Here is a 54,302-nt window from a genome sequence, read left to right on the forward strand (position 1 = left end):
GCTCGCGTTGGAGCTCGTCCGCCGCGTTCTTCTGGGTGCGCTGGGACTGCAGCGCCGACACCGGCAACGGCAGCCCGCTGATCGCCTCGGGGTCGGTCTTCGTGGACTGCGCGCGCAGCACGAGATCCCGGGTGACGCCGTCGATCCCGACCGTGCCCAGACGCTGGCCCTCGACCGCCGCCGCGATCGCCGTCCCCACCTCCGGCACGGTGAAGCCCTGCGCCGCGGCCGCGCCGGGATCGACGGAGACCTTCAGCACCGGGAGGTCGGCGGCCAGGTCGCTCGTGACCTTCTCGACGCCGGTCACGCCTTCCAGCGCACTGCTGATCTGCCCCGCCGCCGTGGCGAGCGCCTTGTCGTCAGGGCTCTTCACGATGACGTCGATCGTGGAGGAAGTGGTCTGCGTCGCCTGCGTGGAGACGGTGATGTCCTCGGCGGCCGGGAGGTCCGCCACCGCGGACTCGACGCGTTTCAGCACGGTATCGGGATCGGCCTCGTCCGCGATCACGAGGTCCATCCTGACCGGCGCCCCCAGCTCCCCCGCCGTGGTCTGGAAGGAGGCGACGCCGTCGACCGACCCCGCGGCCTTCTCGAGCGCCGCAGCGGCCTCGTCGGCGCCCTGGAGCGTGGTGTCGAGCGGCATCTTCTGCTCGATCTGCACCGCGCGGGCGTCGGCGAAGCTGCCAAGCATGTCGGTCTTGAGGAATCCGGAAGCCACGATCGTCCCGGCGAAGACGACGACCGAGATGAGCACGACGGCGACGGGACGGCGCATCGCGAAGCGGAGCGAGGGGAGATAGGCCCGCTGCATCCGCGTGACCCGCTCCGCCGGGTCCGCGGTCGTGCCGGCGAGGCCCGCGGAGTCGACGGGCTCGCCCGGCTCGGCGAGAGCCGCGGTGTCGGCCGCGACGGAGGCGGCCTCGGTCTCGCGACGCGACGGACGTCGCATGAACCAGTACGCGAGCACCGGCACGATGGTGAGCGAGACGAGGAGCGAGGCCAGGAGCGCGATCGTGACCGTCAGCGCGAAGGGCCGGAAGAGCTCGCCCGCCATGCCGCCGACGAGCGCGACGGGGAGGAACACCGCGACGGTGGTGAGCGTGGAGGCCGTCACGGCGCCTGCCACCTGCTTCACCGCGGCGAGGACGTCCGCAGGGGTGAGCCCGCCCTTTCCCCGTCGGCGCGCGACGTTCTCGATCACGACGATCGAGTCGTCCACCACACGGCCGACCGCAACGGTCAGCGCCGCGAGGGTGAAGACGTTGAAGGAGAAGCCGCCCATCCGCAGACCGATCACCGCGATGAGGAGGGAGAGCGGGATCGACACCGCGGTGATCACAGTCGCCTTCGGCGACAGGAGGAAGACGAGGATGATGAGCACGGCGAAGACCAGCCCCAGCCCGCCCTCGACGGCGAGGTCGTGCGTGGACTTCTCGATCATCGTGGACTGATCGAACAGCGTCGTCGCCTTCGCCTCCGCGCCGAGGGAGGGAAGCTCCTTCTCGATCACCGCCGCGACGGCGTGCGAGACCTGCACCGCGTTCGCATCGGGGGTCTTGGTGATCGTGAGCCCGAGCGCCGGGCTGCCGTCGGCGCGGGACAGGGCGGTCTGCGGGACGGGGGCCAGCTCGACGACCGCCACCGCGGACAGCGGCACCGGGCCGTCCAACGTCGGGATCGGCAGAGCGGCGATGCCCTCGATGCTCGTGCCCTCCTGGCCCACCTCGATCGCCATGGCCTTCGCGCCGTCGTCGCTCTTGCCCGCGGGGACCACGACACCCGCGGTCTTCAACAGCCCGGAGACGACGGACGGGTCGATCGACCGCGCCGAGAGGGCCGCGGGATCCAGCGTCACGCGCACCTGCTGCTGGACCTTGCCGGTCACCTGCGCCTTGCGCACGCCGGGGACGTGCTCGATGGCGGGGACGAGGGTCTTGTCGACGCGCTCGGCGAACGCCTCCAGGTCGTCGCCACCGGCGAGCGACAGGCTCAGCACAGGGATGTCGGAGGAGCTGCCCGCGTACACCTCCGAGGTCGCACCGTCCGGAGCGGTCGCCATCACGCCCGAGGTCGCGGTCTTCACGTCCGCGAGGATCTTGTCGTCATCGTCCCCGAACTTCCAGGTGACGGTGACCTGACCGCTGCCGCTGGAGGTACGGGCGCGTACCTCCTCCACGTTCGTGACCGCGGAGAGCGCCGTGGACAACGGCGCGACCACATCGCGATCCAGGGTCTCGGCAGAGGCGCCGGGCTTGGCCACGACGACGACGGCGGTGGGCTGCGTCATCGTCGGCAACAGCTCCTGCTTCATGCTCCCCGTGGCCCAGAGGCCGGCCCCCACCACGAGGATGCTGAGCAGGGCGACGACGGCACGGTTGGCGAGGCTGAGGCGGGTCAGCAGGGTCACGGGTCCTCCGGAAAGAAGGCGCCTCCGGGTATGCGGGAGCGCAACGGGCCCTGCCACGGTACGCACCGGCGTCCACGCCCCACATCCCCTTCGAGGACGATCCCGCCCTCCTCCCTATGGTCCTCAAGTACCACATCGCGGCATACGTCCCTCGGCGCACGGTCGCGCGACCCTTCTCCCCTCCGGAGCGTCGATCCTCCGCCCCTGCGCTCCTCTGCCTATCGTGGGAAGGTGACGGATGACAGCGCCGACGCCCAGCCCCGCGTCCCGGCCCGCCGTGGTCGCCCGGGGTACGGTCGCGAGGAGGTGCTCGACGTCGCGGTGCGCGTGTTCACCGCGCAGGGCTACGATGCCACCTCGATCGCGGACCTGTCGAAGGAGCTCGGGCTCACCAAGTCCGCCCTGTACCACCACTTCGCGTCGAAGGAGCAGCTGCTCGCCCTCGCCCTCGAACGCGCCCTGAGCGGGCTGGAGGGAGCGCTCGAACGCGCGATCGAAGAGCAGGCCACCGCGGCCGACCGGCTCCGCGCCGCGGTGCGAGGGGCGATCGAGGTCCTGACCGCCCAGCAGTCCTACGTGACCCTGCTGCTGCGGCTGCGCGGCAACAGTCCGGTCGAGCTCGACGCCCTGGATCGCCGCCGCCGCTTCGACCAGCGGATCGCCGGGCTCGTCCGCGAGGCCCAAGCGGAGGGGACGATCCGCGACGACATCGACGCGGGAACCGTCGCGCGCCTCGTCTTCGGCATGATCAACTCGCTCGTCGAGTGGTATCGCCCCGACGGCGCCATCGATCCCGCCCTCCTCGCCGACGACGTGCTCGCCATCGCGCTCGACGGGCTCCGGCCCCGCTGAACGTGACACCAGCTATGTGGGTCACGTAGCCTCACCGGTCTCTTCAAGTCCGAACAGGTCGGGAGCGTCGAGCGCGACGGCGATTCGGAGGAGGGTGTCGAGCGTTGGATTGATCTCTTCCCCTTTGGGGGTGTGGCCGCGCTCGATGCTCCCGTAGGTGTACACCGTGATACCTGCCGAATGGGCTACTTGCTCCTGGGAGAGGCCACCTTGGCGGCGGAGGCGGCGGATCGTAGATCCGAGCCGATAGGCGGTGGCACGGCGAAGGCGTCGATGCTCGTTCTCGTCAAGAGTCGCCATGGCCACACCGTTACCGAGCCCATGCGCTCTGGATGCCACTGGCACGGGCGGTCCTCGGAGGCCCGCACAGCAGAGTAATGATGGCCGCCCCTTCCTCGAAGACGGGCACTAACTGCTGAGAATATCCGGCGAGAGGGCCAGAGACCAGAGGGAAAGGCATATGGACGTACCTGGTTGCGCTCTCTACTGTCCTGAGTGAGCGAGGGCGACCTTCATCCTCGCCACGACGTAAGGAGTGTGGGGATGAACAGACGAGGGTTGGGGGCGAGCGGCGTGGGCATCGGAGCCGTTTTGGCGCTGGTGGTGGCTCAGCCCAGCTTTGCCTCTGAACCGGCTCCGCCGGTGGACTCTGGAGCGGCAGTCATGCGCACTTCGGACGCCGTGGCGTCCGGCATCGGCCTGGCGCCTGCGCAATCCGAAGCGGTCGACGGGAATGCCGTCACGGTGAAGGCGGGGGAGGAGAGCTTTGAGGTAACCCTCCCGGTCGCGAAGACTCCGGTTGAGGAGATCACGAGCTCGGGGCTCGTCGCACTCGCTGACGAGAGCAGCTTTGCGATCGTTCCGGTGTCGATGGCTGACGGATCGGTGGCAATCCACAGCGTCATCAACGATGCGTCGGCGCCGCGGGAGTTCGCTTACGATCTGGGCTTGCCCGTGGGTGCAACGGTCTCCGTGGACCCGAAAACGGGTAGCGTGATCGCCCTTGACTCCGACGGGAACTTCCTCCTCGGGGCGGCCGCGCCTTGGGCGCGCGACGCGAACGGTGTTGAGCTTCCGACCTGGTACACCGTCCAGGGAACGTCTCTGGTCCAGCATGTGACTTTCGACGAGAAGGCAGCGTTCCCGATCGTCGCGGACCCATGGCTGGGCATCAACCTGGTGAGCGCGATCAGCTTCAACTGGATCGCCGGAGCCGGATGGAAGCTCAACGTAGATCCGACTCCGTGGGCACGTGGTCTGACGGGGAACCCGCTTTGGATCCCTGCGGGCGAAGCGGGCTGGCTAGAGGTCATCGAGCGGAGCAGTTCCAGCGAACGCACGCGACTGAACGACTCCGGCAAGAATCAGTACATCTGCCACATGGGCTTCGCGGGGCTCGACCCGCAATGGAACATGGAGCTCTGGAAGCCGAACAAGGACCTCCCCGCCTGGGTTGCCAGCCAGTGCAACTAGGCCGCGGCCATTGAGCAAGTGTGGGCATATTCTCAGTTTGAGAGTATGCCCACACTTGTACGGTCGAACCATGGCGTTGTCGACGGTGCAGTTCGAGATCCTCTTCTCCCTTACTGAGGGAAGAAAGCACGGGTATGCCCTGATCCTGGACGTTCGGACTCACGTGTCCGGCGCCGGAGCGGCGACGGTCTATCGCTCGATCGAACGACTCCAGAGCGACGGGCTCATCAACCCCGACGGTGAGGAGGTCGTGGACGGCCGTCTTCGTCGCTTCTATCGACTGACGGATCGAGGGCTCGTCACGCTCGAGGATGAGACCCGCCAGATGGCCGAGCGGGCACAGCGCGCGTTGTCTCGGATCCGCGGCCAGCAACGACCGGCACTGAAGTGGGGGGCAGCATGAGGATCGACCACGCAGGAGTCCGCCGGGTCCTCAGCACTTACCCCCGCTCGTGGCGTGACGCCAACGAGCGCTATCTCATCGACTTGCTCGAAGAGTCCGGGATGCCAACTCGCAAGGAGGCGATCATCATGGCCCTTCACGGTCTCTCCGTCCGCTTTCGCAAGCCCGCCCCCATCGTCCTGGCCCTCGCGGCGCTCGTCGCCGCACTCACGGGCTCATTCCTCCTTGCCGCGGCGGGCGACGCGTTCACCCTGGGACGCGTTCTCCTCACTGCCGTCGTCCCGATCCTGGCCTTCGCCGCGGTCGCGCTGGCCGTCGTCCCGCGGCTGACGACCGTCGGCCGGTCCTTCGCCTTCCTCGTCGGCGGTGTGCTGGCCCTCGCCCTCAACGCGGCCGCTGTCGACGCGTGGGCTCGGAGCATCGACGGCGCCCGTCCGTTCCTGCCATCGTGGCTCTGGTTCGTCCTGGCCTGCGTCGTCGCGGGTCTCTCCGCCGTCGTCGTCTGGCCGCGATCCGTGCTGATCGCCTTTCCCCTCGCCGCAGTCGGCTCCGCATCGCTGTTCCTGATCATCGCCATCCCCTTCGCCTCGATCGGGCTCGCCGCGCTGGCCCTCTCCGTCGCGCTCCTCGCAGCGAAGAGGCCACTGGCCCGCACCGCCGTCACCGCCGAGTAGACGTCAAGCCTCACGTCCAGGCGTCTTCGCGGCGCGAGACAGTCGCAGGCGCCTTAGCCGTGTCGCCCAGAGCCCGGGCTCCCTGAGCCCGGCGTCCGTGAGCCCGGAGCCCGCCGAGACGAGCCGGACCAGGGAGGGCCGGGCTCAGCGACCGGTGAACCGCGGGGTCTCCCGCGCGAGGAATGCCCGCACTGCGGCGGCGTGGTCCGCGGTCGCGCCGCTGCGGGTCTGCGCCTCGGCCTCAGCCTCGAGCGCGGCGTCGAGCGAGAGGCCCGGCGCCTCCCGCAACAGCCGCTTGCCCTCGGCGAAGGCCGCCGTCGGCCCCGCGGCGAGCAGCCGGGCGAGCTCGACCGCCCTCCCGTGGACCTCCTCGGGCGCGACGACCTCGCCTGCGATCCCCCAGGCGACGGCCTCCTCCGCCGTGAACACGCGTCCGAACAGCAGCAGCTCGCGGGCCCTGGCGTCGCCGACCGCGCGGGGCAAGGTCACCGACAGCCCCGAGTCGAGTGTGAGGCCGATCCCGCCGAACGCCGTCCCGAGCTTGGCGCCCGCGGCGAACACCCGATGGTCGCAGGCGAGGGCGAGTCCGAGCCCCGCGCCGACGCAGGTGCCGCCGACCGCGGCGATGACGGGTTTGGGCATCGTCATCAGCGTGCGGACGATCGGCGAGTAGTGGGCGCGGATAGTCGCGAACGCCGCCTCCGCACCGCCCTCGAGAGCCACCGCATGCTCGGCCAGGTCCTGTCCCACCGAGAAGGCGGGCCCGGTCGCCACGAGCACGACGGCCCGCACCTCCGGGTCCTCCGCGACAGCGGCGAGGGCATCCCGCAGCCCGGCCTTCAGCTCCGCGGTCATCGCGTTGCGGCGCTCGGGGAGATCCATCGTCACGATCGCGACGGCGCCGCCCCGAGCGATGGCGACCCCGGCGCCCCCTGCCTCCTCGGCAGCGTACAGATCGGTCATGGCGCCTCCTCCAGGATCGGGCGGCCGAGCGCACGGCTGCGACCGCGGAACAGGGCGACGACGGTCTCATCTCGTCGCACCACGACGTCGTAGACGCCGGAGCGCCCACGCAGCACGGTCTCCTCGGCGGTCGCGACGAGGGTGTCGCCGACGTGCGCGGGCTCCAGGAAGTCGATGTCGAACCCGGCGGCGACCGTGACCACGCCACGGCTGTTGCACGCGAAGGCGAACGCGCTGTCGGCGAGGGCGGACACGAAGCCGCCATGAGCGGTGCCATGCCCGTTGGCCATGTCGGCACGGACGGTCATCGAGAGCACGGCCGTTCCCGGCCCCACTGCCTCCAGGGTCATCCCGAGCCCGCGGCTGGCGTCGTCACTGGCCCACATCCGGTCGGCGCAGGCCTGCGCCAGCTCCTCGTCCGTCCTCACCATTCGTAGAACCCCCGCCCCGTCTTGCGTCCGAGCTGCCCCTCCGCGACTTTGTCGCGCAGCACCCGCGGCGGCGTGAACCGCGGGCCGAGCTCCCGCTCCAGGTGCTCCGCGATCGCGAGGCGCACGTCCAGACCCACGATGTCGGTCGTGCGCAGCGGACCGACCGGATGCCGGTAGCCCAGGGTCATCGCGAGATCGATGTCCTCGGCCGACGCGACGCCCTCGTCGAGCATGCGCATCGCCTCCAGCGCGAGCGCCACCCCCAGCCGGCTGCTGGCGAAGCCCGGCGCGTCGCGCACCACGATCGCCGTCTTGCCGAGACCCGCGACCCACGTCCTCGCGTCGGCGACCAGCGCCTCGGCGGTCCGCTCCCCGACCACGATCTCGACGAGGTCGCTCACCGGCACCGGGTTGAAGAAGTGCAGCCCCACCAGTCTCGACGGGTCGGGCAGGTCCTCCGCCAGGGCGTCGATCGAGAGGGAGCTCGTGTTACTGCCGATCGCGGCCCCGGGCGCGGACTCGGCGATGCGCGCCAGCACGCGGCGCTTGAGGTCGATCGACTCCGGCACCGCCTCGACCACGAGCGCGCAGCCCTCGAGGGCGCCCGGGTCGAGGACGACCTCGATCCGGCCCTCGACCTCCGCGCCCTTCTCGCGCGCCTTCGCGAGCGAGGCGGCGATGCGCTCCCGTGCCGCGGCGGCGGACTGCGCGTCGCCCTCGACGACGACCACGTCCGCGCCGGCCGCCGCGAAGGCATGCGCGATCCCGCCGCCCATCCGCCCGCCGCCATAGACGCCGACGCGCGCGGGGACACCGCCGCCCTGCTCCCGCCCGGTCATCGGTCCCCCTTGCGCCGATCCAGGAACGCCGTCATCCGGTCGTGCTTGTCCTCGGTCTCGAAGAGCACGGCCTGGGCGATGTCGTCGATCAGCGGATGGGCCTCGCGGGGCGCGTGGATCACCGCCTTCGTCAGACGCATGGCGAGCGGAGCCTGCGCCGCGATCCGATCCGCCAGCCGGTGGCCCGCCGCCTCGAGGTCGCCCGGCTCGACGACCTCGCTGAGCAGCCGGGCGCCGAGCGCCTCCTCGGCCGTGAGCACCCGTCCTGCGAGCAGGACCTCCTTCGCCAGGGGCTCTCCCACGAGCTCGGTCAGCCGCCAGGCCGCGCCCGCGGCGGCGAGGATCCCGAGCCCCGGCTCCGGGTTGCCGATCCGGGCCGCGGGGGTGCCGATACGGAAGTCGCAGGCGTAGGCCAGCTCGGCGCCGCCGCCGAGCGCATACCCGTCGATGAGGGCGATCACGGGCATCGGCAGGCGCTGCACCCGGTCGAAGAGCCGGGAGTTGATCCCGGCCAGCGCGTCATCCCGGCGTCGATCCCGCAGCTGCCCGATGTCGGCGCCGCCCGCGAAGGCCCCGCCGGAGCCGACGATCAGCGCGATCCGCGGCTCGGCCTCGAGCGCCGCGCAGGCCGCGTGCAGCGCGTCCACCGTCGCGCGGTCGATGGCGTTGCGCACCTCGGGGCGGTTGAGCCGCAGCACCACCCGGTCCTCGCCCTCCTCGACCAGGACCGGCGCGTTCTGCTCCGTCGTCATCGTGCCCTCTCCCTGCCCTCGTCCTCTGGCTCGCTCACACCCGCTCCAGCAGCAGCGCGGATCCCTGTCCGACGCCGACGCACATGGTCGCCAGGCCCCGGCATCCGCCCTCCCGCTCCATGCGGTTCAAGAGCGTGACGACGATGCGCGTCCCCGAGCAGCCGAGCGGATGGCCCAGCGCGATCGCGCCACCGTCGGCGTTGACGATCCGCTCGTCGAGCCCGAGCTCACGGATGCACGCGATGGCCTGCGAGGCGAAGGCCTCGTTCAGCTCCACCGCGTCGAGGTCCGCCACCTCCCAGCCTGCACGGTCGAGCACCCGCCGCGTCGCGGGGACGGGACCGATCCCCATCACCTCCGGCGCGACGCCCGCGCTCGCGCCGCCGACCACCCGCGCCCGCGGCGAGAGCCCGTGCCGCTCGGCGTAGCGCTCGCTGACGAGGATCACGGCCGCGGCGCCGTCGTTCAGGGAGCTGGAGTTTCCGGCGGTGATCACCCCGCCCTCGCCGTGAAGAGGACGGAGCGCCGCGAGCCGCTCGGCCGTCGTGTCGGCGCGGGGACCCTCGTCGGTGGTCACGGCGCCGACCGCGACGATCTCGGCGTCGAAGCGTCCTGCCGCCTGCGCGTCGAGCGCACGGTGATGCGAGCGCAGCGCGAAGGCGTCCAGCTCCTCGCGGCCGAGGCCCCCCCGCTCGGCGACCCGTTCGGCCGTCTGCGGCATCGTGAGCGTGACGTCGTCGCCGAAACGGGGGTTGGTGAAACGCCACCCGATCGAGGTGTCCCAGCTCCTCCCCGGCTTCGCCCACGCACGTTGCGGCTTCTCGGTGACCCACGGCGCACGGGTCATCGACTCCACTCCCCCGGCGACCACGACGTCCGCGTCACCGGCGAGGATCATCTGGCGCGCCGTGGCGATCGCCGTCATGCCCGAGGCGCACAGCCGGTTCACCGTGAATCCGGACACGCTCTCGGGCAGGCCCGCCAGGAGCGCGGCCATGCGCGCGACGTTCCGGTTGTCCTCGCCCGCCTGGTTCGCGGCGCCGAGCACCACCTCGTCTACGTCGGCCGGGTCGATGCCGCTCCGGTCTACCACCGCGCGGATCGTGTGCGCGGCGAGGTCGTCGGGACGCTCCTCGGCGAGGACGCCGCCATAGCGGCCGATCGGGGTGCGCACGCCGTCCAGGAGGAGGGCGGCCGGGGAAGGGGCGTCGGTCATCGTTCTCCTGGCCTTTCGGAGGGGTCCTGGTCTCGGGCCTGGCCCGGGACCAGGTTCGGGCGGGTGGGGCGGATCGCGACGGATGTCATGGCAGAGGAGGCCGGCTAGGCATCGAAGTCGACCGTCACCTCGTCGGTGACGGGATAGGACTGGCAGGTGAGAATGAACGAGTCGGCCACCTCCGCCGGCTCCAGGGCGTAGTTGCGGACCATGTCCACCTCGCCGTCGCAGAGCCTGGCTCGGCACGTCCCGCACACCCCGCCCTTGCAGGCGAACGGGAGGTCGCTGCGCACCTGCTGCGCGGCGTCGAGGATCGGCGTCCCCCGCGACATCGCGCTCGTGGTGCGACGACCGTCGAGCACGACGGTGACCTCGCTCGTCTCGCCCTCGACCGTCCGGTCCGCATGCCGCACCGTGGGCGGCGGCTCGTCCACGTAGAAGAGCTCGACGTGCACCCGCTCCGCCGGCACGCCGAGCTCGGCGAGGACGGCGCGCGCGTCGGTCAGCATCCCGAACGGCCCGCACAGCCACACGTGGTCCATCGTCTCGACGGGGATGAGCGTGGTCAGCAGCTGCCGCAGCCGGTCGGCGTCCAGGCGACCGGAGAAGAGCTCCACCTCACGCGGCTCTCGTGACAGCACGTGCACGAGGTCGAGCTGACCGGCATAGGCGTCCTTCAGATCCGCGAGCTCCTCGGCGAACATCACCGATGTCGTGCTGCGGTTGCCGTACAGGAGAGTCACCTGGGCCTCCGGGTTGGTCAGCACCGTCGCCGCGATCGAGAGCATCGGCGTGACCCCGGATCCCGCCGCGATGCAGAGGTGCCGACCGCCCTCGGCGGCATCGGCGCGGAAACTGCCGCCCGGCGGCTGCACCTCGATCCGGTCTCCCGGACGCACCTCGTGCACGAGCCACGTCGAGAACAGCCCCTCAGGGATCACCCGGACGCCGATCCGCGGGGCGCCGCCCGCCGGGGCGCAGATCGAATAGGTGCGACGGTGCTCGACGCCGTCGATCGTGCGGCGCAGCGTCAACGACTGCCCGGCGTCGAAGGCGAACAGCTGGCGCAGGTCGTCCGGCACCTCGAAGGTCACCGCCGCGGCGTCGTCCGTGAGGGGATCGACCGCGGCGACGGTGAGGACGTGGAACGCGGCGCGACCCGCGCCCGCGGACATGCCCGCGGCGGGCGCCGTCTCCGCGATCGTGCTCATTCAGATCTCCTTCACATGGTCGAAGGGCTCTCGGCAGTCCAGGCACCGGTACATCGCCTTGCACGCGGTCGAGCCGAACTCGCTGCTGAGGGCGACGGCCTCGCTCCCGCACTGCGGACAGCGCACCGCGCGGCGGGTCGGCAGCAGGCGTACGGCGACCGGGCCCGCCCGTCTCGGAGCCGCGCCGGGCGGGGAGATCCCCGCCGCGGCGAGCGCGGCGCGTCCCTCCTCCGTGATCCAGTCGCTCGTCCATGCCGGGTCGAGCGCGATCCGGATCCGCGCGTCGGCGAAGCCCGCTCCCCGGAGCTCGCGCAGCAGGTCGTCGCGCATGGTGGCCATCGCAGGGCATCCCGAGTAGGTCGGCGTGATCGCCGCGACCACCGCACCGTCATCGCCGACCTCGATCCCGCGAAGCACCCCCAGGTCGACGAGGGTGAGCATCGGCAGCTCGGGGTCGACGACGCGGGACGCGGCGGCCCAGGCACGCTCGTGCACCTCGGATGCGGGCCGTCCGCCCGTGTCCGTCGTCGCGGCGAGGGCTCCATCTGCCGCCGGGGCTCTCCGCGCTCCCGAGCCCCCGATCACCAGTGCCCCTGGGGATGGGCGCGGGCGACGACCTGCATCTCGGCGAGCATGCGGCTGAGCGCCTCGGTGTGGCAGCCGTCCCGCCCCGTGCGTCCCCGGACGCCGGCCAACGGGGCGCGGTCGGGCCGTTCCATCCCGGCCGCGGCCAGCACCGCATCGAGCGCGGCGTCCACCTCGGCGCGGACGTCGGCAGGGTCGACGCCGACTCCAGCCCCGGCGACGGCACGCTCCACGGGGTGCGTCGAGAGCACCTCGGACCACAGCGGCCACAGCCCGTCGAGCGCGGCGCGCAGGCGCCGACGCGACTCCTCCGTCCCCCGCGCGAGGGTGACGAACCAGCGCCCGGCGAAGTCGCCGTGGTAGGCAAGCTCCTTCCCGCCCTTGACCGCGACGGCCGCGAGGACCGCATCGCGGCTCCCAGCGAGGCGGGAGAACACCGCGGCGCGGGCGACCGAGAACAGGAGGATCCGGACGATCGTCTCGGCGAAGTCGCCGTTGGGCACCTCGGCGAGACGGACGTTGCGGAACTGCTCGTCGCCGCGGAAGAAGGCGAGCCGGTCCTCGTCGGGCACCGGGGACCCTTCCGGCAGGACGGGGACGATCCCCGGATCCGCAGCCGCGGCGCGCGCGAGGAGCAGGCGCGCCTGGCCGAGGAGGTCGAGGGCGATGTTCGCCAGCGCGATGTCCTCCTCCAGGTCCGGCGCGCGGCTGCACCACTCCGAGATCCGGTGCGAGAGAACGAGTGCGTCATCCCCCAGCATCAGGCAGTATGACGCGAGCGCCGCCGGATCCGCATCGGCGGGAACGGTGGTGTCGACCCCGGCGAGCGGGTCCTCGAAATCGGTCCCGAACGCCCAGTGCGCGTCGCTTCCGAGGAGCCCCGCGTACACGCTGTCGTGCGCGTCGGGCTCATGCGTGCGGACGTCGACCATGGCTGCTCCTCTCACATGTGGGGGACGTTGTCGGGGATCTCGTAGAACGTGGGGTGGCGGTAGACCTTGTCACCGCTCGGCGCGAACATCGGGTCCTTCTCGTCGGGGCTCGACGCCGTGATCGCGGAGGAGCGGACGACCCAGATGCTCACCCCCTCGTTGCGGCGGGTGTAGACGTCCCTGGCGTGGAGGACGGCCATCGCGTCGTCGGCGGCGTGCAACGAGCCGACATGGACATGGTTGAGACCGCGCTTGCCGCGCACGAAGACCTCGTAGAGGGGCCACTGCGCCCGGTTCGGACCGGTCATGCCGCCTCCTCCACCGATGGGTGCTCCTGGGCGGCGGCGAAGGCCATGGCGGCTTCCCGCACCCAGGCGCCGTCGTCCCAGGCCTTCTTCCGATGGGCCACGCGCTGCGCGTTGCAGGGCCCGTCGCCGCCGACGACCGCCCGGAACTCGTCCCAGTCGGGCTGGCCGAAGTCGTAGTGGCCGCGCTCCTCGTTCCAGCGCAACTCGGGGTCGGGCAGCGTCACGCCCAGGGCCTCGGCCTGGGGCACGGTCATGTCCACGAACTTCTGACGGAGCTCGTCGTTCGTGTGCGTCTTGATCCCCCACGCCATCGACTGCGCCGTGTTGGGCGAGGCGTCGTCGGGCGGGCCGAACATCATGAGCGAGGGCCACCAGATCCGGTCCACCGACTCCTGGACCATCCGGCGCTGCTCCTCGGTGCCGCGCATCATGGTCGCGAGCAGCTCGTATCCCTGCCGCTGGTGGAAGGACTCCTCCTTGCAGATCCGGATCATCGCGCGTCCATAGGGCCCGAAGGAGGTGCGGCACAGCGGCACCTGGTTGCAGATCGCCGCCCCGTCGACGAGCCAGCCGATCGTGCCGACGTCGGCGTAGGAGAGGGTCGGGTAGTTGAAGATCGACGAGTACTTCTGCCGGCCAGAGACGAGCATCTCGGTGAGCTCGTCGCGCGAGGCGCCGAGGGTCTCGGTCGCCGAGTACAGGTACAGCCCGTGCCCGGCCTCGTCCTGCACCTTCGCGAGCAGGATCGCCTTGCGGCGCAGAGAGGGCGCCCTCGTGATCCAGTTCCCCTCCGGCTGCATGCCGATGATCTCGGAGTGCGCGTGCTGGGCCACCTGGCGGATCAGGGTCTTGCGGTAGGCCTCGGGCATCCAGTCCCGCGGCTCGATCCGGTCCTTCCTGGCCACCGTGGCCTCGAACTGCGCAGCGAGGCGCGCCTCGGGCTCCGGTTCGACGACGATCGTCGACATGGCACCTCCTCGTGCGTATCCGTGCGTTCCATCCTATTTACTGACCGAACGTTCTGTACTACTGTGACACACGAACGCGGTCGGCGCAACGACGCACCGCAGGAACGATCGGAAGGGAACAGCACCGTGAGCGCACTTCTGGAGAGCTACGTCGCCGGCCGATGGTTCCGGGCGCAGGACGAGGGCGTCACCGTTCTGGACGCCGCCACCGGCGACATCGTGGCCAGGGTCTCCAGCGCCGGCCTCGACGCCGGTGCGCTCGTCGCCCATGCCCGAGAGGTCGGCGGACCCGCGATCCGCGCATTGACCTTCCACGAGCGCGCCGGCCTCCTCAAGGAGCTGGCCCTCCACCTCGGCTCCGTCAAGGACGAGCTCTATCCGCTCTCCTTCCGCACCGGCGCGACCATGCGCGACTCCTTCGTCGACATCGACGGCGGGATCGGCACCCTGTTCTCCTACGCGAGCAAGGGCAAGCGGGAGCTGCCGAACGACGTGGTCTACCTCGACGGCGCCGCCGAGCCCCTCGGCCGGGGCGGCACCTTCCTCGGTCAGCACGTCTACACCTCCCGCACGGGCGTCGCCGTACAGATCAACGCCTTCAACTTCCCCGTGTGGGGCATGCTCGAGAAGCTCGCTCCCGCATTCCTCGCCGGACTCCCCAGCATCGTGAAGCCCGCGACCCAGACCGCCTACCTCACCGCCGCCGTCGTGCGCCGCATCGTGGAGTCCGGGATCCTCCCCGAGGGCTCGCTCCAGTTCATCGCCGGCAGCACCGGCACACTGTTCGACCACCTCGGCGAGCAGGACTCGGTCGCCTTCACCGGCTCGGCGCGCACCGCCGAGATCCTCCGCCGTGACCCGGCCGTGCAGGAGCGCGGCCTCCGGCTGGGCGTCGAGGCCGACTCCCTCAACGCCTCGATCCTGGGCACGGACGTGACCGAGGGCGATCCGGAGTTCGACCTCTTCGTCAAGGGCGTCGTGACCGAGATGACCGTCAAGGCCGGGCAGAAATGCACCGCGATCCGCCGGGCGATCGTGCCGGAGGCCATCGCGGACCGGGTGATCGCGGCGCTCTCGGACCGGCTGTCGAGGATCGTCGTGGGCGATCCGTCCGACGAGTCCGTGCGGATGGGGGCGCTCGCGAGCCTCGACCAGCGCGAGGAGGTGCGGCGGGCGATCGCGGAGCTCCGCCGCGGGGCCGACCTCGTCTACGGCGACCCCGACGTCGTCGAGCCGGTCGGCGCCGACGCCACGTCCGGCGCCTTCCTCGCGCCCGTGCTGCTGCGCGCGCACGAGGGCGCCAGCGAGCCGCACGACGTCGAGCCCTTCGGCCCGGTGAGCACCGTGCTCACGTATCGGACGGTCGAGGAGGCCGTCGCGCTGACCGCCCGCGGCCGCGGCAGCCTCGTGGCCTCCGTCGTGACGCACGACCCCGCCTTCGCCCGCGCGGTGGTCCTGGGCCTGGCCCCCTGGCACGGCCGTGTGCTCGTGCTCGACCGCGACGACGCCGGGGAGTCCACCGGCCACGGCAGCCCCCTCCCGACGCTCGTGCACGGCGGCCCGGGCCGCGCCGGCGGCGGAGAGGAGCTCGGCGGCATCCGCGGCGTGCTCCACCACATGCAGCGGACCGCGATCCAGGGCTCACCCGACATGCTGACCGCGATCACGGGACGTTGGACGACAGGCTCGCACCGCGAGATCTCGGATCTCCATCCGTTCCGCAAGAGCCTGGCCGACCTGCGGATCGGCGACGGGATCTCGTCGCCGCCCCGCGCGGTGTCGAGGGACGACATCGACCATTTCGCCGAGTTCACCGGCGACCGGTTCTACGCGCACACCGACCCCGAGGCCGCCGCAGCCAACCCGCTCTTCGGCGGGATCGTCGCGCACGGCTATCTCGTCGTCTCGCTCGCCGCCGGTCTCTTCGTCGAGCCGAACCCGGGCCCCGTCCTGGCCAACTTCGGCATCGACGGCCTGCGCTTCCTCACCCCGGTCAAGGCCGGCGACACGATCCGCGTGCAGCTGACGGTGAAGCAGATCACCCCCCGCACCTCCGCCGACTACGGCGAGGTGCGCTGGGACGCCGTCGTGCTCAACCAGGACGACGAGCAGGTCGCCGGCTACGACGTGCTCACCCTCGTCGCCAAGACCTGGCCGCCCGCCGACTGAGCCGCCTCTTCTTCTCTTGCCAGCCCGACGAGCTCCGCACGATCGACGATCTTCGTACGCGCACGCCCGCGCTCCGCGCCGAGGCGCTGCTCGGCCCCGTCGATCCGGAGCCAGCCGCGCCAGCCGATCGGGGTGCGTCCGCGCTCGGCGAGAAGACGGAGGATCTCTTCTCCGCCCGGCCTTCCCGCTCCTGAGGAGACGTCGGCGAGGAGAGTGTCGACCGTCTGGCGCGCGTCGGCCTTGGTGGAGCCGATGAGGCCGACAGGCCCTCGCTTGATCCAGCCCGTCGTGAAGAGGCCCGGGATCCGAGCGCCGTCCTCGTCCAGGACCGCTCCCGCTTCGTGCGGGATCGTGGACGAGGACGCGTCGAAAGGCACGCCCCGAAGCGGGGAGCCGGCGTATCCGATCGCCCGGTAGACGGCCTGCACCGCATGTTCCTCGAAGACGCCGGAGCCACGGACCCGCCCCAGCTCATCCGCGACCGTGTGCTCCACCCGCAATCCCTCCACCCGCCCACGGCCGAGCAGGGCCGCCGGCGCACGGCGGAAGTGCAGGTGCACTCGGCGAGTCGCCGTCCGCGGTCCGTCCGCGAGCGCGGCCCACTCCCTCATGGTCCGCACCAGGACGCGCCGCTGCGCGAACTGGGCGGTCATGCGCTCCAGGTGCGGATCGGGCTCCAGCTCCGCGGGGTCGACGATCACGTCCACGTCCTCCTGCTCGCCGAGCTCGCGCAGCTCCAACGGCGAGAAGCGCACGTCGGCGGGGCCGCGGCGCGCGAAAAGGTGGAGATCACGGATCGGATTGGCGGCGAGACCGTCCGCGACGTCATCCGAGATGTCGGTGACCGCGAGGGTGCGCGCGTGTTTGATGAGCATCCTCGCCACGTCCAGCGCGACGTTGCCCGCGCCGATGACAGCGACGGACTCGGCGACCAGCGGCCAGTCCCGCGGGACATCGGGATGCCCGTCGTACCAGGAGACGAAGTCGGCCGCGCCGAAGGACCCGGGCAGCTCGATCCCCGGGATGTCCAGCGGAGCGTCCTTGATCGCCCCCGTCGCCACGATCACGGCGTCATAGGCCCGTCGCAGCTCATCCACCGTCACATCGGAGCCGACGTCGACATCGCACAGGAGCCGGACCCGCTCGCTCTCGAGCATCACGTGCAGGGAGTCGATGATCTTCTTGATCCGCGGATGGTCCGGGGAGACCCCGTAGCGCACCAGGCCGTACGGCGCGGGGAGCCGCTCGAAGAGATCGATCCGGTCGTCCGGTGCGAGCTCAGCGAGGATGTCCGCCGCGTAGATCCCCGCCGGACCCGCTCCGACCACCGCGATCTGCCTGGGCGTGCGCGTCATCGTCCCGCCCCTCACTCCTCCGTCTCCTGCGGCGGGAGGGCGGCGACGAGCGGGTGGTCGGACGGGATGAGCCCGGTCCGCGCCGCCCCTCCCGGCGAGCCGATCTCGCGGAAGAACTCGACGTTGGCGGAGTAGTAGTCGATGTACTCGTCGGGAAGGTCGTCCTCGTAGTAGATGGCCTCGACCGGGCAGACCGGCTCGCAGGCGCCGCAGTCGACGCATTCGTCGGGGTGGATGTAGAGCATCCGCTCGCCTTCGTAGATGCAGTCGACGGGGCATTCGTCGAGACAGGCCTTGTCCTTCAGGTCCACGCACGGGAGGGCGATCACGTAGGTCACGAGCCCGACGCTACGACCTCAACCGCGGTTGACCTCAAATGACCTCAACCGGACTTGACCTCAACCGTGGTTGAGGTCGTACGGTCGAAGACGTCCGCACGAAAGGAATCAGCGATGCCCCTCTACACACTGCCCGACCTCCCCTACGACTACTCCGCGCTCGAGCCGCACATCTCCGGCCGCATCATGGAGCTGCACCACGACAAGCACCATGCCGCCTACGTGGCGGGGGCCAACACCGCGCTGGAGAAGCTCGAGGAGGCCAGAGCGAACGGCGACTACGCCGCGGTGAACCTGCACGAGAAGAACCTCGCCTTCAACCTGGGCGGGCACACCAACCACACGGTGTTCTGGGAGAACCTGTCCCCGCACGGCGGCGGCGAACCCGAGGGCGAGCTGGCCGCGGCGATCGCCGACCAGTTCGGCTCCTTCGCCGCCTTCCAGGCGCACTTCGCCGCCGCCGCGACCGGCATCCAGGGCTCGGGCTGGGCAGTGCTCGGCTGGGACTCGATCGGTCAGAGGATGGCGATCTTCCAGCTCTTCGACCAGCAGGCGAACGTCCCGGTGGGCATCACGCCGCTGTTCATGCTGGACATGTGGGAGCATGCGTTCTACCTCGACTACCTCAACGTCAAGGCCGACTACGTCACGGCCGTGTGGAACCTCGCGAACTGGGCCGACGTCGCCGCCCGTCTCGATCGGGCCCGCAGCGCGACGGCAGGCCTCATCGCGGGGGCCTGAGCATGACCGGGGCCGGGCACATCGATCCGGACGTCCCCCTCACCATCGGCGAGGTGATCGGACGGACCGGCGTGCCCGCCTCCGCGCTCCACTTCTACGAGCGCAAGGGGCTGATCCACTCCACGCGCAACAGCAGCAATCAACGCCTCTACGCCCGGCACATGCTGCGGCGCATCTCGCTGATCATCGTCGCCAAGCGGATCGGCATCCCCCTGTCCGATCTCGCCTCCGTCTTCGACGGCCTCCCCCGAGACCGTGCCCCGACGCAGGACGACTGGCAACGGATGTCGCGCGCGTGGCGGCGCCAGATCCAGGAGCGGCGCCGGATCCTGGAGAATCTGGAGCACGAGCTCACCGGCTGCATCGGCTGCGGCTGCCTGTCGATGAAAGCCTGCCGTCTGCTCAACCCGGACGACGCGCTCCAGCACGACGGCCCAGGGCCCGTGCGCCTTCAGGACGCGTCGGAGCGGCAGGACTGAGCGACGGCACCGGCGGCTCCCGGCGAATCAGGCCGCCGAGACGCGCTCCTGGACGATGAGGCGTCCGCGGGCCTCTGGTCGAGGAAGGACGAAGGGGCCGCGACCCGAACGCGGCCCCTTCGCGACGCTCGGCGGAGTTTCCCGATCTCCCGCCGGCGTGGTGACGCCCTCCTCGCGCGCAATGCCGACGAGCTCTGAGCCCATCGCGATGCCCACTGCACTCCTCGGCGATCACCCTGCCTACAGCATACACGTGTATCTGAATCAAGGACAGCCCTGATTTCGCCCGTCTCCACGCAGGAAGAGGTGCAGGACGGCAGGCTAGGAGGCGCCGCGGAGCACGTACTCGGCCGTGCGCCTGGTGTACTCGGGCAGACGCGCCCTGCGTCCGCGGGCCTCGGCGACCCGCCTGCTGCCCTCGAAGGTCGCGACGAGGGAGTGCGCGATGAGCTCGACGTCTGCATCCGGCGGCAGCTCACCGGCGGCGACGGCGTCGCCGAGCATCCGCTCCATGACGACCAGCCAGCCCTCGAACGGGATCGGGAGCTCCGCCGGAATGACGTCGCGTTCACTCATGAGCCGGATGCTGGCACGCGCCGAGACGTCGCTCACATAGTGCTCGGCGACGTGGGTGACGAGGTCGAGGATCCCGGTGATGCCCTCCCCGAGCTCACCGTCGGGCCCGAGGAACTTCCCGGTCCGGAACGGCGCCCAGGCGATCTCGGCGGCGAGCTCCGCCTTGGACGAGATGTAGTTCTGCACGACGGTGCGCTGCAGCCCGAGCCGTTCGGCGATGCTGCCGTAGGAGGTAAGCGTGTATCCCTTGGCCGCGAACTCCTCGGCCGCCGCTGTCATCACCTGGCGACGGCGCGTCGGGTTTCCGTTCCTCGCCATGGGATCTCAGCGTACGCCACCGGCCCGCGCCTCGCACGTGCACCGCCGGTCCGCGCGTGAAGACGCTTCGAGATACGTCCGCACGGCATTCTTCCCCGCCGTCCCTCCGGCACAGCCAGGCAGGGCCAGACGATGAAAGAGGAACGCGGACGGCGCTCCGCACGAGAGGGCTGTCGTCTTACCGGCCTGTTCTGTCGGTAAGACCGCCATAACGACGCTCGGCGACGATCGGCTCCTGCTGTTCTGCTACGTTCTCACCAGACCGGGGGGTTTGAGAACATCTGACCCCGAGGAGTCGTCGATGAGTGCCCCGACGCTGAAGTCGCTCGCACACAAGAGCTGTGAGTCCCAGGTCCTGATCTCCGCCGTGGATTCGCAGGGCTCGGCCGTCTCGATCCCCCGCGCGCACCGGGTCGTCCCGACAGGTCGACGCACCGTGCCGACGGTCCTCCTCGTGGAGGGGCTCCGGCAGGCGGGGTTCGCCGCCGCGCACACGACGCTCGACGTCCCGCTGGACGCCTCGTTCCTCCTCGACGAGGTCGCCCTCGTCCTGACCGGTGCCCCCGTGCCGTTCCCGGACTACGGGCCTTCCGCGCTCCGTTACGAGGTGTCGGCGAGCGACGTCGACCGCCGCGGCTGTCGATTCGACATGACGGTCCTCGCCCCCTCCGGCACGACGGTCGCCACCGGACACGCGCTCACGCGCTGGCTCCGCCCCGCACAATACGCCGCCGTGCGCCGCGAGCGTCCGGCGCCGACGACCCGGCGCATGGACGAGGGAGACGTGGCCTGGGACCTCGACGACCCGTTCCACTTCGACCATCCCGCGGACCACGTCCCCGGGATCCTGTTCGTGGCCGTGGCCGAGGATCACGCCATGGACGTCCGCGGCGGGAGCTTCCGCGGCGGACGGTGGGCGTTCCCCCGGTTCGCCGAGCTCGACGCGCCGATCGTCGTCGACGACGACGGCACGGCCCTCGCGTTCCGGCAGCGTGGCGAGCTCGTCGCCTCCTTCCTCCCCGCGGCCGGCTGACCCCGGCCGGCCGGTCCGGCTGAACGCCGTGGGCCGTTCCCCCACCCTCCCCCCTGCCGGCTCTCAGGCACGGTGCTCCTCCCGCCTCTCGGGCGAGATCACTCTCAGGGGCACGGCCTCAGAACAGCGCGGACGGGAGTGCGCCCTCGTGCTCGAGCAGCCAGCGCTTGGTGACGAGCCCTTCCCCCGGAGCACCGCCGGAGTATCCGCCGAGGCCATCGCTCGCCACGACGCGATGGCAGGGCACGATGATCGGGATCGGGTTGGCGCCCATGATCGACCCGATCGCCCGTGCAGGCACCGCCGTTCCGCTGCGCTCGGCGAGTTCGCCATACGTCACCGTCTCGCCGTGGCGCACCGTGTCGTGCAGAGCGAGGAGCACGACCCTGCTCGTCTCGGACTGGAGGCCCAGGTCGAAGGGCAGGTCGAAGCTCGTCCGCTCCCCCGCGAAATACGCGCGGAGCTGGCCCAGTGCCTCCGCCACCAGCGTAGCCCCGTGAAGCCGCGTACGGCGCGTCTTGGGAAGAAGCTTCCCTCGAGTACCGAGAAGGCGATCGTCGAGGGCTACCGTGCAGGCCGAACGGTCTACGAGCTTGCGGGCGAGCACGGCGTGCATCGAGTGACAGTGAGTGCTGTCATCAAGCGTAAAGGGGCCTCCATGCGCCGGCAGCCTCCCACCGAGGAGCAGGTAAACTAGATGATCCGCCTCTACGGCGAAGGTCTCTCCCTCCAGCGAGTCGGCGACCGCCTGGGCTTCAACGCGAGCACCATACTCAACAAGCTCAGGAGTCGAGGCGTCTCCACGCGCGACTCTCACGGCAGGGAGTAGATCAATGCTGACGTCCTCTACCTACTTCTGTCGGGGCGCCGCACGACGTGCCTTCTGTTAACGCCGAAGCGGGGTCTGTCCGATGAACGGTGTTTCTGGGCCGGCGGTCATTAGTTGATTCGGCCTTCGAAGGCGATCACGAACGCGTTCAACGCAGGCTTCCACCTCGTCGCCCAGCGTGCCCTGCCGCGCCCTGTCGGGTCAAGCGAGCGGGTCACGAGGTAGAGGCATTTCAGCGCGGCCGCATCGTTCGGGAAGTGCCCGCGGGCACGGACCGCGCGGCGGTGTCCCTCTCCCCGTTCACCGTAACGCCGACGGCGATATAGAACGGCTTGTTCCGCACCTGCCCGTCGCGGACCTTCACCACCAGGGCGTCGATGAACACGACAGGGTAGACCCGATCCAGCGGCCGGTTCTGCCACTCCATCATCTCCTCGATCACCTTGTCCGTGATCCTCGAGATCGTGTCCTTGCTCACAGAGGCGCCGTAGACGTCATCGAAGTGCGCGGCGACCTCCCCGGTCGTCAACCCGCGCGCAGTCAGCGACAGCACGATCTCGTCCACATCGGTCAGTCGTCGTTGCCGCTTCTTGACGATCTTCAGGTCGAACGCCCCGTCTCGATCCCTCGGCACGTCGATCTGCACCGGGCCGACCTCCGTCAGCACGGTCTTCGATCTGGAGCCGTTGCGGATGTTGCCGCCGTCGGCGGGCTGATGCTTGTCTCGGCCGAGGTGCTCGGTCATCTCCGCATCCAGTGCTGTCTCCAGCACCCGCTTCGTCAACCCGTTCAGCAGCCCGTCCGGACCCAGCAGGTCGACGCCCTGTTCCTTCGCTTGCTTCAGCAACTGCTCCGCGAGCTGCTGCTCATCGATGATCTCCCCAGTCACAGGATCGATCATCTCGGTCGTGTCCATCACGGCCTGTTCCTTTCGGTCAGGTCGGCCCAGAAACACCGAAAATCAGACAGTCCCGCCCCTGGCGGACAGTCGAGCAGGTTGAGCTCGCGACCCTCGAATGGTCTGGTGGCGGAACAAGTCACGGCTCCACGGAGAGCTCGACATGCGCACCCCGATCGAGGTTGAGGACGCGTACTAAGCTGGCCAAGAATCAGGCCAACCGGCAACCGCCGGACAAGGCTCCCGATAGGAACGAAACCCAGGCCGATTCACCCGCATAGAAGCGGCAGAGACCCGGGGACGATTCACTCAACGCACAGATCCGGGACCTGCTCCGCCGCCACCGCGGCATGACCGAGGAACACCGCCGCCGCGCGGCCGAATGGTTCCTCACGCTTCACAAGCTACCCCTCGACCTCGCCAAGCCCATCGAATCAGACACCACCCGCACCGACCCAGAGCCCCACGACCAGATCAGCCGCACCCTCTACGACACCGGCCTCGACGCCACCGAAGGCCTCTGGCTCAGATCAGGCTGGGCTGGAGGGTCTTCACCCGCGCGATGGAGGCTGTATCGCTACAGACGATCGACATCGGCCTCATCGTTGGACCCCCACCGTATTGCGAGAACACCTGGCCCGAACCCCCTGCGCACGACGTGCGCTGATGCGCCTGTCAGCTGAAGCGGCACAGAAACCTCTCCGTGTCCAATGTCTTCGAACTCCTCGACCCACGCAGGGAGAGCCGCAGGATCAAACCGCACCCAGACGGCAACCTCCCGTGCCCGTCGAGCGACCCCATACCCGCAGCTGCGATCGACAGGAAAGCTCTCCGGATACTGCACGACGTACTCAATGAAAACGGTGCCGGGGGCAGCAACCGGAGCGTCGAGCTCGTAGCGGGCTCCAACCATGGCGCCGGTCGGGTGCAGGTACCTGCGCGTGAACTTCCCGCCACCACGAGCAACGAGACGCGGGATCTCTGGGATACGTTCATCGAACAGCGTCGCGATCGAAATTGCATCGACGACACCGCTGGTAGCCTGCACCAGCAGTCGATATGAGTGCTCGCGCACGCCTCTAGATGCGCTCACGTCCGCAACGACGGTGGCGTGGAGAACGCGCAGCAAATGTGCATTCGTTGCAGACAGAGCCGCCTCGGTCTCCGAATAGATCTGGGCGAGTTCGTGATCGGAGAACACGGCACCGACGCTACGCACCTGGCCACTCCTGCGCGACCACCGCACAAGGCGTTCCAGCACCCCCGCCCCCAGCCCGAGGATCTCCTCGAGTTCGACCACCGCTGTACGAGATTGGGCACCCTCAGGATAGCGAGCGCCAGTGCGCCAGGCGCTGAGCGTGGCGACGGAAACAGGATTGCCGCGATCAGTCAGCCGTCGATGAAGCTCTCTCAAGCTCAGATCGCGGGCAGCAACGGCACGAGAAAACGCATCGGCGAAGGCCCGACGATCGCTGTCCTGAGTCGACGAAGATTCGTCAGCGGTCATTCTGTCAGTCCTCGGCAGAAGGAAGCACCATACCGTCAACGTGCCGGATAAGGCGCTGCACAGCAGTGGCGTAAGACGCTGCCGGCACGCGAGGTAGGGCGCCCAGCAGCTTGGGGATACCGACAAGATAGCCCTGCCTCCGAACTCGGAGACAGGGCTAACCTGCAGTGTGAGGGCGTTACGCCGAGATCAGTCGCAGATCTCGTAGGTCAGCATGATTGAGCCCGGGTTACGGCGATTGGTCCTGTCAGTGTTCCCTGCCAGAGAGACGACCCCTGTCGCGCTCGGATCAACATAGCTTGAGCCACCTCCACCAGGCCCGCCGAAGGCGATGTAGCCCGACGTGTTGGGTATCCCATTACCGGCAATCACGGTACCGGCACTGCCCCCGCCAGCGTATCCGCCGCCTCCGCCACCGGAGCCACCACGATAGGCGAGATGAGGACTCGTGGGATCCCAAGTGCTCTTACCATCAGCCCCGTTGCGACCGTTGCCGGCTGTGCCGCTCTGGAGCCTCCGGATGACGCCCGGCGTCGGGGAAGTCGGATCTAGTCCGGCCGCTCCCGGCGTTGCCCCAATGGCTCCGCTGCCGCCGGGGATAGTGAAGGTCCTGCTTACGGGGGAGATGAGCTGAAGCGTCCAGTCCTCTGCATCCTCGCCGGCGTTCCCTCCGTTGCCTCCGGACTCAGTCCACCGATAGGCACCCGAGATACGGTAACCGGCACCAGCGCCACCACCACCTCCAGCAACGACCAAAGGACGGCCACCACTCAGGATTGCAGATCCACCCCCACCGCCGCTACCAGTACTGGTGCTGGAATTAGATGGGACGCCCGTCGGGGCCAGCGCATCACCCCCGTCGCCGTACCCTTTACCGCCTGTGACGGTAGCAACGTTGTTTTGCCTCCAAAGGCCCCCGCCCTGTCCAACGATCAGGGTCAGCGCCTGTCCGGAGGTGACTGGAATCTCGCCGGTGACAAGAGCCCCACTACCGGGGAGAACGGCCCGAAGCCAGTTGTCCTGCTCAGGCTCAATAGCCCACCCTCCGCCTGCCCCGCCAATAACGGTATAGCCGATTGAAGTCACGCCTTCGGGCACGATGAAGGTCTCCGTGGTGCCCTCGGCCGAGTTCGGGTCGGGTGCTGGCACGTTGTACGTGACTGTGCGGCAATTCCCGGTGCTCGCGGCGGCCATAGGCACGGCGCTTGACGTCGCGATGATGGGAACCGACCAGGCCACTCCCTTGACGATCGTGCGTCGCGGTAGTTCAGCTCCCTGGCTGTGTGCAGTCAGCTCGGTGTTTGCACTAGAAGTGTGATCAGTCATTCAGTCTTTCCGTCCCCCAACATGAACTTCACCTCGGATACATGGATCTGAAAGGCGAAAGGCAGGTTGCCCTCATCCATGTAAGGCGATCGGAGCGCAGGCCCCTCCGCGCGATCGTGGGAAACTGGACGTTCTGTCGCACAGGCTGCGACATTATGGCAAACAGTCCGAAGCATGCCCGACTTTGTGGACTCATCGTGTTCGAGGGTGTAGTAGGGGCCTGAAGTCGCCGGTTTCGAGGAGCGAGCGGGCGATGTAGTGCATGAGGTTTCGGAAGCCGAGCGCGGTGCCACGGAGGTGCTCGAGCCTGCCGTTGATCGCCTCCGATGGCCCGTTGGACGTGCCGGGATGGTCGAAGAACGCGAGGATGTCCCTTTGTGATGTGTTCAACGCCTTCCGTGTCGGCTCAGCATGTCTCCTCAGCTTGCGTGATCGCCGCATGGCTGATCCCGGGTGTGCTGCTGGTTGCGGCTGTGGTGTCGATCTACGCGGTGGGATGGTTCGCGCCCGTCGCATTCTTCTCCCTCGCTGTGGTCTCGTCCGTTGTTGCTGCCGCGGCTACGACGCGCTCGCGCTGACGGGCTATCGGCTTTGCGATCTTCTGCGCGAGCGAGAGCGCGCTGCATCTTCCGAGTTGTCGCGAATCCCGACACCGCCGCAGCCTCGCTCTGCGGTCGTCCCGCGGTGAGCACCGTGCGCGCAGTTAGAACACGCCGTTGCTCAATTGCCCGCCGAGGAGTGCCTCCGGCCGCAGTGAAGACCGCGTACAGGTTCGAGCGCGACATCATCATTCGTTGACTGAGTGCATCGACGTTGAAGTCGGGATCGCGGTGCTGCAGGTCGATGACCTGCAGCGCCTCGCCGTAGAGGCTCGCCTGTGTTCGCGTCATCGACGCAGGCATCTTAAGGGCATCCAGCATCACAGCCCCGATCGCACCGCAAAAACCCTCCAACAGAGACGCAGCGCCACGACCTTCCGCCATCTCGGGGGCAACCACGACGGCATTGGCCATGGATGCCAGCAGCGTCTGCCAAGCCGGTGTGACCTGAAGCGGCATCGCGATGAAGTCGTCGAGTGGAGGAAGCATGAGCGCTGGAGTCTGCAGCTGCCATTCGTACCGTGCCCACAGTGACTTCGCATCGGCTTCGAGCGATGCGTCCCCACGGAGCAGCAGTAGCTGCGACGGTGTGATAGCAACAGCTTGGCCAGCCATGCCGTCATCAAAGCGGAGAGTGCCCGTCCCCTCGATCGAGAGGATGGCTCGACAGGTATTCGCGGGGAGCGGCTCAGCCGCCAGGCTGCCCGGCGTCGACCAAGCGCGTGCAACGAGCCACGTATCGGAACGAGCCACCGCCACCGATGCCTGCGCAGGGGATCCCCGTCCCCTCTGGGGGCGACCTACCCACCCGATCTCCTCGATGGCCTGGGAACCAGGACGCTGGGCGGGCTGGTGGAGCCGTTCAGTTCCCACAGCGTCGGTGGAGGCAGCAGAAGTCATCGCACCCCCTGGGACGAGAACACGATGAAGGGACTGCTGGGACTGACGCGTCCCTCACGTCTCGAACCGGCGATCTAGTTTTGCGAAGCGGTGTCCACTGCCCACACTCAGTCGATCGTGAACGGAGCAGGGGCTACGGCCTATCGCTTCTTCCGCGCCTGCTGCTCAAGCATCCGCCGGTAATCAGCCTCGCTGAACGCTGTCGCCTCGGCAGGAATGCTCAGCCAGAGCGATCCCAGCAGCTCCGCACCCACTACCAACACCCGAAAACCCACCGGATTCGGGCGCATCCGGACGGGCACCGCGTCCAGATCCGGGCGCTGTCGGACTACGACGCCTTGTTCGGCGTCGACTTCACCACAACCACTACCGAATACGAGAAAGGGCGTGAGGAACGGATCGGTGACAGGTTGGGTTTAGGCCGCGAGTGTGAGCGGCTCGGCTAGCTTGGCTTCGAACTCGATGGGCGTCAAGCCGCCGAGGGTGTCCTGGGCGCGCTGGCGGTGGTACTTCCGCTCGATCCAGACCACGATCGCGAGTCGCAGTTCCTGCCGAGTCGCCACCGCTGCTGGTTGAGGACGTTCGTTTGAAGAAGCGACCAGAAGCTCTCCATCGCCGCGTTGTCTCCCGCGGCGCCGACTCTGCCCATCGATCCGACCATGTCGTGACGGCGCAGCTCGCGGGCCATCGCCCGGCTGCGAAACTGACTGCCTCTGTCGGCATGCAGGATGCAGCCAGCGATCTCACCGCGGCGGGCGACGGCGTTGCGGAGGGCGTCAACGGCGAGCTTCGCGGTCATCCGGTCCGCGATCGAGTAGCCGACGATCCGGTTGGAGAACACGTCTTTGATCGCGCAGCAGTAGAGCTTGCCTTCGCTCGTCCAATGCTCCGTGATATCGGTGAGCCAGAGCCGGTTCGCGGCATCGGCGCGGAACACCCGCTGGACGTGGTCGTCGAACACGGGCGGTCCGGCCTTCTTGCCCTTCCCGCGTCGTCGGCGTTGCGCGGACGAGAGGATCCCGGCCTGCGAGCACAGCTTCCACGCCGTCCGCCGGCTCATCCGCCACCCCGCTCTGCGGGCTTCGTCGGCGAGGTATCGGTATCCGAACGTCGGGTCCTCGTGGTGCGCGTCGTGGAGCGCGTTGATCCGATACGCGCGGAGCACGTCCGCGTCCCGGACCGGGTCGTTGCGCCACCGGTAGCAGGGCTGTCTTGCGAGCTTGAGAACCCGGCACGACACCGTCACGGGGATCCCCGCGTCGGCGAGCTCAGATACGAGCGGGTACGTCATTTTGGGGAGCCACCGAGACGCAGATTCGCCTGCGACAGATACGCCGCCGCCCGACGGAGGACCTCGTTCTCCTGCTCGAGCAGCCGGATCCGCTTCTTCAACTCCCGCGCCTCGGCCGCGTCCGCGGCGGTCTGACCGGGACGGTTCCCGTCTTCGACGTCGGCTTGGCGGAGCCAGTTCTGCAGGGTCGCTTCGCTGATACCGAAGTCAGCGGCGATCTGCTTGATGGTGACGCCGCTCTCGCGGCGACGAGCGACCGCGACGACATCCTCGCGGAACTCTCTGGGATAGGGACCGGGCATGATGACATCCTCCCCGTCAGCGCCTCCCGGCACTAACGATCAGTTGTCACCGATCCGCTCCTCACGCCCCCGTCGCAAGCTCAACCAGGCGATCTTCGCCCACGTCTACGTCGCCCACGACGAAGTCCTCGGAGACGACATCCGCTCACCACTACGGGAACTCCTCGCCGCCGAACGCGGCTGGGAGGCCCTCACCGCGGGCGCAGCACCCGAGGAGGCCCGCACCGCCACTCAAGCCGCGACAGCGCGCCACAGCGGCCCAGAAACGCCAAAAGCCGCCCCGAAGGGCGGCCTGGCCGAACTAACAAACCTCTGGCCTGACCTGCCTGGCGGCGTTTACGAGGACGCCGATTGCAGTAAGCCTCTTATGGTGGACCCAGGGGGATTCGAACCCCCGACCTCTTCATTGCGAACGAAGCGCGCTACCAACTGCGCCATGGGCCCGTGAACTCGTCTACGTTATCACGTTCCGATAGCCGGCCCGCGCACGACCACCATGGCAGGGTCAGCCGACGGCACGGCGGGCGAGAAGCTGGCGGACGTGCGCCTCGATCTCGGCGTCGTCCACGTAGCCCATCCGCGCATAGGGCGACTCGGCGGAAGGGGCCGCCGCCGCCTCCGCGTCGGCGATCGCCGCAGGGGCCTCCGGCGCCATCCGCTCTGCCCTCTGCTGGAGCTCCGCCGCGCGGGCCGCCTCGTGGGCGAGGGCGTGCGCGTCGATCGTCGCCTGTGCGGCGTGGGCACGGCTGCCGGTGACCGACACCATCGGCTGCGGAAGCGTGCGTGGCGTCCACAGCCGGGGTCCCTGGTCGTGCAGCGCAGGCCCCTCGCGACGGACGGGCTCGGCCGCCGTCGCGAAGAGCGAGGCAGCGCGGCGGGTGGAACGGGCCGCGACCGAGGCCATCCGCTGCAGCGTCACCAGGGCGAGCAGGGTCGCCGCTCCACCGATCCAGAGGACGACGGAGGCCGAGGTCGTGACGAGCTGCCACACTCCGACTCCGACGGCGCCGAGGCCCAGGACGAGCGAGACCGTCGCGACGAGCCGGGTGCGCCGACGGGCGCGCGCGCGACGATAAGCCGGATCCGCACGCGTGGCGGCGAGCTCACTGCGCAGCCGCTCGAGCTCGGCGGCCTCACGCTCGGACTGCACACGCTTGGCGAGACGCTGCTGCGCGAGCGCCGTCCGTGCTGTCAGCTCCAGGCGGACCTCCTGCGGGGTCTCGCTCGTCTCCGCGAGAACGCGCAACGCGCGGTTCAGCCGAACGGCGTTGCGTTCGGCGGCCTCGTACTGATGGCGACCGCGCCAAGAGGGAAGGAGGTACAGGAGCCAGAGCAGCACGGCGACGAGAACGATCACGCCTCCGCTCAGCACCGGTCCGTCCATGTCCTCCACGGTAGGCGACAGCCCGCCTGCTCCCCTGCCGACACGCGCGCGAGCAGGCCCATCCCGTCGCACCGCATCCGACGCCCGTCCCGACGGAAACCCGCCACCCCGCCCCGACGTCCACGGCGGGGAGTAGGGTCGCCCCGTGAGCGCCTTCACCGCCGTGCAACGGCTCGTCATCTCCGTCGCGATCCTGGCCTCGTTCGTGACCTTCCTCGACGGCACCGTCGTCACGGTCGCGCTGCCCGCGATCAGCCATGAGCTCGGCGGGGGGATCACGACGCAGCAATGGGTCGTGGACGCCTACCTGATCACGCTCAGCGCGCTCATCCTGCTCGCGGGCTCGGTGTCCGACGCGTACGGACGCGTGCTCGTGATGCGGATCGGCCTGATCGCGTTCGGCGTCGCATCGGTCGCCGTCGCCGCGGCGCCCGATCCGCTCGTCCTCATCGTCGCGCGCGCAGCGCAGGGGGCCGCGGGAGCGCTGCTCGTGCCGAGCTCCCTCGCCCTCATCACCGCCGTCATGCGCGGCGAGGTCCAGTCTCGCGCGATCGGCGTGTGGACGGCGTTCACGACCGCCGCCCAACTCGCCGGACCACTGCTCGGAGGGCTGTTCGTCGACTATCTGTCCTGGCGGTACGTGTTCCTCATCAACGTGGTCCCGATCGCCGTGACCCTCGTGCTCCTCTCCCGCCTGAAGCTCCCCGAGCACCCCCGCGGCACCCGGGTGGACTGGCTGAGCGGGGCGCTGTGCGCACTCGGGCTGGGCGGCGTCGTGTTCGCGCTCATCGAGCAGCCGAACCTCGGATGGGGCTCCGCGGTCATCCTCGTCACCGCCGGCGGCGGCCTCCTGCTTCTCCTCCTCTTCCTCCTCCGGCAACGCTCCGGGGACGCCCTCATGCCGCTCTCGCTGTTCCGCGTGCGCAACTTCGCCTGGGGCAACCTCGCCACCCTCTTCGTCTACGCCGCCCTGTCGCTCAACGGCTTCGTGATCGGCGTCTACCTGCAACAGGGCGCAGGCCTCGGCGCGACCGCCGCTGGGCTCGCGAGCCTGCCCATGACGATCCTGATGATCCTCGTGAGCTCCCGCGCCGGCGCCTGGGCAGGACGCCTCGGCCCCCGGCTGTTCATGACCGTCGGGCCGCTGATCATGGCGGCCGGCGCGCTCCTGCTCCTCACGGTCGCCGAGCGGTTCGACTACTGGTGGCAGGTCCTCCCGTCGATGATCGTGATGGGGTTGGGGCTCTCCCTCACCGTCGCGCCCCTCACCGCCGCGATCCTGGGCTCGATCGACGAGCGCAGATCGGGGATCGCCTCAGCCGTCAACAACGCGGTGTCGCGTGTGGCCGGTCTCCTCGTCGTCGCGATGCTGTCCACGATCGTGGGCGGATCCCTCGATCTCGGCGGGTTCCACAATGCCGCGCTCGTCACCGCCGCGCTCATGGCGATCGGCGGCGTCGTGTCGTGGCTCGGCATCCGCCGCCCGCCGGAGGCACCGCTGCCCACAGCCGCGACCGCCGTCGTCGGCAACGAGGACTGACCAGACGCGCAGGGCTCAGACGGGCAGATCCGCCGGAGGCACCGTCGACGCATCAGGCGGCACGCGTCCGGCGACCCAGCGGCTGAGGACTCCCTCCGGCACGTCGCCGCGCACCAGCGCGAAGGCCAGGTGGTCCCGCCAGTCGCCGTCGATGTGGATGTAGCGACGACGCAGCCCCTCGTACCGGAAGCCGAGCTTCTGCACGACGCGGATGCTCGCATGGTTCTCGGGTCGGATGCAGATCTCGATCCGGTGCAGGCCGAGGTCCGTGAAGCACAGGTCGGTCGCGAGAGCGACCGCCGTCGGCGTGATCCCGTGGCCGGCGAACCGCTCGCTCACCCAGTAGCCGATGGTCGCCGAGCACAGCGATCCGCGCATCACGCCCCAGACGTTGAGCTGCCCCGCCACCTCGCCGTCGTGCTCCATGACGAACGGGTAGCCACTGCCGTCCCGGTACTGCTGGAGCAGGCGCCGGATGCTCACGCGCATATCGAAGCCGGCCGACGCGCCGGGAAGCGTGGCCTCCCAGGGCTGCAGCCACTCACGGTTCGTCAGAAGCTCGTGCTGAAGCACTTTCGCATCGCGCGCGCGCACGAGCCGGATCTCCACCGGCCCGTGACGCCGCGCGATAAGCGCATCCATGACGGCCATTGTGACACCGGTCAGAGCCGGCCGGCGAAGTCCTTCAGCCAGGGACGGAGCTCGGGGCCCAGGTCGTCGCGGTCGGCGGCGAGCTGCACGATCGCCTTGATGTAATCGACACGATCGCCGGTGTCGTAGCGGCGCCCGCGGAACACCACGCCATACACCCCCGCCCCCTCCGGGTCGGCGGCGAGCTCCTGCAGCGCGTCGGTGAGCTGGATCTCTCCGCCCTTGCCTGGCGGGGTGCGCTCGAGGATCTCGAACACCGACGGCGAGAGCACGTAGCGTCCGATCACGGCGAGGTTGGACGGCGCGTCCTCGGGCGCGGGCTTCTCGACGAGACCGGTGACCCGCACCACATCGGGGTCGTCGGTGGCCTCGACGGCCGCCGCGCCGTACATGTGGATGTGATCGGGGTCGACCTCCATCAGCGCGATCACGGTCGCGCCCGTCTCGACGTGCTTGTCGATCATCGTCGTGAGGAGCGGATCGCGCTCATCGATGAGGTCGTCGCCCAACAGCACCGCGAAAGAACTGTCTCCCACGTGCGAGCGCGCACGCAGCACGGCGTGGCCGAGCCCCTTCGGCTCGCCCTGACGCACGAAGTGGATGTCCCCGAGCTCGCTCGACTCCATGACCCGCTCGAGGCGACCGGTGTCCCCCTTCTCCGTGAGCTTCACCTCGAGCTCCGGCACCGAGTCGAAGTGGTTGGAGATGGCGTTCTTGTTGCGGCCGATGATCACCAGGACGTCATCGATCCCGGCCCCCACCGCCTCCTCGACGACGTACTGGATGGCCGGCTTGTCGACCACCGGCAGCATCTCCTTCGGCATCGCCTTCGTCGCAGGCAGGAACCGCGTCCCCAGTCCTGCTGCGGGAATGACGGCCTTGATACGTGGTTTCCCCATCGCACCAGCTTAGCGGCGGCCCCGACGTAGAATCGTTCCATGCCGAGCGACGTCGACCATGCCAAGCGCGCCCTGCGCGCCGAGCTGCGGGAACGCCGCCAGCTGCTCTCCGACGCACAGCGCGAAGAAGCGGCGTCCGGGATCACAGGCCGGTTGGACGCCCTCGTCGACGCCATCGGCGCACGGTCGGTTTCCTGCTTCCTCTCCACCACCACGGAGCCGGGGACCAGAGCGTTCGTCCGTGCCGCGGTCGCCCGCGGGATCCGGGTGCTCCTGCCGATCACGCGGGCCGACGGGCTGCTCGACTGGGCCGTCGCCGACGAGTCGGACGAGATCGGCGTCGGCCTCTACGGCCTCCCCGAGCCGACCGGCGAGGTCCTCGGCCCGATCGCCGTCAACGACGTCGATCTCATGATCATCCCGGCCGCGGCAGTGGATAGACAGGGCACCCGGCTGGGCTGGGGACGCGGCTACTTCGACAAGACCATCGGCTCGATGGAGAAGTGCCCGCCCGTCTACGCCGTCATCTACGACTCCGAGCTCGTCGACGAGGTCCCCCGGGAGCTGCACGATCAGCCCGTGACCGGGGTCGTGACCCCGACGCGCACCGTCGACCTCTCGCCCCCGCGCTGACCCTCTCCACCGACCGACGAGGACACATGCCCACTTACTCCTACGCCTGTATCGCCTGCGGCCACCGCTTCGACGCCGTCCAGTCCTTCTCCGATGCCGCCCTCACCGAGTGCCCCGAATGCCAGGGTCGCCTGCGCAAGGAGTACGGGTCGATCGGAGTGACCTTCAACGGGGCCGGCTTCTATCGCACCGACTCGCGGGGCGGCGCCGGCGAATCGTCGTCGTCTTCGGCATCATCGAAGTCGGATTCGACGACGGGCGCTGCCCCGGCCCCCGCATCGACTCCGGCCTCCTCCTCGTGAGGCCTGAGAGAGAAGAGGAGAGTCCATGCTCAAGGGGTTCAAGGAGTTCGTCCTCCGCGGCAACGTGATCGACCTCGCCGTCGCGGTCGTCATCGGCGCGGCGTTCTCGGCGATCGTCACGCAGATCGTCGACAACCTCGTCACTCCGCTCATCGGCCTGGCCTTCGACGCCGACGACCTCAAGACGGCCCTCCAGCTCCAGGTCGGCAACGCGACCTTCGGGTTCGGAGCGATCCTCGCCGCGATCATCAACTTCGTGGCGGTCGCCGCCGTGATCTACTTCGTCCTCGTCCTGCCGATGAACAAGTACAACGAGCGTAAGGCGGCGAAGGCCGGCGTTCTCAGCGACGAGCCGCTCCCCAGCGAGCAGGAGCTGCTGCTGCAGATCCGCGACCTCCTGGCGAAGAGCCAAGCCCGATAGCCGGCGCCCGACGGCCGGGTGTCAGTAGTGCGGAGGCACCTCACGACGCATCCGGTCGTCGTTCGGCCCGCCCTTCCCCGCGGACGGCCCCTCCCCCGGGTCGCGCTCGTGGGGTTCCGCGCGCGTCCCCGGTGCGGGCGTCAGCCGGGCACGACGCGATCCGCCGACGCGGACGACACGCTGCCGAGGCGCGCCACCGGGGACGGGATCGGACGCGGAGTCAGGCATCGCCCGCGACGTCCAGCGGCTGGGTGTCGCCGTCCACGCGCAGCGCGTCCCCGGTGATCCCGAGAACCTCGCCGATGCGTCGTGCCACACTCGTGGGATCGCTGTACAGGTCGAAGGCGTGGACACGGATGTAGTGCCATCCCAGGCGACGGAGCACCTGAGGACGGAGACGGAGCGACTCGCGCAGCGACTCCCCCTGCGACTCCGGGTCGGACTCGATGACCACGGCCTTCCCCGCATGCTGCGCCACGAGCGGCAGAAGCCCCCGGTAGTCGACGTCGACGGAGGCGCCCATGCGTCGAAGCTCGCGGGCGAGCGCGAGGGTCAGCGGGTCCGCCAGGTCCTCCAGCCGCTCCTCCCTGCGATGCGCGGCGAGACCGCCGAGGATCGACATCAGCGTCGCCGCACCGTGGGTCAGCCGGCCGTCGTCGAACGAGGAGGGACGGATCGACGACACGATCACCATCGAGCGGCGTGCACGCGTCATCCCGACGGTCAGCAGTCGCTCACCGTCCGGGGTGGAGAGGTCGCCGAAGTCGCTGAGCACCCTGCCATGCCTGGTGAGCCCGTAGCCGAGAGAGAAGATCACGCGGTCGCGGCTCTCCGCCACCGACTCCTCGAGGGTGAGTACCGCGAACGGCTCCGCCGTGTCACGCCCCACGAAGTCGGCGACGTCGCTGCGTCCGGCGAAGGCGGTGGTGATGGCCGCGAGCACCCGCTCGGCATGCCGCCGGCTGGCCGTCACGACCATGAGCGACTCGGACGGCCGGTGGATCGCGTGCTCCACCACGAGCGTGACGACGCGGGCGACTTCCGCGTCCGGGCTCTCGACCGCGCCGGAGACGGGATCGGGCGCGCCGATCCCGCCCTCCACATAGTCCACGGTCAACGATCCGCGGCCCAGGTAGGAGCCCGCCCACGGGAGGGACACGATCTCGCCGCCGTAGAAGGCGTCGTTGATGAGCTCGGCCAGATCCTCCCCGCCGGCCCGGTAGCTGCGGGTGAGCGTGACGACGGGAAGGAGCTCTGCGAGGCGTTCGAACACCGACACCGTGTCGAACCCGCCCTCTTCCTCTTCCTCCTCGGAGACGACGACGGGACCGGGAACCGTGGCGACCGTGAACGGGCTGGGCTTCTGCGTGACGGGGTCGCCGAAGGCGACGATCTGGCGCGCACGGCGGATCGCGGGCGTGGCTTCGGCGAGGTTGATCGCGGCCGCGTCGACGAGCAGGACCGTGTCGAACACGATCTCGTCCGGGATGTCCGGCACCTGATAGGGCGACGCGATCCACACCGGGGCGAGGGCACGGACGAGGGTCGGGGCGGCGGAGACGAGCTCCGCCGCGGTGAAGCGCCCCTTGGTCAGACCATGTCGGAGGTTCTGCGCCTCCTCCGCCTCGTCCACGATCCCGATTCGCCACTGGCCCGCCAGCTGCCAGGCAAGAAGGGGGCCCGAGGCCGCCGCATGCGCCTCGTCCACGAGACGGAAGTCGCGTTCGAGGCGGTCGACGACCGAGGTGTTCGCGCCGAGGAGCGAGCGATTGTGCTGCAGCGCCTGCTCGAGCATGGACTGCCACCAGCAGAACTCCAGCTCGTCGCCCACACGTTCTTCGGCGACGTGGCGCACAGACAGGTCGACGAGCAGCGGCTCGAGGCCGAGCTCATCGAGCTCATCGCGGAGCTGAGCCCGTTCGACGAGGTTGTCGAAGACGTCGGACTTCGCCGCGAGGCCCGCCAGCGTCCGCACCAGACGGTCTACGGGAAGAGTGGCAAGCGGCTCCCGGCGGTCGAGCGCCGCATCGAGGTCGGAGAGTTCCGCGTTCACCCTCTGCCAGGCGACGGCGACGTCGGCGAGGCCGATCGGCACCTCCGGAGCCACGCCGGCCTCCGCATGGTCCTGCCATCGTGTCCGCTGGTCCTGGATGCGCACGAGCGCCTCGTGCATGTCGCCGACGTGTGCGCCGGGACGGACGTACTCCTTGGCGAGGCGCCGCAGACGACGGCGGTTCGCCGGTGTCATCGCCGCCGTGTCCCGCCGGGTTCCGTGCGCGGCGATGAGCTCGCTGAGCGGACGCTCGAAGACGGTGGGGCTGAACCGGTCCAGGGAATCCCGGATCCCTTGGAGCAGCATCAGGTACTCCCCCATCTCCGCGATCGTGGAGAACGGGCGCATGCGTGTCTGGGCGACCAGCTCATAGCCGCGCTCCAGCAGCTGCGGGACGCTCGACCGGTGCAGGCGCTCGGCCAGGGCGTGCGCGGCATGGGCGTCCTCGGACGAGGCGAAGGTGACGCCGTACCAGGGCGAGTCCTGGGGGCCGAAACGGAACTCCCCCAGCCGCGCGGCGAGCACGAGCGCCTCCGCCGCGGACGAGCGGTCCCCGGCGAGGCGTTCGAGCGCGCGCCGGTCCAGACGCGCGGTCGTCGAGGGCGGGGAGGAGAGCGAGGCGAGACGCGTGAGCACCCTGGTGGCGTCGAGCACCGAGACGCCCAGAGCAGGGTCCTTGCCCGTCAGCGCGGCGCGGTAGTCGCGCAGCACAGTGCGCAGGCGGACCAGGGCGTCGTCGATCTCGGCGAGCTTCGGTGCGCTGGCCTTCTCGTTCCGGCCGATCGCGCGGACGAGGTCCTTGCGCAGACTCGCCGGGGAGACCGCGAAGCCGTCGAGCCCGATACCGCTGAGGCGGTGACGGACCCCGTCGAGCGTCGAGCGCCGCGCCGACACCACGAGCACACGCTTGCCTCCGCGGACCAGCTCGCCGACGGCGTTGATCACGGTCTGTGTTCCCCCGGTGCCGGGAAGGGTCGCGACCGCGAGGGAGTGCCCCGTGGCGATCCGGGCGAGCACCGCCTCCTGCTCGGAGTCGGCGTCGAGCAGGAGGTTGTCCGACGCCGGCGCGCGCTCATCGGGCCCGATGATGACCGGATCGGCCCCGGGCGCCGAGACCCGCTCCCGGTCGGCGACGTGACCCGCGAGGGCGTTCAGGACGACATGGTCCAGGTCGTGCGCGTCCCTGGCCATCCCCGCGCCGATGTCAGCGAAGGTCGAGACGACGAGTCGAGGCTGGACCGAGAAGGTGTTGATCGATGCCGTCGCCGCGCGCAGCTGGTCGATGGCCGGCTGCGGTTTGAAGACCCCGCCTTCATAGGCGAGCGCGGCGAGCGCGTCGGCGTCGATGCCGATCCCGAAGTGATCGCGGGCGATCCGGACCAGCTCCGGGTTGACGGCGAAGCCGCCGTGGAGCTTGAGCTCGAAGTCGGTGTGGTGACGGCGGATCGCCAGCGGGCGAAGGAGCATCGGCGCCGTGTAGTCCACCCCGCCGATCCGCCATGTCGCCAGGCCCACCGCGAGATGCACGGCGTCGACCCCCCGCACCGTGCGCAGCTCGGTGTTCTTCGCCGTGATGCGTTCGGCGGCCAGTCGCGCGGTACGCAGTCCGACCTCGTCGCGGAACAGGTTGGAGAGAAGGGTCGAGCGACCCGTGATGAACTGAGGAAGACTCCCCGGATGTGCGCGGGAGATGTCGATCCCCGCCTCAGGCGCGTCATGGAAGGACGTCAACGGGGAGGGACCACCGAGCAACGCCGCCTCGGCCCGCAGACGTTCCCGCTCCGCATCCGCGGCATGGGCGACCTGGATGCCCGGCTCGGCGACGCCGACGGCATCGGGCGCAGCGGAGGACGCCTTCGCTGCTCCCGCGGACCTGCCTTCACGTCGCCACACACGACAAAGATAGGCGTGTCGACGGTGTGAATCCTGCATGTCGTGCGAGTTTCCCCGGATTCGTGGCTCCTTTCCTCCACAGACCGGGCGTCTCCTCCACAGATCCTTGGATCCGCCTCTTATGCACCGGCGCCGGTGCACATGCGCATTCCCTCCCCCGGGACCGCGAGGATGGGGCCATGACGTTCCGCTACGACTTCGTCCCCACGCCGCTCGGTGAGGCTCTCGTCATCCTCTCCGACGACGGCCTCGCGACCTTCGACCTCCTCGACGGCGTGGAGCGGGGAACCCCGTGGCTGCTGGAAGGCGTCTCGCGCCGCCTCGGCGCGCTCCCCGAGCTCGTGCCGGGCGCGGCCGACGAGACGCGCGCGCTCCTCGACGCCTACTTCGAGGGCGAGCCGGTCCGCTTCCATGAGGAGCTCCGGCTCGACTGGCGTCTGATCGAGGGCTTCCCTCGCCAAGCGCTGCAGGCGATCTGCGAGATCCCCTGGGGCGAGACGGCCAGCTACGGCGAGGTCGCGGTCCACGCCGGATCACCGGGGGCGGCCAGGGCCGTCGGGACGGCATGCCGGCTCACTCCCTTCTCGATCGTCGTCCCGGTCCATCGAGTGGTGCGGGCAGACGGCAGCCCCGGGCAGTACGGCGCGCACCCCGAGCACAAGCTCTTCCTCCTCGACCTTGAGAAGGAGGCGGCACGGTCGCGGGGGGGGGGGGGGGGGGGGGGGGGGGGCGCGCGCCCCCCCCCCCCCCCCCCCCCGGCCCCCCCCCCGACGACACGAGCCGCGTCGCATCGCCGCCGAGGGCATCGTTCCCGCCGTCACGGCGGTGGTAGCCTCGTCGCTACGTAGGGCGAGGACACCGCGGTCACCCGGAGGTTAGTGCTCATGAGCGCCGCCGAGCAGAGCGAGAGCGAGGCCGACCTCTTCGCGCGTGCCGTGCGGGAGCTCGCCCGCCGCACCCGATTTCCCGTGGCCTTCGGCGGCCCGTTCGAGGACGGCGTGGTGAACGTGAGCACGATCGTCGGCAGTCGCACCCGAAGCCTCGAAGGTCTGCGCGTCCAGCCGCTGCGCGGCCTGGGCGGGCGTGCGATGACCGAACTACGCCCCCGGATGACCCACGACTATCGTGCCTCACAGGTCATCACGCACGATTATGACGGCTTCATCCTCGGCGAAGGCCTGCGCACGCTCCTCGCCGTGCCCGTCATCGTGCACGGCCGCTCCCGCGGCGTCCTCTACGCCGGCGCCTGGGATCAGACACCGGTCGGAGGAGTCGCCACCGCCCCGGCGGTCCAGGTGGCCGAGAGCCTCGCCTCGGAGCTCCGCATCCGGGACGAGATCGACCGCCGCCTGCGCACCACGCCGACGCCGATGTCCACGCTGAGCCCCGGCGATCTCGAAGAGCTGCGCGAGAGCTTCGCCGAGCTCCGGAGCATCGCGGCGGCGACGTCGGATCCCGCGCTCAAGGCACGGATCGCGACCGTGGGCCAGCGGCTCCTCGCCCTCTCCGGAGACGCTGGCGCCGCGCCGGCCACAGGCCCCGTCCCCGCTGTCCGCCTCTCCCCCCGCGAGACCGACGTGCTCTCGCGTGCTGCTCTCGGCTCGACGAACGCCGAGATCGCGGTCGCCCTCGGCCTCAGGGAAGCGACGGTCAAGGCGTACCTCGGCACGGCGATGGCCAAGCTCGACGCCTCGACCCGCCACGCCGCCGTGGCTCGTGCCCGCCGTGCCGGTCTCCTCCCCTGATCCCCTCTCCTGCTCCGATCTCCCGATGCCCGATTTGCTACCCTGGGCGTAGGTGGCGCGATGCCACCCCGGACGAGGCGGACCAGTACCCGGAGAGCGACAAGACTGGCCTACAGGAGTCGTCATGTCATGGGTCGTCCTCATCGTGTCCGGAGTCCTCGAGGCCGTCTGGGCCACCGCGCTCGGCAAGTCCGAGGGATTCACGAAGCTCTGGCCGAGCATCGTCTTCGTCGCAGGGCTCGTGCTCTCGATGCTCGGGCTCGCCTGGGCGATGCGCGACATACCGACGGGCACCGCCTATGCCGTCTGGGTGGGGATCGGCGCATCGCTCACCGTCACCTGGGCGATGATCACCGGAGAGAGCGACGTCTCTTGGCTGCGCATTCTGCTGATTCTCGGCCTGGTGGGCTGCATCGTCGGTCTGAAGCTCATCGAACCTGCTCATTGACCGACGGTCCGCTTCCTTTCCCTTTCCTCGGAGTTCCGGTGACTTGCGTCATCCTCGTTGCCTTATTGCAAACCCCGACCCTATTCTTGAGGAATGGCCCGAAAAATTGTTCACCAGCTCGTCGACGACATCGACGGGACCGTCCTCGAGGTCGGCGAAGGCGAGACCGTCCATTTCTCGCTCGACGGAGTCGCGTATGAGATCGATGTGACCGCAGCGCACGCCGCGGAACTCCGCGCGGCGCTCAAGCCGTACACCGACGCCGGCCGACGCGGCCAGCGCGTCTCCGGACGCGGGTCCGGGCGCGGCGCCTCCTCGGCAAAACGCCCGTCCCGTAACCCCGAGACCACGCTGATCCGTGCCTGGGCGGCGGAGAACGGCTACTCCGTCTCCGACCGTGGGCGCGTCCCCGCCTCGGTCATCGAGGCCTACCGCGCCGCAAACTGAGAATTCCCGCCGCGACGTCTACGGGAACGGAGAGATGCCTCCGTTCCCGTAGACTTCTTCTGTCACGCCTTCGTAGCTCAGCTGGATAGAGCAGCCCTCTCCTAAAGGGCAGGTCGCAGGTTCGAATCCTGTCGAGGGCACAGGTGCGAGATCTGCCGTCCGTCACGCGGTCCTACGCCGCAAGACCGAGATACGGCTCCCATTGCGGGTCGCTGCGCTCCGTCCCGCGCACGGTCCACGCGGTCCCGTGCGGCGGTTTGGGTGTGACGCGCAGCTCCCAGCCCATCTCCTGCGGTGTGCGATCGCTCTTGACGTTGTTGCATCGCAGGCAGCAGGCCACGAGGTTCTCCCAGGAGTCCGCTCCCCCGCGTGAGCGAGGAAGAACGTGATCGATGGTGGAAGCCGCCTTCCCGCAATAGCCGCACCGGTGTGCGTCTCGGCGCAGGACGCCTCTCCGGGTGACGGGAACGCGTCTGGAGTGGGGAAGACGGACATAGCGGCTCAGAATGATCACCGCGGGGCGTTCGTATCTGCCTGTGGCCGACCAGACAGGATCGGCGTCGACGCATTCCACGATCGATGCCTTCTCGTTCATCACCAGGACGAGCGCGCGACGGAACGACACGATCGCGAGCGGCTCGTATCCGGCATTGAGGACCAGAGTGCGCATCCTGCATCCTTTCGATCACGCCGGGACGGCTTCCCGGCCTCTCGAAGACGCGCAGACGAAGGGTCCGCAGAGACACGAAAGGCGCTGTCTCTCAGAGACAGCGCCTTCTCGACACGGCAGGGCCGTGCAGATCCTGCGAGCGTTGCAGAAGGACCAGACGACCGAGCGCATCCATGGTTCGGATGCCCGGTATTCGGTCCATCGGCTTCCTCCGCCCTTGCGACAACGGACTCAGGGTAACCCATGCCCGCGGTCAGGAAGGCGAACGGCGGATGAACAGCGCCTTCGTGTCGCTCAGCCCGCGTTGGCGGCGAGCCAGACCTGAGGATCGACGATACCGCCTCCGATGTGCACCTCGAAGTGGAGGTGGGCGCCATAGGAGTTTCCGGTGTTGCCGACCTGGCCGATCACCTGGCCGGCGGCGACCGTGTCTCCCACCTGCACGACGCGGCTGCCGTAGACCATGTGGCCATAGCGCGTGAGCACCTTCTGGCCCCCGATGACGTGCTCGATGTCGATCGCGACGCCATAGCCGCCGTAGCTCTCCTGGGAGACGACCACCCTGCCGGCTGCCGCAGCGAAGATCGGCGTGCCCTGCGGGGCGATCATGTCCCAGCCCTGATGGCCGCGACCGGAGCCGGGCCCCTCGCCCGAGGTGAAGTTCGTGACCGGGTAGCGGACCTCACCCGATCCGGGCGCGGTCATGCTGAGGTCGATGGAGGACACCGAGCCTCTGCCGCCGGATGAGGCGGTCGCAGCCGAGGCTGCGGCCGCTGCCGCCGCGGCGCGAGCGGCCGCAGCCTCCTCGGCCTTCTTCTTGTCGATCTCCTCCTGGGTCGTCGCGGTGAAGGAGTCACGGGCGACGGGAGCCGTCGTGGCCTCGGAGGCGACGACGAGGGACTGGGAGTTCTCCGAGGCGATCTGCTGCATCGTCGTGGGAGCGGTCCCCTGACCCGCGCCGGAGGCGAAGGCAGGAAGCGCGATCGCCGTCACGAGGGCGCCGACGGCGCCGAAGATCGCGATCGACCGGACCGGCTTGACCACGTTTCGCGTGGCCTTGCCCTGCTTCTCGCCTCGGGTGGAGCGAGTGAGAGGGCGCTCTTCGGGTGTCTTCGCGTTCGTATCGGTCTGTGCAGCCAAGGCTGGTCCTCCAGCGCCTCGGCGCATGCGCCCGCTCGTCGACAGTCGTTTTCTCGGGCACGTGCGATCGGGCACACGTGCGTTCTCCTCCGTGACGACGACGAGCCGATGAGGCGGCCGTCACGACGATCACCGGCGGGCTTCTCGCCGACGACCCCACCGAGGTTACCGGAAGATAACGATCCTGTCACCCTGCGGGGTGGTCCTCAAGCGACGAGGAAGATATGCGAGGCCAGTTCGACCGGCAGTTCGAGTCCGTCCGTCTGCCCGTCCATCTCGATGAGCACGTAACCCTCGTTGAAACGGAAACGTCCGTGAGCGCCGGGCATCACGCCGGCGCCACGAAGCTGCTCGAGAAGCTCTGGATCGACCTGCGCGGGCTCGGCGAGCCGCCGGACGATGCCGTCCGTGGGGCCGCCTGCGGCGTTCATGCGTTCGACCAGGCCGATCACGCCTTCGTCGAAGGTCCGCGAGGGTGCTCCGCCCAGCTGGTCGAGGCCCGGGATCGGGTTGCCATAGGGCGACTCGGTCGGGTGACCGAGCAGCTCGACGAGACGCCGCTCGACCTGCTCGCTCATCACATGCTCCCAGCGACAGGCCTCGTCGTGCACATAGGCCCAGTCCAGCCCGATGACGTCCGAGAGCAGGCGCTCCGCGAGACGGTGCTTCCGCATCACGTCGACGGCCTTCCGCCGCCCGTCGTCGGTGAGCTCGAGTCGACGATCCTCCGCGACCACGACCAGTCCGTCTCGCTCCATCCTGCCGATGGTCTGGGAGACCGTGGGACCCGAATGACCGAGACGCTCCGAGATCCGCGCGCGCAACGGCACGATGTTCTCCTCCTCGAGCTCGAGGATGGTACGGAGATACATCTCGGTCGTGTCGATCAGATCGGTCATCGATCCTCCTTGTCGTGGCGTCTTAGGCAAGCCTACATTCCACGGAGTGCGCGGGACCTTCGCGGCAGCCCGCCCACGGTCGCGCCGACGAGGCGCGAGCACGGTCAGATCCGCTCCGACGCCACCCTAGAATCAACCCTATGGCGATCGAGATCCCCCGCGAGCTCCTGCCCGTCGACGGCCGCTTCGGCTGCGGTCCCTCCAAGGTGCGCCCGGCTCAGGCCGAGGCGCTGGTCGCCGTCTCGGCGAGTCTGCTGGGCACCTCGCACCGCCAGGCGCCAGTGAAGGACCTCGTCCGCGGCGTTCGCACGCGGCTCGCCTCTCTCTTCCGCCTCCCGGACGGCTATGAGATCGTGCTCGGCAACGGCGGCTCGACGGCGTTCTGGGACGCCGCGGCCTTCGGGCTCATCGAACGACGCAGCCAGAACCTCGTCTTCGGAGAGTTCGGCGGCAAGTTCGCCGCCGCCGCGGCGGCGCCCTGGCTGGCCGCCCCCGACGTGCGCAAGGCCGCGCCGGGGACGCGCATCGAGCCCGAGGCCGTCGAGGGCGTCGACGTGTACGCCTGGCCGCACAACGAGACCTCGACCGGGGTCGCCGCCCCGGTGCGCCGGGTCGGCGCCGACGGCGCGCTCACGGTGATCGACGCCACCAGTGCCGCTGGCGGGATCGACGTGGACCTCGCGGAGGCGGACGTCTACTATTTCGCACCGCAGAAGAACCTCGGCTCCGACGGTGGCCTCTGGCTCGCCGCCCTCTCCCCCGCCGCCATCGAGCGGATCGAACGGATCGCCGCGAGCGGCCGCTACATCCCCGAGTTCCTCAGCCTCAAGAACGCCCTGGACAACTCCCGCCTCGAGCAGACGCTGAACACCCCCGCGCTCTCGACCCTCCACCTGCTCGACAGTCAGCTGCAGTGGATCGACGGCAACGGCGGTCTCGCCTGGGCCGCCGCGCGGACAGCGGAGTCCTCCCAGGAGCTGTACCGCTGGGCGGAGGCCTCGCCGGTCGCCACCCCGTTCGTCGCGAAGCCGTCCGACCGCTCGCCGGTCGTCGTCACGATCGACTTCGATGCGGCCGTGGACGCGGCCGCGATCGCCAAGACCCTGAGGGCCAACGGGATCGTCGACACGGAGCCCTACCGCAAGCTCGGCCGCAACCAGCTGCGCATCGCGACCTTCGTCTCCATCGAGCCCGACGACGTGCGTCAGCTCATCCGCGCGCTCGACTACGTGCTGGAGCACGCGTCCGAGCTCTGACCCCGTATGTCGCCTCGGGCTCGCTCCGCGCCGACTCCTCTCGAGCGGGGATGGCCTCGCCCGTCGCGCTGGTCTTGTCGGCGTCTCCGCGACGGGGGAACTCGCGAGGCGGCTAAGCCGTCGGAGTATCGCCGGCTTCGTCAGGCTCGGACTCGCCGGTCTTCGCCACGGCTTCCTCGTCCTCGCTCCCGGTGGCGGAGTCGTCGAGCTCGTCGATGTCCACGCCGTCGAGGTCCCCGGAATGCAGGAGGTCCTCGTCGAGGTCGTCCTCGTCGAGGTCCACTTCGTCGAAGCCCCCCTCGTCTGCTCCGTCGACCTCGTCCGCCTCATCGAGGTCGTCCTGGTCGCCAGGATCGCCCTCACCCGCGGCATCGCCGTCCTCGTCCCGGTCGTGAGCGGCGAGCTCCGCCTGATGCGCGCGATACTCCGCCAGACGCTCGGCCCACGGCACCCATTCCGGGGCGAGCAGCGCGCCGTCGCCCGGCAACAGCTCGGCTTCGAGCACCGTCGGCTCCTCGTCGTCGACGCGCGCGACCGTCACCGTCCAGTACCAGCCCGGGTAACCGGGGAGGCGGTTCTCGAACCGGAGCGACACCGTGCCGTCCTCCTCGACGAGATATCCCGCCGCGGGACCGATGGTCGCCGCGGGGGTGATCTCGTGGAGAGCGGCGAGCGCGAGGTCCCTCGCGTCCAGCAGCCGCTGGTCGGCGTCAGGCGTCGAGGTCATCGGCGACCTTGCGGAGGACGGCCGCGATCTTGCGCCCGTGACTGGACGAGGGGTAGCGGCCACGGCGCAGATCGCCGCCGATGCCGTCGAGGAGCTTCACCAGGTCCTCGACGATCACGGCCATGTCGTCGGCGGACTTCCGCTTCGTCTTGGCCAGGCTCGGCGGCGCATCGAGCACGCGGACCGAGAGCGCCTGGAGCCCGCGCTTGCCGTCGGCCACGCCGAACTCCACGCGTGTCCCGGCCTTGACCGTCGCGCCGGCGGGGAGGGCCGTGGCGTGCAGGAAGACATCCTGGCCGTCATCCGTCGAGATGAAGCCGAACCCCTTCTCGTCGTCGTAGAACCTGACCTTGCCGGTGGGCATGGGGAAACCTCGCTGATCGATGGAGCCGGACCCGAGGATCCGGAAGGACCGTGCGCGGATGACCGCCATCCGCCCCTCCAGCCTACCCGTCGAGGAACCGGTAGGCTGAGACGGATGAGCACCACGCCGCGCGCCGACGATGTGCCGGTCCGCGCGATCGACCGGTTTCTGGCCTTCGCCGCCCTCGGAATCGCCGCGGCCTCCGTGCTGAGCTTCTTCGCGATCATCATCGGCACCGCCGTCGGCATGAGACAGTCCGACTTCGGCGGGGGGCTGTGGCCGGTGATCGCCGCCGTCCCGCTGTGGGGCCTGCCGATCGCGCTCGCCATGATCATCGCGCTGCTCGTGATGAGCTTCGTGCGGAGAGGACGCGCCGCCCGGCGCTCCTGACGCCGCCACGGCCGGAACGATGAGCACCCACGCGCGCCCGCTCGCCGAGGCCTTGGCCGGGCGCGCGGAAGAGGATCTGCTCCTGTTGCTCACCCGTCGAGAGATCAGGGCGGACGCTCCCTGGAACGACCTCTTCGACGCGGCCGAGGCGCTCCTCGACCCGGCGGCGATCACGCGGTTCCTCCCTCGTCTCACCCGGGAGGAGGCCGAAGGGCTCGCCGGGGCCGTCCACGGGGCGGCCGTCCACGGGGCGAGCGGCCCTCCCGCGTCGGAGGGAACGGCCGCGCTCGTCGCTCTCGCGCTCCTCGCGCCGGACGGCACCCCCTATCCGCCGGTCGCCGCGGCGGTCGCCGGCCTCCCCGATCTGCCCATCCGCCGCAGCACCCCCGACGCACCCGCGCTGTCGTCCGAGGATGTCGCCGACGCGGCCCTCGCGGCACGAGGCGCTGAGCACGCGTTCACCGCCGTCGCGATCCTGGCCGACCTCATGCTGCTCACCCAGGACACTCCCCTCGCGCTCTTGGCCGGGGGGACGATCGGCGCCTCGGAGAAGCGCCGCGCCGTCGAACGCGGGCTCCCCGACGACGGTGTGCTGATCGACGACCTCCTCGTGCTCGGGATCGCGGCCGACCTGCTTCGCGCCGCCGACCGCACGCTCCGCCTCACCTCCGTGGGCGAGGACTGGCTGGGCCTGCCGGGGGTCGAACGGTGGACGATGCTGGCCGAGGGGTTCCTGCGGCGTCTGCCCGCAGGGCTACGACGCCCGGGGGGCGGCTGGATCGATCCCGGGGCCTGGCCTGATGCGTACCCCTGGGACTCGACGTGGCCCGAGGCCGCCGCCGCTCACTCCCGCCGCGCCGAGCTGCTCGGTCTCGTCGCAGACGGACGCCCCACCCCCTGGGCGGCCCCGATGCGCGGTGGCGGTAAGGCGGACGTCACCCTGCTGAGAGCGGCACTGCCCGCCGAGGTCGACCGCGTCTTCCTGCAGAACGACCTCAGCGCGATCGCACCGGGACCGCTGCTGCCGACCCTGGATCTGCGCCTGCGGACCATGGCGGAACGCGAGCCGGCGACACAGGCATCCTCCTATCGCTTCACCGCGGACTCGCTCGCCGCAGGCCTCGCGGTCGGAGAGACCGAGCGGTCGATCATCGCCTTCCTCGAGGAGATCTCGCTGACCGGGGTCCCCCAACCGCTGCGGTACCTCGTCTCCCAGGCGACGCAACGACACGGCCTGGTGCGGGTCACCGCCGATCCGGTCACCGGCCGCACGAGCATCGACTCCGCGGACCCGCACCTGCTCGATGCGATCGGGGTGGACCACGCGCTGCGTCCGCTCGGCCTCGTGCGCGACGGAGCCGCCCTGTCCACCCGTGTCGGACGCGAGACGGTGTTCTGGGCGCTGACCGACGAGCACTATCCGGCCGCCCTGATCGGGCCCGACGGCGCCGACGAGCGCGCCCTGCGCGTCCCCGCGCTCTCGCCGAACCGGGACGAGGACGCCGCGCATCGCTACCGAGACCTCCTCCACCGGCTCCGCTCCGCACAAGGGCCGGATGCCGACGCCGCCTGGCTCGATCGAGAGCTCGAGCACGCCGTTCGCCAGCGGGCCGTCCTGGCGGTCGAGGTGGCGATGCCGGACGGCTCCACCCGCGAGCTCGTCCTCGAGGTCACGGGCCTCGGGGGCGGCCGCCTGCGAGGGCGGGATCGGGCGGCCGACGTGGAGCGGACCCTGCCGATCCGCAGCATCCGCTCCACGCGACTCGTCCCCGCCGACGGCACAGGCTCCTGACGCCCGCACGCGCATGGCCCGCACGCCACGCGCCGGACCCGTTCTCGCCGGCGACCGGTAGACTGGGCGGCTATGTCCGATGGCCCCCTGATCGTCCAGAGCGACCGAACCGTGCTCCTCGAGGTCGCCCACGCCGACGCAGAGAGCGCGCGTCACGAGCTTGCGATCTTCGCGGAGCTGGAGCGCGCGCCCGAGCACATCCACACCTACCGGATCACGCGGCTGGGCCTGTGGAACGCGCGCGCCGCAGGTCACACGGCGGACGACATGCTGGCCACCCTCGACCGCTGGTCCCGCTTCCCCGTGCCGCCGTCGGTGTCGGTCGACATCCGCGAGACGGTCGGGCGCTACGGGCGGCTCGTGATCGAGCGCGACGACGAGGGCGTCCTCCTCATCCGCTCCACGGATCCCGCAGTCCTCACCCAGATCGCGAACAACAAGCGGATCCAGCCGCTGCTCATCGGCCACCCCGCCCCCGACGCCTACGCGGTCGACGCCTGGGCGCGCGGACAGATCAAACAGGAGCTCCTCAAGATCGGATGGCCCGCCGAGGACCTCGCCGGCTACACGCCGGGGACGCCGCACGAGATCGCCCTCGCCGAGGACGGCTGGGAGATGCGCCCCTACCAGCGCGAGGCCGTCGAGGCCTACGCGAAGGACGGATCCGGGGTGGTCGTGCTCCCCTGCGGCGCGGGGAAGACCATCGTGGGCGCCGGCGCGATGGCCGCGACGAAGACCACGACCCTCATCCTGGTCACCAACGCGGTGTCCGCGCGCCAGTGGCGGGACGAGCTCCTCAAGCGCACGAGTCTGACCGCCGAGGAGATCGGCGAGTACTCAGGGCAGGTGAAAGAGGTCAAGCCGGTCACGATCGCGACCTACCAGATCCTCACCGCCAAGAGGAAAGGGCAGTACGCCCACCTCTCGCTCCTCGACGAGATGGACTGGGGTCTTATCGTCTACGACGAGGTGCACCTGCTGCCCGCCCCCGTGTTCAAGCTCACCGCCGATCTCCAGGCCCGCCGCCGTATCGGCCTGACCGCGACCCTCGTCCGCGAGGACGGCCGCGAGGGCGACGTGTTCAGCCTCATCGGACCGAAACGCTTCGACGCGCCATGGAAGCAGATCGAGGCCCAGGGCTTCATCTCGCCCGCCGCCTGCTACGAGGTACGGGTGGACCTCCCGCCGGACGATCGCCTGGAGTACGCGGCGGCCACCGACGACGAGCGCTACCGGATGGCGGCCTCCGCTCCGGCGAAGATCGACGCGGTGCGGGAGCTCATCGCCAAGCATCCCGGCGAGCGCGTCCTCGTGATCGGGCAGTACCTCGATCAGCTGGACACGCTGTCCGACGCGCTTGAGGCGCCGCAGATCACCGGGGCGACTCCGGTGGACGAGCGCGAGGAGCTCTATCGCCAGTTCCGCGAGGGCGAGATCTCCCTGCTCGTGGTGTCGAAGGTCGCCAACTTCTCGATCGACCTTCCCGAGGCATCGGTCGCGATCCAGGTGTCAGGATCGTTCGGCTCGCGCCAGGAGGAGGCCCAGCGTCTCGGCCGGCTCCTGCGTCCCAAGCAGTCCGGGCACACGGCGAGCTTCTACACGCTCATCGCACGGGACACGGTCGACCAGGACTACGCGCAGAACCGCCAGCGCTTCCTCGCGGAACAGGGATACAGCTACACCATCCTCGATGCCGCCGATCTCGAGGCCGCCTAGGCCTGACGTCACGGGAGCGGGGCTTCGTCGGCGACCCGCGGTGGCGCGGATCCGACAGAATCCAGCATGCGCATCGAAGAGGTCACCATAATGGGGGCATGACTGAAGCGCGCATCCTGGTCGTCGACGACGAACCGAACATCCGCGACCTGCTGTCCACGGGGCTGAGCTTCGCCGGATTCTCGGTGAAGACCGTCGCCAACGGCGCCGCCACCATCTCCGCCGTCCTCGAGGAGGAGCCCGACCTCATCATCCTCGACGTCATGCTCCCCGACATGAACGGGTTCAGCGTCACCAAGCGCCTTCGGGGCGCCGGCTTCACCGCTCCGATCCTCTTCCTCACCGCGAAGGACGACACGGAGGACAAGATCGAGGGGCTCAACGCCGGCGGCGACGACTACGTCACCAAGCCCTTCAGCCTCGACGAGATCGTCGCCCGCGCCCAGGCGATCCTGCGCCGCACGATGCAGGCCGACGAGGAGTCGATCATCCGCGCCGGCGAGCTGTCCATGGATCAGGACACGCACGACGTCTTCGTCGGCTCGACGGCGATCGAGCTGAGCCCGACCGAGTTCAAGCTCCTGCGCTACCTGATGCTCAACCCGAACCGCGTGCTGTCGAAGGCGCAGATCCTCGATCACGTCTGGGAGTACGACTTCAACGGCGACGCGGGCATCGTGGAGAGCTACATCTCCTATCTCCGGCGCAAGATCGACCCGCACACCGAGGAGCCGGTGATCCAGACCAAGCGCGGTTTCGGCTACATGCTCAAGGTGGGCAAGTCGGCCTGACATGGCCCACAAGACCGACGCGGTCACCCAATGGTGGCGGCGGATCAGCCTGCGCGCGAAGGTGACCGGCGTCACCGTCGCTGTGCTGGCCCTCGGGCTGCTCGTCACCGGGATCGGGTCGATGCCGATCCTGCGCAACTCGCTCGTCGCCAACGTGGAAGCCCAGCTGCCGACGGTCGTGTCGAGCGACGTCGCCTCGCGCTTCTTCACGTTCGAGCAGGCCGGCGACGGGGAGCTGGTCGTGACACCTCGGACGGACGCGCCACGGGTCACAGACTACTTCGTCGCGGTCTACGACCCTTCCGGCGATCTGAAGGCCGCTGCCGGAGGCTCTCCGAACGCGTCTCCGCCCTCGTTCCCGCCCTCCTACCCGCTTCCCGTGGCGCTCGCGGACGCAGAGGCAGAATCGGTCCGCACGCTGACCTCCGCCGACGGCGTCGAGTTCCGGGCGGGCACGTCGGTGCAGCAGTCCGCCGGGGCGAGCCCGGTGCGGATCCAGGTCGTGGCACTCTCACTCGAGGAGACCGACAGCATCATCGCCACCTACTTCGGGGTCTTCATCACGATCGCGCTGATCACGATCCTCGTCGCCGCACTGCTCACGCGAGGGCTCGTGACGCTCACCTTCCGCAGGCTCGGACAGGTCGAGTCCACCGCGATGTCGATCGCCTCAGGCGACTTCAGCCAGCGCCTCACAGACCTCGAGCCGACCACCGAGGTGGGGCGCCTCAACTCCGCCATCAACACGATGCTCGATCGGGTGGACGCCTCCCTCGCGCAACGCGATCGCACGGTGCAGCACATGCGCCGCTTCATCGGCGACGCCAGCCACGAGCTGCGCACCCCCCTCGTGAGCGTGCGAGGCTATGCGGAGCTGTACCGGATGGGGGCGATCACGGGCGAGGAGGACACGGCGCGGGCGATGGAGCGCATCGAGAAGGAGGCGCTTCGGATGGGCGTCCTCGTCGAGGACCTGCTCGCGCTGGCGCGCCTCGACGAGCAGCGTGAGCTGACGATCGAGCCCCTCGACCTGCGGCCGCTCGCACAGGACGCCGCCCTCGACGTCCGCGCGGCCGCGCCGCTGCGCACGGTGACGGTCGTGGACCGGACGGCAGAGAGCGCGCCGGTGCGGCCGACGCCGCCGAAGGAGCCCGCGATCACGCGCCCGGCACCGCCGGCGGCACGGAACCGGGGCGCGATCTCTCTCGGACGCCTCCGACGCCGCGCCAAGGACGCCGCGTCCGCCGTCCCGGAGATCGACTTCTCCGAGGCGATCGTCGTTCCCGTCTCGACCCCGCCCATCGTGCTCGGCGAAGAGAACAAGGTCCGCCAGGTGATCGCCAACCTGCTCGGCAACGCCCGGCGCTTCTCTCCCGAGGACTCTCCCATCGAGATCGTCGTCGGCGCAGACCGGCACAGGGACATCGGCTGGTTCTCGATCGTGGATCACGGCGAGGGCGTGCCCGAGCAGATCCGGGAGCAGATCTTCCAGCGCTTCTGGCGTGCCGACTCGTCGCGTACCCGCGAGACCGGCGGATCGGGTCTGGGCCTCGCGATCGTCGCCTCCATCGTGCAGGCCCTCGGCGGAGGGGTCGATGTGACGGAGACCCCCGGCGGCGGAGCGACCTTCACGGTCTCGCTCCCCCTCGCACCGGCCAGGGCGACTCCCGAGCACCTGCTCCAAGACACCCAGCCGCTGGAGCCGCTCGACCTCTGACCCGATGCCGGTCTCGGACGAATGCGCCTGCACGGATCCGTCATCCGAGGAGTTCTCCACCGGTCACGCGATCGGGACGGCCTCCGGAAACAACGGGCCCCTACCCTCGAGGAACCCGCACCGACCTCGAAAGGACCGTCGCCATGACCTTCTTCACCGTCGACACCGATGCCGTCTTCTCCGCGACCTCGGCGCTGCGCAGCACTGCCGAGCGACTGCGATCCGAGACGGCGACGATGATGGCGCAGCTCTCTGATCTCCCGGCCTCGTGGTCGGGGCAGGCCTCGACGGCGTTCCAGACCGCCACCGAGCAATGGCGGGGCGCCCAGACGCATGTCGAGCAGGCGCTCGACACGATCGGTCAGGCACTGGACAGCGCGGGGCGGCAGTACGCCCAGGCTGAGGACTACTCCGCCTCGCTCTTCCGCTGACGCCGGACGACCGATCGACCCGCCGTCTGGATACGAGGAAGACCCCCGGCTGCAGCCGGGGGTCTTCCTGTCGTCCGCTCAGCGCTGGATCAGAAGTCCATGCCGCCGGTCGGGTCGGCCGGGGCCGCAGCGGCCTTCTCCGGCTTGTCGGCCACGACCGCCTCCGTGGTGAGGAAGAGGCCGGCGATCGACGCGGCGTTCTGCAGCGCCGAACGGGTGACCTTGGCCGGGTCGATGATGCCCTGGCCGAACATGTCACCGTACTCGCCGGTCGCGGCGTTGAGGCCCTGACCCTGCGGGAGCTCGGAGACCTTGGCCGCCACGACGCCCGGCTCGAGGCCGGCGTTGAGAGCGATCTGCTTCAGCGGAGCCTCGATCGCGACGCGCACGATGTTCGCACCGGTCGCCTCGTCACCCGAGAGCTCCAGGGCGGCGAGCGCCTTGGTCCCGGACTGGATGAGCGCGACGCCACCGCCGGGGACGATGCCCTCCTCGACGGCCGCCTTCGCGTTGCGGACGGCGTCCTCGATGCGGTGCTTACGCTCCTTGAGCTCGACCTCGGTGGCCGCGCCCGCCTTGATGACGGCAACGCCGCCGGCGAGCTTGGCGAGGCGCTCCTGCAGCTTCTCGCGGTCGTAGTCGCTGTCGGTGTTCTCGATCTCGCGACGGATCTGGGTCACGCGGCCGGAGATCTGCTCCGCGTCGCCGGCGCCCTCGACGATGGTCGTCTCGTCCTTGGTGACGATGACCTTGCGCGCCCGGCCGAGCAGGTCGAGGGTGGCGTTCTCGAGCTTGAGGCCGACCTCCTCGGTGATGACCGTGCCGCCCGTGAGGATCGCGATGTCCTGGAGCTGGGCCTTACGGCGGTCGCCGAAGCCGGGGGCCTTGACGGCGACCGACTTGAAGATCCCGCGGATCTTGTTGAGCACCAGGGTCGCAAGAGCCTCGCCCTCGACGTCCTCAGCGATGATGACGAGCTCCTTGCCGTCCTGGATCACCTTGTCGACGACGGGCAGAAGGTCCTTGATGTTCGAGATCTTCTGGTTGGCGATGAGGATGTACGGGTCCTCGAACACCGCCTCCTGACGGTCGGGGTCCGTCACGAAGTAGGGGTTGAGGTAGCCCTTGTCGAAACGCATGCCCTCGGTGAGCTCGAGCTCGGTGCCGAAGGTCTGCGACTCCTCGACCGTGACGACGCCCTCCTTGCCGACCTTGTCGATCGCCTCGGCGATGAGCTCGCCGATGGCCGGGTCGGCGGCCGAGATGGACGCGGTGGCGGCGATCTCCTCCTTGGACTCGATCTCCTTCGCGGACTCGA

At 69.6% G+C, this 54,302-nt stretch carries 53 protein-coding genes, 2 tRNA genes, 3 pseudogenes and 1 riboswitch (2 of these 59 running past the window's edge); of the genes and pseudogenes, 24 read left to right on the plus strand and 34 right to left on the minus strand.

The window, feature by feature from the left end; all coding sequences use genetic code 11:
- Positions 1-2,407: the 5' portion of an efflux RND transporter permease subunit gene (locus tag ACP15J_RS05075; protein WP_424937444.1), read on the minus strand. 1,274 nt of this gene lie to the left of the window's left edge; 2,407 of the gene's 3,681 nt are visible here — the first part of the coding sequence; its start codon is at positions 2,405-2,407; its stop codon lies off the left edge, out of view.
- A 231-nt stretch (positions 2,408-2,638) separates the two neighbouring features.
- Between ACP15J_RS05075 and ACP15J_RS05080 the strand changes: the two genes are divergently transcribed.
- Positions 2,639-3,259 (plus strand): TetR/AcrR family transcriptional regulator, encoded by a 621-nt coding sequence (locus tag ACP15J_RS05080; RefSeq protein WP_424937443.1) that lies wholly within the window; start codon positions 2,639-2,641, stop codon positions 3,257-3,259.
- 21 nt (positions 3,260-3,280) lie between these two features.
- Here ACP15J_RS05080 and ACP15J_RS05085 read toward each other — a convergent pair whose 3' ends face one another.
- Entirely contained in the window at positions 3,281-3,559 is a 279-nt protein-coding gene (locus ACP15J_RS05085; protein ID WP_424937442.1) for a helix-turn-helix transcriptional regulator, read from the minus strand.
- A 243-nt stretch (positions 3,560-3,802) separates the two neighbouring features.
- Between ACP15J_RS05085 and ACP15J_RS05090 the strand changes: the two genes are divergently transcribed.
- The 3 genes from ACP15J_RS05090 (at position 3,803) to ACP15J_RS05100 (ending at position 5,809) form a co-directional block, all read left to right on the plus strand.
- Positions 3,803-4,732, plus strand: a complete 930-nt coding sequence (locus tag ACP15J_RS05090) for a DUF2599 domain-containing protein (RefSeq protein ID WP_424937441.1) — start codon at positions 3,803-3,805, stop codon at positions 4,730-4,732.
- 70 nt (positions 4,733-4,802) lie between these two features.
- A complete protein-coding gene (locus tag ACP15J_RS05095) occupies positions 4,803-5,135 on the plus strand; it encodes a PadR family transcriptional regulator (protein WP_424937440.1) in 333 nt (110 codons plus the stop codon).
- A 101-nt stretch (positions 5,136-5,236) separates the two neighbouring features.
- Positions 5,237-5,809: a hypothetical protein gene (locus tag ACP15J_RS05100; RefSeq protein ID WP_424937439.1), complete on the plus strand. Its 573-nt coding sequence runs from the start codon at positions 5,237-5,239 to the stop codon at positions 5,807-5,809.
- 144 nt (positions 5,810-5,953) lie between these two features.
- Here ACP15J_RS05100 and ACP15J_RS05105 read toward each other — a convergent pair whose 3' ends face one another.
- The 10 genes from ACP15J_RS05105 to paaA all read right to left on the minus strand — a co-directional run bounded on the left by ACP15J_RS05105 (position 5,954) and on the right by paaA (position 14,014).
- Positions 5,954-6,772 carry an enoyl-CoA hydratase/isomerase family protein gene (locus ACP15J_RS05105; RefSeq protein WP_424937438.1) on the minus strand — a complete coding sequence of 273 codons (819 nt, stop codon included), beginning with the start codon at positions 6,770-6,772 and terminating at the stop codon, positions 5,954-5,956.
- On the minus strand, positions 6,769-7,203 hold the full coding sequence (gene paaI / locus ACP15J_RS05110) for a hydroxyphenylacetyl-CoA thioesterase PaaI (protein ID WP_424937437.1): 435 nt from the start codon (positions 7,201-7,203) through the stop codon (positions 6,769-6,771). The genes ACP15J_RS05105 and paaI overlap by 4 nt, the downstream gene beginning before the upstream one ends.
- Positions 7,197-8,042: a 3-hydroxyacyl-CoA dehydrogenase family protein gene (locus ACP15J_RS05115; RefSeq protein WP_424937436.1), complete on the minus strand. Its 846-nt coding sequence runs from the start codon at positions 8,040-8,042 to the stop codon at positions 7,197-7,199. Before ACP15J_RS05115 ends, paaI begins: the two co-directional genes overlap by 7 nt.
- Positions 8,039-8,794 carry an enoyl-CoA hydratase/isomerase family protein gene (locus ACP15J_RS05120; RefSeq protein ID WP_424937435.1) on the minus strand — a complete coding sequence of 252 codons (756 nt, stop codon included), beginning with the start codon at positions 8,792-8,794 and terminating at the stop codon, positions 8,039-8,041. The genes ACP15J_RS05115 and ACP15J_RS05120 overlap by 4 nt, the downstream gene beginning before the upstream one ends.
- A gap of 34 nt (positions 8,795-8,828) precedes the next feature.
- On the minus strand, positions 8,829-10,010 hold the full coding sequence (locus tag ACP15J_RS05125; protein WP_424937434.1) for a thiolase family protein: 1,182 nt from the start codon (positions 10,008-10,010) through the stop codon (positions 8,829-8,831).
- 104 nt (positions 10,011-10,114) lie between these two features.
- Positions 10,115-11,221, minus strand: a complete 1,107-nt coding sequence (paaE, locus tag ACP15J_RS05130; RefSeq protein WP_424937433.1) for a 1,2-phenylacetyl-CoA epoxidase subunit PaaE — start codon at positions 11,219-11,221, stop codon at positions 10,115-10,117.
- Complete coding sequence (gene paaD, locus ACP15J_RS05135; RefSeq protein ID WP_424937432.1) at positions 11,222-11,716, minus strand: 1,2-phenylacetyl-CoA epoxidase subunit PaaD; 495 nt, start codon at positions 11,714-11,716, stop codon at positions 11,222-11,224.
- 86 nt (positions 11,717-11,802) lie between these two features.
- A complete protein-coding gene (gene paaC / locus ACP15J_RS05140; RefSeq protein WP_424937431.1) occupies positions 11,803-12,738 on the minus strand; it encodes a 1,2-phenylacetyl-CoA epoxidase subunit PaaC in 936 nt (311 codons plus the stop codon).
- A gap of 11 nt (positions 12,739-12,749) precedes the next feature.
- Positions 12,750-13,046, minus strand: a complete 297-nt coding sequence (gene paaB / locus ACP15J_RS05145; RefSeq protein WP_424937430.1) for a 1,2-phenylacetyl-CoA epoxidase subunit PaaB — start codon at positions 13,044-13,046, stop codon at positions 12,750-12,752.
- The gene (gene paaA, locus ACP15J_RS05150) at positions 13,043-14,014 is read right to left on the minus strand and encodes a 1,2-phenylacetyl-CoA epoxidase subunit PaaA (protein WP_424937429.1); all 972 of its coding nucleotides are present in this window, start codon (positions 14,012-14,014) and stop codon (positions 13,043-13,045) included. Before paaA ends, paaB begins: the two co-directional genes overlap by 4 nt.
- A gap of 126 nt (positions 14,015-14,140) precedes the next feature.
- On the opposite strand from paaA, the gene paaZ reads away from it, so the two are divergent.
- Positions 14,141-16,183, plus strand: coding sequence for a phenylacetic acid degradation bifunctional protein PaaZ (gene paaZ / locus ACP15J_RS05155; protein WP_424937428.1), 2,043 nt, complete (start codon positions 14,141-14,143; stop codon positions 16,181-16,183).
- On the opposite strand, the gene ACP15J_RS05160 is transcribed toward paaZ, so the two are convergent.
- A complete protein-coding gene (locus tag ACP15J_RS05160) occupies positions 16,135-17,538 on the minus strand; it encodes an FAD-dependent oxidoreductase (protein ID WP_424937427.1) in 1,404 nt (467 codons plus the stop codon). The genes paaZ and ACP15J_RS05160 overlap by 49 nt on opposite strands.
- Positions 17,539-17,549: 11 nt before the next feature.
- Positions 17,550-17,876 (minus strand): ferredoxin, encoded by a 327-nt coding sequence (gene fdxA, locus ACP15J_RS05165; protein WP_424937426.1) that lies wholly within the window; start codon positions 17,874-17,876, stop codon positions 17,550-17,552.
- A 114-nt stretch (positions 17,877-17,990) separates the two neighbouring features.
- Here fdxA and ACP15J_RS05170 point away from each other — a divergent pair, with 114 nt between their 5' ends.
- Together ACP15J_RS05170 and soxR are read left to right on the plus strand one after the other, a co-directional pair.
- Positions 17,991-18,617, plus strand: a complete 627-nt coding sequence (locus tag ACP15J_RS05170) for a superoxide dismutase (RefSeq protein WP_424937425.1) — start codon at positions 17,991-17,993, stop codon at positions 18,615-18,617.
- Between the two features lie 2 nt (positions 18,618-18,619).
- Positions 18,620-19,096 (plus strand): redox-sensitive transcriptional activator SoxR, encoded by a 477-nt coding sequence (gene soxR, locus ACP15J_RS05175; protein WP_424937424.1) that lies wholly within the window; start codon positions 18,620-18,622, stop codon positions 19,094-19,096.
- A gap of 321 nt (positions 19,097-19,417) precedes the next feature.
- Here the strand turns inward: soxR and ACP15J_RS05180 are convergent, their stop codons facing one another.
- Complete coding sequence (locus ACP15J_RS05180) at positions 19,418-19,990, minus strand: TetR family transcriptional regulator C-terminal domain-containing protein (RefSeq protein WP_424937423.1); 573 nt, start codon at positions 19,988-19,990, stop codon at positions 19,418-19,420.
- Between the two features lie 301 nt (positions 19,991-20,291).
- Between ACP15J_RS05180 and ACP15J_RS05185 the strand changes: the two genes are divergently transcribed.
- Positions 20,292-21,023, plus strand: a complete 732-nt coding sequence (locus tag ACP15J_RS05185) for an AfsA-related hotdog domain-containing protein (RefSeq protein WP_424937422.1) — start codon at positions 20,292-20,294, stop codon at positions 21,021-21,023.
- Between the two features lie 118 nt (positions 21,024-21,141).
- On the opposite strand, the gene ACP15J_RS05190 is transcribed toward ACP15J_RS05185, so the two are convergent.
- The 9 genes and pseudogenes from ACP15J_RS05190 to ACP15J_RS05230 all read right to left on the minus strand — a co-directional run bounded on the left by ACP15J_RS05190 (position 21,142) and on the right by ACP15J_RS05230 (position 30,059).
- Complete coding sequence (locus tag ACP15J_RS05190; RefSeq protein WP_424937421.1) at positions 21,142-21,507, minus strand: methylated-DNA--[protein]-cysteine S-methyltransferase; 366 nt, start codon at positions 21,505-21,507, stop codon at positions 21,142-21,144.
- 455 nt (positions 21,508-21,962) lie between these two features.
- Positions 21,963-22,753, minus strand: a pseudogene (locus tag ACP15J_RS05195) (IS256 family transposase).
- Positions 22,754-23,327: 574 nt separating this feature from the next.
- Positions 23,328-24,257, minus strand: coding sequence for a hypothetical protein (locus ACP15J_RS05200; protein WP_424937420.1), 930 nt, complete (start codon positions 24,255-24,257; stop codon positions 23,328-23,330).
- A gap of 189 nt (positions 24,258-24,446) precedes the next feature.
- The gene (locus tag ACP15J_RS05205) at positions 24,447-25,583 is read right to left on the minus strand and encodes a glycine-rich protein (protein WP_424980848.1); all 1,137 of its coding nucleotides are present in this window, start codon (positions 25,581-25,583) and stop codon (positions 24,447-24,449) included.
- 192 nt (positions 25,584-25,775) lie between these two features.
- Positions 25,776-26,048 (minus strand): annotated as a pseudogene (locus ACP15J_RS05210) (transposase); the annotation flags it as partial.
- Positions 26,003-26,671, minus strand: coding sequence for a hypothetical protein (locus tag ACP15J_RS05215; protein ID WP_424937417.1), 669 nt, complete (start codon positions 26,669-26,671; stop codon positions 26,003-26,005). The gene ACP15J_RS05215 and the pseudogene ACP15J_RS05210, both read right to left, overlap by 46 nt.
- An 827-nt stretch (positions 26,672-27,498) precedes the next feature.
- Positions 27,499-28,675: pseudogene (locus ACP15J_RS05220) on the minus strand (IS3 family transposase).
- A gap of 368 nt (positions 28,676-29,043) precedes the next feature.
- Positions 29,044-29,119, minus strand: a tRNA-Ala gene (locus tag ACP15J_RS05225).
- Between the two features lie 61 nt (positions 29,120-29,180).
- The gene (locus ACP15J_RS05230; protein ID WP_424937416.1) at positions 29,181-30,059 is read right to left on the minus strand and encodes a hypothetical protein; all 879 of its coding nucleotides are present in this window, start codon (positions 30,057-30,059) and stop codon (positions 29,181-29,183) included.
- A 145-nt stretch (positions 30,060-30,204) separates the two neighbouring features.
- On the opposite strand from ACP15J_RS05230, the gene ACP15J_RS05235 reads away from it, so the two are divergent.
- Positions 30,205-31,599, plus strand: coding sequence for an MFS transporter (locus tag ACP15J_RS05235; protein ID WP_424937415.1), 1,395 nt, complete (start codon positions 30,205-30,207; stop codon positions 31,597-31,599).
- 15 nt (positions 31,600-31,614) lie between these two features.
- On the opposite strand, the gene ACP15J_RS05240 is transcribed toward ACP15J_RS05235, so the two are convergent.
- Both ACP15J_RS05240 and galU read right to left on the minus strand, forming a co-directional pair.
- Positions 31,615-32,241, minus strand: coding sequence for a GNAT family N-acetyltransferase (locus ACP15J_RS05240; RefSeq protein WP_424937414.1), 627 nt, complete (start codon positions 32,239-32,241; stop codon positions 31,615-31,617).
- A gap of 20 nt (positions 32,242-32,261) precedes the next feature.
- Positions 32,262-33,149: a UTP--glucose-1-phosphate uridylyltransferase GalU gene (gene galU, locus ACP15J_RS05245; RefSeq protein ID WP_424937413.1), complete on the minus strand. Its 888-nt coding sequence runs from the start codon at positions 33,147-33,149 to the stop codon at positions 32,262-32,264.
- A 39-nt stretch (positions 33,150-33,188) separates the two neighbouring features.
- Here galU and ACP15J_RS05250 point away from each other — a divergent pair, with 39 nt between their 5' ends.
- Genes ACP15J_RS05250 through mscL form a run of 3 tightly spaced genes read left to right on the plus strand, consistent with a single transcriptional unit; the run spans position 33,189 to position 34,505 of the window.
- Complete coding sequence (locus ACP15J_RS05250) at positions 33,189-33,782, plus strand: 5-formyltetrahydrofolate cyclo-ligase (protein WP_424937412.1); 594 nt, start codon at positions 33,189-33,191, stop codon at positions 33,780-33,782.
- Between the two features lie 26 nt (positions 33,783-33,808).
- Positions 33,809-34,084, plus strand: coding sequence for an FmdB family zinc ribbon protein (locus ACP15J_RS05255; RefSeq protein WP_424937411.1), 276 nt, complete (start codon positions 33,809-33,811; stop codon positions 34,082-34,084).
- Positions 34,085-34,109: 25 nt separating this feature from the next.
- Positions 34,110-34,505: a large conductance mechanosensitive channel protein MscL gene (gene mscL, locus ACP15J_RS05260; protein ID WP_424937410.1), complete on the plus strand. Its 396-nt coding sequence runs from the start codon at positions 34,110-34,112 to the stop codon at positions 34,503-34,505.
- Between the two features lie 21 nt (positions 34,506-34,526).
- On the opposite strand, the gene ACP15J_RS05265 is transcribed toward mscL, so the two are convergent.
- Both ACP15J_RS05265 and ACP15J_RS05270 read right to left on the minus strand, forming a co-directional pair.
- Positions 34,527-34,733: a hypothetical protein gene (locus tag ACP15J_RS05265; protein WP_424980849.1), complete on the minus strand. Its 207-nt coding sequence runs from the start codon at positions 34,731-34,733 to the stop codon at positions 34,527-34,529.
- Positions 34,726-38,490 carry an AAA family ATPase gene (locus ACP15J_RS05270; RefSeq protein WP_424980850.1) on the minus strand — a complete coding sequence of 1,255 codons (3,765 nt, stop codon included), beginning with the start codon at positions 38,488-38,490 and terminating at the stop codon, positions 34,726-34,728. The genes ACP15J_RS05265 and ACP15J_RS05270 overlap by 8 nt, the downstream gene beginning before the upstream one ends.
- 140 nt (positions 38,491-38,630) lie before the next feature.
- On the opposite strand from ACP15J_RS05270, the gene ACP15J_RS05275 reads away from it, so the two are divergent.
- From ACP15J_RS05275 to ACP15J_RS05295, 5 genes are all read left to right on the plus strand, one after another.
- The gene (locus tag ACP15J_RS05275) at positions 38,631-39,299 is read left to right on the plus strand and encodes a methylated-DNA--[protein]-cysteine S-methyltransferase (RefSeq protein WP_424980851.1); all 669 of its coding nucleotides are present in this window, start codon (positions 38,631-38,633) and stop codon (positions 39,297-39,299) included.
- 36 nt (positions 39,300-39,335) lie between these two features.
- The gene (locus tag ACP15J_RS05280; RefSeq protein WP_424937407.1) at positions 39,336-40,196 is read left to right on the plus strand and encodes a LuxR C-terminal-related transcriptional regulator; all 861 of its coding nucleotides are present in this window, start codon (positions 39,336-39,338) and stop codon (positions 40,194-40,196) included.
- Between the two features lie 47 nt (positions 40,197-40,243).
- Positions 40,244-40,310, plus strand: a riboswitch (guanidine-III (ykkC-III) riboswitch).
- A 10-nt stretch (positions 40,311-40,320) separates the two neighbouring features.
- Entirely contained in the window at positions 40,321-40,644 is a 324-nt protein-coding gene (locus ACP15J_RS05285; protein WP_424937406.1) for a DMT family transporter, read from the plus strand.
- Between the two features lie 93 nt (positions 40,645-40,737).
- Positions 40,738-41,091 (plus strand): histone-like nucleoid-structuring protein Lsr2, encoded by a 354-nt coding sequence (locus ACP15J_RS05290; RefSeq protein ID WP_424937405.1) that lies wholly within the window; start codon positions 40,738-40,740, stop codon positions 41,089-41,091.
- Between the two features lie 66 nt (positions 41,092-41,157).
- Positions 41,158-41,231: transfer RNA gene (locus tag ACP15J_RS05295), tRNA-Arg, on the plus strand.
- Positions 41,232-41,263: 32 nt separating this feature from the next.
- On the opposite strand, the gene ACP15J_RS05300 is transcribed toward ACP15J_RS05295, so the two are convergent.
- The 3 genes from ACP15J_RS05300 to ACP15J_RS05310 form a co-directional block, all read right to left on the minus strand.
- Positions 41,264-41,761 carry an HNH endonuclease gene (locus ACP15J_RS05300; protein ID WP_424937404.1) on the minus strand — a complete coding sequence of 166 codons (498 nt, stop codon included), beginning with the start codon at positions 41,759-41,761 and terminating at the stop codon, positions 41,264-41,266.
- 294 nt (positions 41,762-42,055) lie between these two features.
- Positions 42,056-42,901, minus strand: coding sequence for a M23 family metallopeptidase (locus tag ACP15J_RS05305; RefSeq protein WP_424937403.1), 846 nt, complete (start codon positions 42,899-42,901; stop codon positions 42,056-42,058).
- 206 nt (positions 42,902-43,107) lie between these two features.
- Complete coding sequence (locus ACP15J_RS05310) at positions 43,108-43,800, minus strand: metal-dependent transcriptional regulator (RefSeq protein WP_424937402.1); 693 nt, start codon at positions 43,798-43,800, stop codon at positions 43,108-43,110.
- Between the two features lie 140 nt (positions 43,801-43,940).
- Here ACP15J_RS05310 and serC point away from each other — a divergent pair, with 140 nt between their 5' ends.
- The gene (serC, locus tag ACP15J_RS05315; protein WP_424937401.1) at positions 43,941-45,056 is read left to right on the plus strand and encodes a phosphoserine transaminase; all 1,116 of its coding nucleotides are present in this window, start codon (positions 43,941-43,943) and stop codon (positions 45,054-45,056) included.
- A gap of 112 nt (positions 45,057-45,168) precedes the next feature.
- Here the strand turns inward: serC and ACP15J_RS05320 are convergent, their stop codons facing one another.
- Together ACP15J_RS05320 and ACP15J_RS05325 are read right to left on the minus strand one after the other, a co-directional pair.
- Positions 45,169-45,783 (minus strand): DUF3027 domain-containing protein, encoded by a 615-nt coding sequence (locus tag ACP15J_RS05320; RefSeq protein WP_424937400.1) that lies wholly within the window; start codon positions 45,781-45,783, stop codon positions 45,169-45,171.
- On the minus strand, positions 45,767-46,147 hold the full coding sequence (locus ACP15J_RS05325; RefSeq protein WP_424980890.1) for a cold-shock protein: 381 nt from the start codon (positions 46,145-46,147) through the stop codon (positions 45,767-45,769). Before ACP15J_RS05325 ends, ACP15J_RS05320 begins: the two co-directional genes overlap by 17 nt.
- Positions 46,148-46,261: 114 nt before the next feature.
- On the opposite strand from ACP15J_RS05325, the gene ACP15J_RS05330 reads away from it, so the two are divergent.
- The 6 genes from ACP15J_RS05330 (at position 46,262) to ACP15J_RS05355 (ending at position 52,984) form a co-directional block, all read left to right on the plus strand.
- A complete protein-coding gene (locus ACP15J_RS05330; RefSeq protein ID WP_424937398.1) occupies positions 46,262-46,537 on the plus strand; it encodes a hypothetical protein in 276 nt (91 codons plus the stop codon).
- A 19-nt stretch (positions 46,538-46,556) separates the two neighbouring features.
- Positions 46,557-48,329 (plus strand): helicase-associated domain-containing protein, encoded by a 1,773-nt coding sequence (locus tag ACP15J_RS05335; protein ID WP_424937397.1) that lies wholly within the window; start codon positions 46,557-46,559, stop codon positions 48,327-48,329.
- A gap of 72 nt (positions 48,330-48,401) precedes the next feature.
- Positions 48,402-50,045, plus strand: coding sequence for a DNA repair helicase XPB (locus tag ACP15J_RS05340; RefSeq protein WP_424937396.1), 1,644 nt, complete (start codon positions 48,402-48,404; stop codon positions 50,043-50,045).
- Between the two features lie 98 nt (positions 50,046-50,143).
- Positions 50,144-50,836, plus strand: coding sequence for a response regulator transcription factor (locus tag ACP15J_RS05345; protein WP_197219920.1), 693 nt, complete (start codon positions 50,144-50,146; stop codon positions 50,834-50,836).
- Position 50,837: 1 nt separating this feature from the next.
- Entirely contained in the window at positions 50,838-52,553 is a 1,716-nt protein-coding gene (locus ACP15J_RS05350) for an ATP-binding protein (protein ID WP_424937395.1), read from the plus strand.
- 143 nt (positions 52,554-52,696) lie between these two features.
- Positions 52,697-52,984 (plus strand): WXG100 family type VII secretion target, encoded by a 288-nt coding sequence (locus tag ACP15J_RS05355; protein ID WP_424937394.1) that lies wholly within the window; start codon positions 52,697-52,699, stop codon positions 52,982-52,984.
- An 89-nt stretch (positions 52,985-53,073) separates the two neighbouring features.
- Here the strand turns inward: ACP15J_RS05355 and groL are convergent, their stop codons facing one another.
- Positions 53,074-54,302, minus strand: partial view of a chaperonin GroEL gene (groL, locus tag ACP15J_RS05360; RefSeq protein WP_424937393.1) — the 3' portion only. 391 nt of this gene lie beyond the right edge of the window; the window shows 1,229 of its 1,620 coding nt (coding positions 392-1,620); the start codon falls outside the window, past its right edge; the stop codon is at positions 53,074-53,076.

This window comes from Microbacterium sp. S308A+, from assembly GCF_049800815.1.
Classification (GTDB): domain Bacteria; phylum Actinomycetota; class Actinomycetes; order Actinomycetales; family Microbacteriaceae; genus Microbacterium.

Bases quoted from the DNA above. Each gene is read 5' to 3' on its own strand.
- ACP15J_RS05310 (WP_424937402.1), bottom strand. From the start codon at position 43,800: ATGACCGATCTGATCGACACGACCGAGATGTATCTCCGTACCATCCTC.
- paaE (WP_424937433.1), bottom strand. From the start codon at position 11,221: ATGAGCACGATCGCGGAGACGGCGCCCGCCGCGGGCATGTCCGCGGGC.
- ACP15J_RS05090 (WP_424937441.1), top strand. From the start codon at position 3,803: ATGAACAGACGAGGGTTGGGGGCGAGCGGCGTGGGCATCGGAGCCGTT.
- ACP15J_RS05200 (WP_424937420.1), bottom strand. From the start codon at position 24,257: ATGACCGCTGACGAATCTTCGTCGACTCAGGACAGCGATCGTCGGGCC.
- ACP15J_RS05275 (WP_424980851.1), top strand. From the start codon at position 38,631: ATGACGTTCCGCTACGACTTCGTCCCCACGCCGCTCGGTGAGGCTCTC.
- ACP15J_RS05115 (WP_424937436.1), bottom strand. From the start codon at position 8,042: ATGACCGGGCGGGAGCAGGGCGGCGGTGTCCCCGCGCGCGTCGGCGTC.
- ACP15J_RS05170 (WP_424937425.1), top strand. From the start codon at position 17,991: ATGCCCCTCTACACACTGCCCGACCTCCCCTACGACTACTCCGCGCTC.
- ACP15J_RS05350 (WP_424937395.1), top strand. From the start codon at position 50,838: ATGGCCCACAAGACCGACGCGGTCACCCAATGGTGGCGGCGGATCAGC.
- ACP15J_RS05285 (WP_424937406.1), top strand. From the start codon at position 40,321: ATGTCATGGGTCGTCCTCATCGTGTCCGGAGTCCTCGAGGCCGTCTGG.
- soxR (WP_424937424.1), top strand. From the start codon at position 18,620: ATGACCGGGGCCGGGCACATCGATCCGGACGTCCCCCTCACCATCGGC.
- ACP15J_RS05330 (WP_424937398.1), top strand. From the start codon at position 46,262: ATGAGCACCACGCCGCGCGCCGACGATGTGCCGGTCCGCGCGATCGAC.
- ACP15J_RS05205 (WP_424980848.1), bottom strand. From the start codon at position 25,583: ATGACTGATCACACTTCTAGTGCAAACACCGAGCTGACTGCACACAGC.
- ACP15J_RS05215 (WP_424937417.1), bottom strand. From the start codon at position 26,671: ATGCTTCCTCCACTCGACGACTTCATCGCGATGCCGCTTCAGGTCACA.
- ACP15J_RS05250 (WP_424937412.1), top strand. From the start codon at position 33,189: ATGCCGAGCGACGTCGACCATGCCAAGCGCGCCCTGCGCGCCGAGCTG.
- ACP15J_RS05340 (WP_424937396.1), top strand. From the start codon at position 48,402: ATGTCCGATGGCCCCCTGATCGTCCAGAGCGACCGAACCGTGCTCCTC.
- ACP15J_RS05345 (WP_197219920.1), top strand. From the start codon at position 50,144: ATGACTGAAGCGCGCATCCTGGTCGTCGACGACGAACCGAACATCCGC.
- paaB (WP_424937430.1), bottom strand. From the start codon at position 13,046: ATGACCGGTCCGAACCGGGCGCAGTGGCCCCTCTACGAGGTCTTCGTG.
- paaA (WP_424937429.1), bottom strand. From the start codon at position 14,014: ATGTCGACGATCGTCGTCGAACCGGAGCCCGAGGCGCGCCTCGCTGCG.
- ACP15J_RS05335 (WP_424937397.1), top strand. From the start codon at position 46,557: ATGAGCACCCACGCGCGCCCGCTCGCCGAGGCCTTGGCCGGGCGCGCG.
- ACP15J_RS05300 (WP_424937404.1), bottom strand. From the start codon at position 41,761: ATGCGCACTCTGGTCCTCAATGCCGGATACGAGCCGCTCGCGATCGTG.
- ACP15J_RS05160 (WP_424937427.1), bottom strand. From the start codon at position 17,538: ATGACGCGCACGCCCAGGCAGATCGCGGTGGTCGGAGCGGGTCCGGCG.
- paaC (WP_424937431.1), bottom strand. From the start codon at position 12,738: ATGGTCGACGTCCGCACGCATGAGCCCGACGCGCACGACAGCGTGTAC.
- paaI (WP_424937437.1), bottom strand. From the start codon at position 7,203: ATGGTGAGGACGGACGAGGAGCTGGCGCAGGCCTGCGCCGACCGGATG.
- ACP15J_RS05320 (WP_424937400.1), bottom strand. From the start codon at position 45,783: ATGACCTCGACGCCTGACGCCGACCAGCGGCTGCTGGACGCGAGGGAC.
- ACP15J_RS05270 (WP_424980850.1), bottom strand. From the start codon at position 38,490: ATGCAGGATTCACACCGTCGACACGCCTATCTTTGTCGTGTGTGGCGA.
- ACP15J_RS05180 (WP_424937423.1), bottom strand. From the start codon at position 19,990: ATGGCGAGGAACGGAAACCCGACGCGCCGTCGCCAGGTGATGACAGCG.
- ACP15J_RS05290 (WP_424937405.1), top strand. From the start codon at position 40,738: ATGGCCCGAAAAATTGTTCACCAGCTCGTCGACGACATCGACGGGACC.
- ACP15J_RS05255 (WP_424937411.1), top strand. From the start codon at position 33,809: ATGCCCACTTACTCCTACGCCTGTATCGCCTGCGGCCACCGCTTCGAC.
- ACP15J_RS05265 (WP_424980849.1), bottom strand. From the start codon at position 34,733: ATGCCTGACTCCGCGTCCGATCCCGTCCCCGGTGGCGCGCCTCGGCAG.
- serC (WP_424937401.1), top strand. From the start codon at position 43,941: ATGGCGATCGAGATCCCCCGCGAGCTCCTGCCCGTCGACGGCCGCTTC.
- ACP15J_RS05325 (WP_424980890.1), bottom strand. From the start codon at position 46,147: ATGCCCACCGGCAAGGTCAGGTTCTACGACGACGAGAAGGGGTTCGGC.
- galU (WP_424937413.1), bottom strand. From the start codon at position 33,149: ATGGGGAAACCACGTATCAAGGCCGTCATTCCCGCAGCAGGACTGGGG.
- ACP15J_RS05120 (WP_424937435.1), bottom strand. From the start codon at position 8,794: ATGACGACGGAGCAGAACGCGCCGGTCCTGGTCGAGGAGGGCGAGGAC.
- mscL (WP_424937410.1), top strand. From the start codon at position 34,110: ATGCTCAAGGGGTTCAAGGAGTTCGTCCTCCGCGGCAACGTGATCGAC.
- ACP15J_RS05280 (WP_424937407.1), top strand. From the start codon at position 39,336: ATGAGCGCCGCCGAGCAGAGCGAGAGCGAGGCCGACCTCTTCGCGCGT.
- ACP15J_RS05240 (WP_424937414.1), bottom strand. From the start codon at position 32,241: ATGGATGCGCTTATCGCGCGGCGTCACGGGCCGGTGGAGATCCGGCTC.
- ACP15J_RS05095 (WP_424937440.1), top strand. From the start codon at position 4,803: ATGGCGTTGTCGACGGTGCAGTTCGAGATCCTCTTCTCCCTTACTGAG.
- ACP15J_RS05105 (WP_424937438.1), bottom strand. From the start codon at position 6,772: ATGACCGATCTGTACGCTGCCGAGGAGGCAGGGGGCGCCGGGGTCGCC.
- ACP15J_RS05230 (WP_424937416.1), bottom strand. From the start codon at position 30,059: ATGGACGGACCGGTGCTGAGCGGAGGCGTGATCGTTCTCGTCGCCGTG.
- ACP15J_RS05355 (WP_424937394.1), top strand. From the start codon at position 52,697: ATGACCTTCTTCACCGTCGACACCGATGCCGTCTTCTCCGCGACCTCG.
- ACP15J_RS05185 (WP_424937422.1), top strand. From the start codon at position 20,292: ATGAGTGCCCCGACGCTGAAGTCGCTCGCACACAAGAGCTGTGAGTCC.
- ACP15J_RS05100 (WP_424937439.1), top strand. From the start codon at position 5,237: ATGCCAACTCGCAAGGAGGCGATCATCATGGCCCTTCACGGTCTCTCC.
- ACP15J_RS05085 (WP_424937442.1), bottom strand. From the start codon at position 3,559: ATGGCGACTCTTGACGAGAACGAGCATCGACGCCTTCGCCGTGCCACC.
- ACP15J_RS05125 (WP_424937434.1), bottom strand. From the start codon at position 10,010: ATGACCGACGCCCCTTCCCCGGCCGCCCTCCTCCTGGACGGCGTGCGC.